74 protein-coding genes, 1 rRNA gene, 1 pseudogene and 2 other annotated features (1 of these 78 cut by a window edge) are annotated in these 54811 nt (G+C 42.1%); of the genes and pseudogenes, 3 read left to right on the forward strand and 73 right to left on the reverse strand.

Annotated features, from left to right (window positions below; genetic code table 11):
* Window positions 1-130 (reverse strand): 16S ribosomal RNA (locus C6Y01_RS17810); the annotation flags it as partial.
* A 376-nt stretch (window positions 131-506) separates the two neighbouring features.
* On the opposite strand from C6Y01_RS17810, the gene pdaB reads away from it, so the two are divergent.
* Window positions 507-1271, forward strand: coding sequence for a polysaccharide deacetylase family sporulation protein PdaB (gene pdaB / locus C6Y01_RS17815; protein ID WP_034665559.1), 765 nt, complete (start codon window positions 507-509; stop codon window positions 1269-1271).
* Here the strand turns inward: pdaB and C6Y01_RS17820 are convergent.
* A complete protein-coding gene (locus C6Y01_RS17820) occupies window positions 1264-1866 on the reverse strand; it encodes a KinB-signaling pathway activation protein (protein WP_034665561.1) in 603 nt (200 codons plus the stop codon). The two genes, pdaB and C6Y01_RS17820, sit on opposite strands and share 8 nt — an antisense overlap.
* A gap of 90 nt (window positions 1867-1956) precedes the next feature.
* On the opposite strand from C6Y01_RS17820, the gene gerD reads away from it, so the two are divergent.
* A complete protein-coding gene (gerD, locus tag C6Y01_RS17825; protein ID WP_034665564.1) occupies window positions 1957-2544 on the forward strand; it encodes a spore germination lipoprotein GerD in 588 nt (195 codons plus the stop codon).
* Window positions 2545-2582: 38 nt separating this feature from the next.
* On the opposite strand, the gene C6Y01_RS17830 is transcribed toward gerD, so the two are convergent.
* The 3 genes from C6Y01_RS17830 to C6Y01_RS17840 all read right to left on the reverse strand — a co-directional run bounded on the left by C6Y01_RS17830 (window position 2583) and on the right by C6Y01_RS17840 (window position 4960).
* Window positions 2583-3641, reverse strand: a complete 1059-nt coding sequence (locus C6Y01_RS17830; protein ID WP_034665567.1) for an Mrp/NBP35 family ATP-binding protein — start codon at window positions 3639-3641, stop codon at window positions 2583-2585.
* A gap of 103 nt (window positions 3642-3744) precedes the next feature.
* Window positions 3745-4458, reverse strand: a complete 714-nt coding sequence (gene cwlD / locus C6Y01_RS17835) for an N-acetylmuramoyl-L-alanine amidase CwlD (RefSeq protein WP_034665571.1) — start codon at window positions 4456-4458, stop codon at window positions 3745-3747.
* 58 nt (window positions 4459-4516) lie between these two features.
* Window positions 4517-4960 carry a DUF2521 family protein gene (locus tag C6Y01_RS17840; protein ID WP_034665574.1) on the reverse strand — a complete coding sequence of 148 codons (444 nt, stop codon included), beginning with the start codon at window positions 4958-4960 and terminating at the stop codon, window positions 4517-4519.
* A 78-nt stretch (window positions 4961-5038) separates the two neighbouring features.
* On the opposite strand from C6Y01_RS17840, the gene C6Y01_RS17845 reads away from it, so the two are divergent.
* Complete coding sequence (locus tag C6Y01_RS17845; RefSeq protein ID WP_034665577.1) at window positions 5039-5218, forward strand: hypothetical protein; 180 nt, start codon at window positions 5039-5041, stop codon at window positions 5216-5218.
* Between the two features lie 40 nt (window positions 5219-5258).
* On the opposite strand, the gene C6Y01_RS17850 is transcribed toward C6Y01_RS17845, so the two are convergent.
* The 68 genes and pseudogenes from C6Y01_RS17850 to disA all read right to left on the reverse strand — a co-directional run.
* Entirely contained in the window at window positions 5259-6338 is a 1080-nt protein-coding gene (locus C6Y01_RS17850) for a serine hydrolase (RefSeq protein WP_223249965.1), read from the reverse strand.
* 108 nt (window positions 6339-6446) lie between these two features.
* A complete protein-coding gene (locus C6Y01_RS17855; RefSeq protein ID WP_034665579.1) occupies window positions 6447-6920 on the reverse strand; it encodes a GNAT family N-acetyltransferase in 474 nt (157 codons plus the stop codon).
* Between the two features lie 31 nt (window positions 6921-6951).
* Window positions 6952-7698, reverse strand: a complete 747-nt coding sequence (locus C6Y01_RS17860) for an amidohydrolase family protein (RefSeq protein ID WP_034665582.1) — start codon at window positions 7696-7698, stop codon at window positions 6952-6954.
* Window positions 7699-7795: 97 nt separating this feature from the next.
* Complete coding sequence (locus C6Y01_RS17865; RefSeq protein WP_106038587.1) at window positions 7796-8320, reverse strand: GNAT family N-acetyltransferase; 525 nt, start codon at window positions 8318-8320, stop codon at window positions 7796-7798.
* 198 nt (window positions 8321-8518) lie between these two features.
* On the reverse strand, window positions 8519-8911 hold the full coding sequence (gene rpsI, locus C6Y01_RS17870; protein ID WP_003217273.1) for a 30S ribosomal protein S9: 393 nt from the start codon (window positions 8909-8911) through the stop codon (window positions 8519-8521).
* Between the two features lie 20 nt (window positions 8912-8931).
* On the reverse strand, window positions 8932-9369 hold the full coding sequence (gene rplM, locus C6Y01_RS17875) for a 50S ribosomal protein L13 (RefSeq protein ID WP_003217042.1): 438 nt from the start codon (window positions 9367-9369) through the stop codon (window positions 8932-8934).
* 166 nt (window positions 9370-9535) lie between these two features.
* Entirely contained in the window at window positions 9536-10279 is a 744-nt protein-coding gene (truA, locus tag C6Y01_RS17880; RefSeq protein ID WP_034665588.1) for a tRNA pseudouridine(38-40) synthase TruA, read from the reverse strand.
* An 11-nt stretch (window positions 10280-10290) separates the two neighbouring features.
* Window positions 10291-11088, reverse strand: a complete 798-nt coding sequence (locus tag C6Y01_RS17885; protein WP_034665591.1) for an energy-coupling factor transporter transmembrane component T family protein — start codon at window positions 11086-11088, stop codon at window positions 10291-10293.
* Complete coding sequence (locus C6Y01_RS17890) at window positions 11085-11954, reverse strand: energy-coupling factor ABC transporter ATP-binding protein (protein WP_034665594.1); 870 nt, start codon at window positions 11952-11954, stop codon at window positions 11085-11087. The genes C6Y01_RS17885 and C6Y01_RS17890 overlap by 4 nt, the downstream gene beginning before the upstream one ends.
* On the reverse strand, window positions 11930-12772 hold the full coding sequence (locus tag C6Y01_RS17895) for an energy-coupling factor ABC transporter ATP-binding protein (RefSeq protein ID WP_034665597.1): 843 nt from the start codon (window positions 12770-12772) through the stop codon (window positions 11930-11932). The genes C6Y01_RS17890 and C6Y01_RS17895 overlap by 25 nt, the downstream gene beginning before the upstream one ends.
* A 124-nt stretch (window positions 12773-12896) precedes the next feature.
* Complete coding sequence (gene rplQ / locus C6Y01_RS17900) at window positions 12897-13259, reverse strand: 50S ribosomal protein L17 (protein WP_003216944.1); 363 nt, start codon at window positions 13257-13259, stop codon at window positions 12897-12899.
* A 75-nt stretch (window positions 13260-13334) separates the two neighbouring features.
* Entirely contained in the window at window positions 13335-14279 is a 945-nt protein-coding gene (locus tag C6Y01_RS17905; RefSeq protein WP_003217009.1) for a DNA-directed RNA polymerase subunit alpha, read from the reverse strand.
* Between the two features lie 175 nt (window positions 14280-14454).
* Window positions 14455-14850, reverse strand: a complete 396-nt coding sequence (gene rpsK, locus C6Y01_RS17910; protein ID WP_003217231.1) for a 30S ribosomal protein S11 — start codon at window positions 14848-14850, stop codon at window positions 14455-14457.
* Window positions 14851-14870: 20 nt separating this feature from the next.
* Window positions 14871-15236, reverse strand: a complete 366-nt coding sequence (gene rpsM / locus C6Y01_RS17915; RefSeq protein WP_003217023.1) for a 30S ribosomal protein S13 — start codon at window positions 15234-15236, stop codon at window positions 14871-14873.
* Between the two features lie 21 nt (window positions 15237-15257).
* Window positions 15258-15371: a 50S ribosomal protein L36 gene (gene rpmJ, locus C6Y01_RS17920; RefSeq protein WP_003156543.1), complete on the reverse strand. Its 114-nt coding sequence runs from the start codon at window positions 15369-15371 to the stop codon at window positions 15258-15260.
* Window positions 15372-15402: 31 nt separating this feature from the next.
* A complete protein-coding gene (infA, locus tag C6Y01_RS17925; protein WP_003217190.1) occupies window positions 15403-15621 on the reverse strand; it encodes a translation initiation factor IF-1 in 219 nt (72 codons plus the stop codon).
* Window positions 15599-15906: pseudogene (locus tag C6Y01_RS19215) on the reverse strand (KOW domain-containing RNA-binding protein). Before C6Y01_RS19215 ends, infA begins: the two are co-directional and overlap by 23 nt.
* A gap of 27 nt (window positions 15907-15933) precedes the next feature.
* Window positions 15934-16680 (reverse strand): type I methionyl aminopeptidase, encoded by a 747-nt coding sequence (map, locus tag C6Y01_RS17935; RefSeq protein WP_003217210.1) that lies wholly within the window; start codon window positions 16678-16680, stop codon window positions 15934-15936.
* Window positions 16677-17330 carry an adenylate kinase gene (locus C6Y01_RS17940; protein WP_034665602.1) on the reverse strand — a complete coding sequence of 218 codons (654 nt, stop codon included), beginning with the start codon at window positions 17328-17330 and terminating at the stop codon, window positions 16677-16679. Before C6Y01_RS17940 ends, map begins: the two co-directional genes overlap by 4 nt.
* A gap of 55 nt (window positions 17331-17385) precedes the next feature.
* On the reverse strand, window positions 17386-18678 hold the full coding sequence (gene secY / locus C6Y01_RS17945; RefSeq protein ID WP_012008710.1) for a preprotein translocase subunit SecY: 1293 nt from the start codon (window positions 18676-18678) through the stop codon (window positions 17386-17388).
* Window position 18679: 1 nt separating this feature from the next.
* Window positions 18680-19120: a 50S ribosomal protein L15 gene (gene rplO, locus C6Y01_RS17950; RefSeq protein WP_003216888.1), complete on the reverse strand. Its 441-nt coding sequence runs from the start codon at window positions 19118-19120 to the stop codon at window positions 18680-18682.
* 30 nt (window positions 19121-19150) lie between these two features.
* Window positions 19151-19333 (reverse strand): 50S ribosomal protein L30, encoded by a 183-nt coding sequence (gene rpmD / locus C6Y01_RS17955; RefSeq protein WP_003217067.1) that lies wholly within the window; start codon window positions 19331-19333, stop codon window positions 19151-19153.
* 13 nt (window positions 19334-19346) lie between these two features.
* Window positions 19347-19847 carry a 30S ribosomal protein S5 gene (gene rpsE, locus C6Y01_RS17960; RefSeq protein ID WP_003217179.1) on the reverse strand — a complete coding sequence of 167 codons (501 nt, stop codon included), beginning with the start codon at window positions 19845-19847 and terminating at the stop codon, window positions 19347-19349.
* A 24-nt stretch (window positions 19848-19871) separates the two neighbouring features.
* Window positions 19872-20234, reverse strand: coding sequence for a 50S ribosomal protein L18 (gene rplR, locus C6Y01_RS17965; protein ID WP_003216951.1), 363 nt, complete (start codon window positions 20232-20234; stop codon window positions 19872-19874).
* Window positions 20235-20266: 32 nt separating this feature from the next.
* Entirely contained in the window at window positions 20267-20803 is a 537-nt protein-coding gene (gene rplF, locus C6Y01_RS17970) for a 50S ribosomal protein L6 (RefSeq protein ID WP_003217186.1), read from the reverse strand.
* A gap of 31 nt (window positions 20804-20834) precedes the next feature.
* On the reverse strand, window positions 20835-21233 hold the full coding sequence (gene rpsH / locus C6Y01_RS17975; protein WP_003217040.1) for a 30S ribosomal protein S8: 399 nt from the start codon (window positions 21231-21233) through the stop codon (window positions 20835-20837).
* A gap of 31 nt (window positions 21234-21264) precedes the next feature.
* Window positions 21265-21450: a 30S ribosomal protein S14 gene (rpsN, locus tag C6Y01_RS17980; RefSeq protein ID WP_008356542.1), complete on the reverse strand. Its 186-nt coding sequence runs from the start codon at window positions 21448-21450 to the stop codon at window positions 21265-21267.
* Between the two features lie 22 nt (window positions 21451-21472).
* A complete protein-coding gene (gene rplE, locus C6Y01_RS17985; protein WP_003217159.1) occupies window positions 21473-22012 on the reverse strand; it encodes a 50S ribosomal protein L5 in 540 nt (179 codons plus the stop codon).
* Between the two features lie 25 nt (window positions 22013-22037).
* A complete protein-coding gene (rplX, locus tag C6Y01_RS17990; RefSeq protein WP_003217151.1) occupies window positions 22038-22349 on the reverse strand; it encodes a 50S ribosomal protein L24 in 312 nt (103 codons plus the stop codon).
* A 35-nt stretch (window positions 22350-22384) separates the two neighbouring features.
* Window positions 22385-22753: a 50S ribosomal protein L14 gene (gene rplN, locus C6Y01_RS17995; protein WP_003216882.1), complete on the reverse strand. Its 369-nt coding sequence runs from the start codon at window positions 22751-22753 to the stop codon at window positions 22385-22387.
* 39 nt (window positions 22754-22792) lie between these two features.
* On the reverse strand, window positions 22793-23056 hold the full coding sequence (gene rpsQ / locus C6Y01_RS18000) for a 30S ribosomal protein S17 (RefSeq protein ID WP_003216906.1): 264 nt from the start codon (window positions 23054-23056) through the stop codon (window positions 22793-22795).
* Window positions 23057-23081: 25 nt separating this feature from the next.
* The gene (gene rpmC / locus C6Y01_RS18005; protein WP_003217155.1) at window positions 23082-23282 is read right to left on the reverse strand and encodes a 50S ribosomal protein L29; all 201 of its coding nucleotides are present in this window, start codon (window positions 23280-23282) and stop codon (window positions 23082-23084) included.
* The gene (gene rplP / locus C6Y01_RS18010; RefSeq protein WP_003156478.1) at window positions 23272-23706 is read right to left on the reverse strand and encodes a 50S ribosomal protein L16; all 435 of its coding nucleotides are present in this window, start codon (window positions 23704-23706) and stop codon (window positions 23272-23274) included. The genes rpmC and rplP overlap by 11 nt, the downstream gene beginning before the upstream one ends.
* 1 nt (window position 23707) lies before the next feature.
* Window positions 23708-24364, reverse strand: coding sequence for a 30S ribosomal protein S3 (rpsC, locus tag C6Y01_RS18015; RefSeq protein ID WP_003217241.1), 657 nt, complete (start codon window positions 24362-24364; stop codon window positions 23708-23710).
* Between the two features lie 3 nt (window positions 24365-24367).
* Window positions 24368-24709: a 50S ribosomal protein L22 gene (gene rplV, locus C6Y01_RS18020; RefSeq protein ID WP_007496316.1), complete on the reverse strand. Its 342-nt coding sequence runs from the start codon at window positions 24707-24709 to the stop codon at window positions 24368-24370.
* A 17-nt stretch (window positions 24710-24726) separates the two neighbouring features.
* A complete protein-coding gene (gene rpsS / locus C6Y01_RS18025; RefSeq protein WP_003216920.1) occupies window positions 24727-25005 on the reverse strand; it encodes a 30S ribosomal protein S19 in 279 nt (92 codons plus the stop codon).
* Between the two features lie 57 nt (window positions 25006-25062).
* Window positions 25063-25896, reverse strand: a complete 834-nt coding sequence (rplB, locus tag C6Y01_RS18030) for a 50S ribosomal protein L2 (protein WP_007496314.1) — start codon at window positions 25894-25896, stop codon at window positions 25063-25065.
* Window positions 25897-25924: 28 nt separating this feature from the next.
* Window positions 25925-26212, reverse strand: a complete 288-nt coding sequence (rplW, locus tag C6Y01_RS18035) for a 50S ribosomal protein L23 (RefSeq protein WP_003217016.1) — start codon at window positions 26210-26212, stop codon at window positions 25925-25927.
* Entirely contained in the window at window positions 26212-26835 is a 624-nt protein-coding gene (gene rplD / locus C6Y01_RS18040) for a 50S ribosomal protein L4 (RefSeq protein WP_007496312.1), read from the reverse strand. The genes rplW and rplD overlap by 1 nt, the downstream gene beginning before the upstream one ends.
* 27 nt (window positions 26836-26862) lie before the next feature.
* Complete coding sequence (gene rplC / locus C6Y01_RS18045; protein ID WP_003217069.1) at window positions 26863-27492, reverse strand: 50S ribosomal protein L3; 630 nt, start codon at window positions 27490-27492, stop codon at window positions 26863-26865.
* A gap of 37 nt (window positions 27493-27529) precedes the next feature.
* Complete coding sequence (gene rpsJ, locus C6Y01_RS18050) at window positions 27530-27838, reverse strand: 30S ribosomal protein S10 (RefSeq protein ID WP_003156464.1); 309 nt, start codon at window positions 27836-27838, stop codon at window positions 27530-27532.
* A gap of 218 nt (window positions 27839-28056) precedes the next feature.
* On the reverse strand, window positions 28057-29016 hold the full coding sequence (locus C6Y01_RS18055; protein ID WP_106038588.1) for an alpha/beta fold hydrolase: 960 nt from the start codon (window positions 29014-29016) through the stop codon (window positions 28057-28059).
* A gap of 110 nt (window positions 29017-29126) precedes the next feature.
* Window positions 29127-30317, reverse strand: coding sequence for an elongation factor Tu (gene tuf / locus C6Y01_RS18060; RefSeq protein WP_034283892.1), 1191 nt, complete (start codon window positions 30315-30317; stop codon window positions 29127-29129).
* Window positions 30318-30435: 118 nt separating this feature from the next.
* Window positions 30436-32514 (reverse strand): elongation factor G, encoded by a 2079-nt coding sequence (gene fusA / locus C6Y01_RS18065; protein WP_034665610.1) that lies wholly within the window; start codon window positions 32512-32514, stop codon window positions 30436-30438.
* A 54-nt stretch (window positions 32515-32568) separates the two neighbouring features.
* Window positions 32569-33039 carry a 30S ribosomal protein S7 gene (gene rpsG, locus C6Y01_RS18070; protein WP_003216884.1) on the reverse strand — a complete coding sequence of 157 codons (471 nt, stop codon included), beginning with the start codon at window positions 33037-33039 and terminating at the stop codon, window positions 32569-32571.
* A gap of 120 nt (window positions 33040-33159) precedes the next feature.
* Window positions 33160-33579: a 30S ribosomal protein S12 gene (gene rpsL / locus C6Y01_RS18075; protein ID WP_003216962.1), complete on the reverse strand. Its 420-nt coding sequence runs from the start codon at window positions 33577-33579 to the stop codon at window positions 33160-33162.
* Between the two features lie 112 nt (window positions 33580-33691).
* Complete coding sequence (locus C6Y01_RS18080) at window positions 33692-33940, reverse strand: 50S ribosomal protein L7ae-like protein (protein ID WP_034665612.1); 249 nt, start codon at window positions 33938-33940, stop codon at window positions 33692-33694.
* Between the two features lie 145 nt (window positions 33941-34085).
* Entirely contained in the window at window positions 34086-37685 is a 3600-nt protein-coding gene (gene rpoC, locus C6Y01_RS18085) for a DNA-directed RNA polymerase subunit beta' (RefSeq protein ID WP_034665614.1), read from the reverse strand.
* Between the two features lie 57 nt (window positions 37686-37742).
* On the reverse strand, window positions 37743-41324 hold the full coding sequence (gene rpoB, locus C6Y01_RS18090) for a DNA-directed RNA polymerase subunit beta (protein ID WP_003217223.1): 3582 nt from the start codon (window positions 41322-41324) through the stop codon (window positions 37743-37745).
* Between the two features lie 255 nt (window positions 41325-41579).
* Window positions 41580-42185, reverse strand: coding sequence for a class I SAM-dependent methyltransferase (locus C6Y01_RS18095; protein WP_106038589.1), 606 nt, complete (start codon window positions 42183-42185; stop codon window positions 41580-41582).
* Between the two features lie 96 nt (window positions 42186-42281).
* Window positions 42282-42647, reverse strand: a complete 366-nt coding sequence (gene rplL / locus C6Y01_RS18100; RefSeq protein ID WP_003216952.1) for a 50S ribosomal protein L7/L12 — start codon at window positions 42645-42647, stop codon at window positions 42282-42284.
* 41 nt (window positions 42648-42688) lie between these two features.
* Window positions 42689-43189, reverse strand: a complete 501-nt coding sequence (gene rplJ / locus C6Y01_RS18105; RefSeq protein WP_106038590.1) for a 50S ribosomal protein L10 — start codon at window positions 43187-43189, stop codon at window positions 42689-42691.
* 69 nt (window positions 43190-43258) lie between these two features.
* Window positions 43259-43399: a sequence feature (ribosomal protein L10 leader region), on the reverse strand.
* Between the two features lie 48 nt (window positions 43400-43447).
* Window positions 43448-44146 (reverse strand): 50S ribosomal protein L1, encoded by a 699-nt coding sequence (rplA, locus tag C6Y01_RS18110; RefSeq protein ID WP_034665623.1) that lies wholly within the window; start codon window positions 44144-44146, stop codon window positions 43448-43450.
* 99 nt (window positions 44147-44245) lie between these two features.
* Complete coding sequence (gene rplK / locus C6Y01_RS18115; RefSeq protein ID WP_003216956.1) at window positions 44246-44671, reverse strand: 50S ribosomal protein L11; 426 nt, start codon at window positions 44669-44671, stop codon at window positions 44246-44248.
* Between the two features lie 171 nt (window positions 44672-44842).
* Window positions 44843-45376, reverse strand: coding sequence for a transcription termination/antitermination protein NusG (gene nusG, locus C6Y01_RS18120; RefSeq protein ID WP_003217197.1), 534 nt, complete (start codon window positions 45374-45376; stop codon window positions 44843-44845).
* Between the two features lie 170 nt (window positions 45377-45546).
* Window positions 45547-45723 carry a preprotein translocase subunit SecE gene (gene secE, locus C6Y01_RS18125; protein ID WP_003216942.1) on the reverse strand — a complete coding sequence of 59 codons (177 nt, stop codon included), beginning with the start codon at window positions 45721-45723 and terminating at the stop codon, window positions 45547-45549.
* A 34-nt stretch (window positions 45724-45757) separates the two neighbouring features.
* Window positions 45758-45907 (reverse strand): 50S ribosomal protein L33, encoded by a 150-nt coding sequence (gene rpmG / locus C6Y01_RS18130; protein WP_012008694.1) that lies wholly within the window; start codon window positions 45905-45907, stop codon window positions 45758-45760.
* Between the two features lie 76 nt (window positions 45908-45983).
* Window positions 45984-46640, reverse strand: a complete 657-nt coding sequence (gene sigH / locus C6Y01_RS18135; protein ID WP_003217132.1) for an RNA polymerase sporulation sigma factor SigH — start codon at window positions 46638-46640, stop codon at window positions 45984-45986.
* A 63-nt stretch (window positions 46641-46703) separates the two neighbouring features.
* On the reverse strand, window positions 46704-47216 hold the full coding sequence (gene rae1, locus C6Y01_RS18140) for a ribosome-dependent mRNA decay endonuclease Rae1/YacP (protein ID WP_034665628.1): 513 nt from the start codon (window positions 47214-47216) through the stop codon (window positions 46704-46706).
* A gap of 2 nt (window positions 47217-47218) precedes the next feature.
* Window positions 47219-47968, reverse strand: coding sequence for a 23S rRNA (guanosine(2251)-2'-O)-methyltransferase RlmB (rlmB, locus tag C6Y01_RS18145; RefSeq protein ID WP_034665632.1), 750 nt, complete (start codon window positions 47966-47968; stop codon window positions 47219-47221).
* Entirely contained in the window at window positions 47952-48383 is a 432-nt protein-coding gene (locus C6Y01_RS18150; protein WP_106038591.1) for a Mini-ribonuclease 3, read from the reverse strand. Before C6Y01_RS18150 ends, rlmB begins: the two co-directional genes overlap by 17 nt.
* Window positions 48384-48386: 3 nt before the next feature.
* Window positions 48387-49787 carry a cysteine--tRNA ligase gene (gene cysS / locus C6Y01_RS18155; protein WP_003217177.1) on the reverse strand — a complete coding sequence of 467 codons (1401 nt, stop codon included), beginning with the start codon at window positions 49785-49787 and terminating at the stop codon, window positions 48387-48389.
* Window positions 49784-50437, reverse strand: a complete 654-nt coding sequence (cysE, locus tag C6Y01_RS18160) for a serine O-acetyltransferase (protein ID WP_012008691.1) — start codon at window positions 50435-50437, stop codon at window positions 49784-49786. The genes cysS and cysE overlap by 4 nt, the downstream gene beginning before the upstream one ends.
* An 81-nt stretch (window positions 50438-50518) precedes the next feature.
* Window positions 50519-50750, reverse strand: a binding site (T-box leader).
* Window positions 50750-52201, reverse strand: a complete 1452-nt coding sequence (gltX, locus tag C6Y01_RS18165; protein ID WP_034665641.1) for a glutamate--tRNA ligase — start codon at window positions 52199-52201, stop codon at window positions 50750-50752. Its footprint overlaps the feature before it by 1 nt.
* A 94-nt stretch (window positions 52202-52295) precedes the next feature.
* Complete coding sequence (ispF, locus tag C6Y01_RS18170) at window positions 52296-52772, reverse strand: 2-C-methyl-D-erythritol 2,4-cyclodiphosphate synthase (protein ID WP_003216928.1); 477 nt, start codon at window positions 52770-52772, stop codon at window positions 52296-52298.
* Between the two features lie 3 nt (window positions 52773-52775).
* Window positions 52776-53465 (reverse strand): 2-C-methyl-D-erythritol 4-phosphate cytidylyltransferase, encoded by a 690-nt coding sequence (gene ispD, locus C6Y01_RS18175; RefSeq protein ID WP_034665643.1) that lies wholly within the window; start codon window positions 53463-53465, stop codon window positions 52776-52778.
* Between the two features lie 13 nt (window positions 53466-53478).
* Entirely contained in the window at window positions 53479-54579 is a 1101-nt protein-coding gene (locus tag C6Y01_RS18180; RefSeq protein ID WP_003217214.1) for a PIN/TRAM domain-containing protein, read from the reverse strand.
* Between the two features lie 153 nt (window positions 54580-54732).
* Window positions 54733-54811: the 3' end of a DNA integrity scanning diadenylate cyclase DisA gene (gene disA / locus C6Y01_RS18185; RefSeq protein WP_012008686.1), read on the reverse strand. It continues 1001 nt past the right edge of the window; the window shows 79 of its 1080 coding nt (coding positions 1002-1080); its start codon lies off the right edge, out of view; its stop codon occupies window positions 54733-54735.

Genomic DNA, 54811 nt, shown 5'->3' on the forward strand with positions numbered 1-54811 from the left:
AGGTTACCCACGTGTTACTCACCCGTCCGCCGCTAACATCCGGGAGCAAGCTCCCTTCTGTCCGCTCGACTTGCATGTATTAGGCACGCCGCCAGCGTTCGTCCTGAGCCAGGATCAAACTCTCCGAAAAAGTACAAAACCGAAGTTTTGTTTTTCGCCAGTTTGACTGACTACCTATGATATTTCATAGGATTTTTTTATAAAAACTCGAATTAACAGGTACGTTTTGTCTTGTTTAGTTTTCAAAGATCATCTTCGCCGTTCTTAGCGGCTTTAATAATATAACATTTCGCTTCATCTTATGTCAACAACTTTTTTCAAGTTTATTTCCCGAAGCGTTTTGTGTTTGTCACTGTGTGTCAGCGACGATTAATAATATATCACGAAAATATTCTATCGGTCAACGCCTTTTCAAAACTTTTTTTAAAATAGTTTTATTGTGCATCTCAAACCCTTGTCCTGCATACAATCAAATAACAATCTTGGACAAGGCAGGAGTGTTTGAATTGAGTCGACTATATGTGTTGCCTATTAAACGGCTGAAGCAAATTGTCATTATTCTTGTAGCAGCCCTTGCAGCTGCAACCTTTTTTTATGTACAAAAGGCACCGCCGCTGTCGGTATTTAAAACAGAACACGGACCCCGAGCCATTTATAAAGGCGAGACTTCCTCAAAACATGTCTCCCTCACTTTTAATATTGGCTGGGGAGATGAGAAGGCAGTCCCTATTTTAAATGTCCTTCGAGAGTACGATATAAAGAACGCTACTTTCTTTCTGTCTGCTTCTTGGGCCGAGCGTCATCCTGATATCGTCAAACAAATTAGAGAGGACGGTCACCAAATCGGCAGCCTTGGCTATGCTTATAAAAATTATAGCCAGCTTGAAGACAGTGAAATCAAGCGAGATCTTGTCCGGGCACAAAATTCATTTCAAAAGCTTGGACTAGATGACATTCAACTATTAAGACCGCCAACTGGGCAATTTAACGAAAAAGCATTGAAAATTGCCACACAGTACGGTTATACAGTTGTCCATTACAGCGTCAATTCACAGGATTGGCTGAATCCGGGCGTCGACCAGATTGTTCAAAATGTAAATGATCGAATGAAAAGCGGAGACATTGTTCTTCTGCACGCTTCAGATTCAGCAACCCAAACCGCTCAAGCCTTACCAGCTATTTTGAAACAAATCAAAGAAAAGAATTTAAAAAATGTGACGGTTGGCGAACTGATCTCCAATACCAAAACAAAGTCATCGGAAGTTAAGTAGCTTTCGCCTTTGAAAAACGCGGCATAGCTAATAACTGAAACGCATTACAGCCTAATAGCGGAAATAGCATCAAATACAGCCAGTCCTCTTCATTGACTCTGAGCGCCGGGAACCATTCTAACGACGTGATGACGACCATGAGAAACATTGCGGAAACAAATGTTTTCTTAGAGGACTGCTGCTGTTTAAAGTAAGCCACGATCAATGCGAACACACCGATAAAGACAGGCAGCCATAGGTATGGAAGAAATGATTCATTCTCCCCGAAAAACAAAAACCGCAAGTAAGCTAAATCAAACAGCACAAAGATCACTAGAAACAATTGAATGGTATTCCATAAAGAATGTGACCGGAATATCTCTAGCGCAAACCGGTGCACCGTCAAAAAGACAACAAACCCCATCTGGCTAATGACACTAAAAATCATCCCCACACCAATGAACCAAAACAACACAGATGCGATCTCTAGAATGTCAAACGATATAAAAAGCTTCTGATATTTCCCCCACTCCAGCGCAAAGCCTACCACGCTTGTAATGACCGCTCCAACAGCTAGCACAGAGAAGAAAAAACGAACTAAATCCCGACTTTTCATTGAATTGATCCAACCCCTATTTTTGTTATGTATAAATTTACGTGAAACATTCATATTAAAAGTAAGACATGTAACGAAAGGAGCCACAGTATGTCAAAAGGCATCTTGCGTATATTGAGCTGTTTTCTTCTTTTATCTCTAACAGCTTGTGCTCCCAAAACCCAATCCTCATCTAATATGGACTATGACGAAACAAAGAAAATGGTCGTCGATATATTGAAGACAGATGACGGTAAAAAGGCCATTCAACAGTTATTAAATGACGAGGCAATGAATGAAGCTTTGGTAATGGATGAACAAACTGTGAAACAAACGATAGAGAAAACACTAACTTCTGATAAAGGCAAAGAGTTCTGGAAGAAGGTCTTTGAGGATTCTAAATTTGCCGAGACTTTCGCTAAATCCATGCAGCAACAGCATGAAAAGATGTTAAAACAGTTAATGAAGGACCCTGACTATCAGCAATTGATGATGGATATTCTCAAGGATCCCGAAATGGAAAAGAAATACGGTGAACTGGTGAAAAGCAAAGAGTTCAGAAAGCACTTAGAAAAAGTCATTACAGAAACATTAAGCAGTCCTCTTTATAAGAAGAAATTCGAAGATGAGCTCAAAAAAGCAGCATCTGAAAGCAGCAGTGATACTGGTTCAAAAGGCAGCGAAGAAAGCGGCAGTTAAACATCACCCGAGTGGAACTACATCCACTCGGGCTTTCATTATGCTTTTACTGCTAATTGTTCAATGACTTTATTCGCAATGTGTTGATACACTTCTCCTGTTGGATGGCTCGCATCATAGACGGATGGAGCAAAATCATCTTCATTCCAATCAGGCTGCCTTAGAGGAATTTGACCAAGGACCGATACTCGCAGCTCTTCCGCCAGCTTATCCCCGCCTCCTTTTCCAAAGACATATTCTTTATCACCTGTTTTTTTGCTTTCATAATAGCTCATATTCTCAACGACACCCAGCACCTCGTGATCTGTTTGCAGTGCCATTGCGCCCGCTCTAGCAGCAACGAAAGCAGCTGTTGGATGCGGTGTTGTGACAATGATTTCTTTACAGCTTGGAAGCATTGTATGAATATCAAGCGCCACATCTCCCGTTCCAGGCGGAAGGTCTAATAGTAAGTAATCTAATTCTCCCCACTCGACTTCGTGGAAGAAGTTATTCAGCATTTTACCAAGCATCGGTCCTCTCCAAATGACCGGTGCATTTTCTTCAACAAAAAAGCCCATTGAAATCACTTTGACACCAAAGCGTTCCACAGGAATAATTTTTTCCCCTTTAACAGTTGGTCTGACGGTGATTCCCATCATATCCGGTACACTAAAGCCATATATATCTGCATCAATCAGTCCGACTTTTTTCCCTAGACGAGCCAGTGCTACAGCAAGGTTAACAGACACGGTGGATTTACCAACGCCGCCCTTTCCACTCGCAATCGCTAAGAACTCAGGCGGATTTTTAGAGTTGAGCAAATTTTCTTCCTCATCTTGTGAAGGCATAAACCTTTCAAGTGTTTCCTGAGGCAATTCTTCAAAACGTAGCCCTACTGTGTTAGCGCCAGCTGATTTCAAGGCTTGTACGATGTCTTGCTGCAGCTTCATCTGCTCAGCAGTACCCGTTTTGGCAATGGCCACCTTTAAGCTCACATGCTCTTTTTCAGGCTTTAGGCTGATTTCCTTGATGGCATCCAGCTCACCAAGCGGTATATGAAGGAAAGGTTCGTCCATCTTCCCAATTAATTTTCTCACATCGTCTTGTCCGATCATAGCAGAACCTCACCCTTTATTGAATTCGTTTACAATCCAAGTATATCATACATATCCTTACAATGTCTGTCCTGTTTGCCTGCGATCAAAAGGAAAAAGCCCCTTATTCAGGCGGCTCTTTTTGCTCTGTTAAATATCTGAGAATGCCTTTATAAATGGAGGCAGCAATTTGATCCTGATATTTAGGTGTTGCCAGCTGTCCTGCCTCTTTCGGGTTGGAGAGAAAGCCAATTTCCACAAGGGCTCCTGGCTTTGTGACATTTTGCATTAAATAAATGCCATTGATCCGTTTCGCCTTTCGATCTGTGTTTTCAAGATTCCTGCGTAATTCATCTTGGATGAACTTCGCTGCCTTTTCATTCTCTTCATACTTTCCGTAAAAAAACGTCTGCGCTCCGCTCCATTTGTTCGATGGGATCGCATTTAAATGAATACTTAAGTAGAAATCCGCTTCAGACTCATTAATGACTTTTACGCGGTTCCTCAAATCCTCCGCTTTCTTCCGGGCATATCCCTTTGTATTCTTTGATGATAAATCAGAATCATCCTCTCGGGTCATAAGAACAAGCGCTCCCTGCTCCTGTAAATAGTCACGTATCTTCATGGATACATCCAGTGCAATCTCTTTTTCAAGCAGCTCTCCTCCTACGGCCCCGCCATCTGGACCACCATGACCCGGATCTAGATAGATGATCTTCCCGCTTAGAGGCAAATTCCACGATTTCCACGAATCATCATTTAGAAATTGAAACCTGAATAAGAATAAGAGGACAATAAACCCGATTAAAAACCCTGTCCATTTCAGCTTTCTTTTCATCCCTGTCCCTCCCATACACCATTATTTTATAGATATGGGACAAGGGCTGGAAATATGCTTAGTGCAGCCGAAGCTTATGCCTTTTTTCTGATTCTCGAAAGCCTTCCTGCCACCACATGCTTAAAAAATCCCTCGCAAATGGATAAAAACATGACATCTCCCGCTCCATTCGGAACATATTTCCCCACGATTGCAAACACCCTGCCAGCTCTTCAATCAGCTCAGCTTCCTCCTGGGAGGACCGCTTCTTGATATCGTCGAACGATTCGCCGTATTTACTCGACTCACCGTATCTCCCGCCAGCTAAAAAAGCTTCAATGGCGAAATCGATGCAGCCATCACTCATAATACCCGCTGGATCATCTGCAAATGGAAACAGCTTCTTTGTGAATTTCTCGGAAGCGACCGTCACTTGTTGAAGAGACAATGTACGCAAAAGCTTCTTTTCAAGCGTGACATCTCGTTTTGTTTTCAGTTGATAAAATGAAAGCACTTCTGCCATGGAATGAACTCCTTTTTTCTTTGTATTGTTCGTTGGTTTGAACAAAACATGCAGTTCAGTAAATGGAAATGGAGATACATGAGCTCTAAAGACGAGCCATCCGTCACGTTTAAAAGACAACTGCTAGAAAAGAAGCTGCCTCACTCTTTTAAAGAGCACAAAGATGATGCAGTTCTTTGGCAAAAGGAGATTGTAGATGGAGTTGTGAAGTCAAAAGAGAAACGTCAAGAAGTATACAAAACGTTTCCCATGCAATAATAATAAAACAGAGGGGTGTTACACTCTGTTTTTTTGATAATTATGTAGTCAAAGCCTGCACCAATCGTTGTCGAAAGTTTTGATCCACTGCTGCAGTAAGCATAAATTCATTGAATACTTCCCCAACCCAGTGAGAATGATTCGCTTTCGGATCATTGATAAATAGAGAAATGGATATGGATGATGTTTCCGTTTTTCGATATAAAGCAGCTGTGAAAACAAACAAAGTCGATCCGCCTTTATACCAAATATATTGATCTTTTTCCGTCTTCAATGTTTCTCCCAGCACAATTTGGCTAAAAAGACGCTTTTCTTCTGTTGTTAACAGCTCATCCTGCAGACGTTTCATAAAATGTGCATATTGATTAGTTGTAGACTTTGTCATCTTTTGCGTCAGTAATGATTGAATACGCAAGCTTAATAAGTTCTTTTTCATCATTTTTTCTTCTAACGCCTTTTTTTGCTCTGGGTCATTTTTCATGATATTAAAAATCTCAATCATCAGAGATTTGTATTGGTCATCAGTTACACCGCTCATTTGCTTTAATGCATCCCGCCGAAGATCAGAAACATAGGATGACCACAAAAGCTTTGGGGTGACCGGCATGAGTTCATCATGTTCTGTAAGACCTGCTTGTTTCATCCGATCATTGATCTTTTCTAAGCCGAGCCGGTCAATTAAATAATCGGTACAAGCATTCGAACTGACTTGCATCATCCCTTTGGCGATATCTAATAAAGTCGCATGCTCAGAAAAATCGTTGACCTCGAGCCAGTACGTGTGAGCACCTCCGTCTGTTCTATCAATATAAAACCGCTCTATATCAGACAATGCCACTTTTTCATCTAGCTTGATGCCGCCACTGGAGATAGATTTGACAAAATGAAATAAAACCATTAATTTCACCGTACTTGCAAGTGGTGTTTTTTGATCACCATTCCAATCTAACACCACATCATCATTTTCAATGATTGTCACTGATACGTCCTTTTTGTTTTTTGCGACAAATGTCAAAAGATCTTCCTTCGTTTTCTTCATATCTCTTTTATACAGCAAGATTTGAACCACTACGTAAAGTATGACCACACCAATAACAACGAGACCGATTTTGAGTAACATGTTTCTCCTTTCCAAATAACAGAAGATTTACATATTCAATATAACAAATATTTCAAATAAAGGCGCAAAAAAGCAGAGGTTCGTGAATCCCTCCACTTCTTGATGTTCTTATTGATGGGGCAGATGCAGTTTCATCCCATCATGCGTAGCTTCAAATCCTAATTTTTCATAAAAACGGTGTGCATCTGGCCTCTGTTTGTCTGTTGTTAGCTGAACCATATGACATCCACTGTCGCTGGCGCGTTGAATGGCCCATTTTATGAGCAGCTTGCCGACTCCTTTTCCTCTATGAGTAGAAGCCGTACGAACTCCTTCTATTGATGCTCTCCATCCTCCTTGATGTGTAAGAAATGGCGTCATGGTCAATTGGAGAACACCTACAGCTTCTTCCTGATCACACGCAACCATGAGTTCAATATTTGGATCAGCATCTATTGAGTGAAAGGCTTTGATATAGCTTTCTAATAATGGTTGAGTGTAGCGCTCTCTTTTTTGACCTAACATATCATCAGCGAGCATGAAGACGATCTTGTCGAGATCTTTCAGAGTGGCTTCTCTGAACGTCAGTTGGCTTAAATCCAATGAACACACCTCCTTTGAAATGAAGTGGAACTTATTGACCAACATACCAATGATGTGCGTTCTTATATAAGATGTGATCAGCAGCTTTTTCATCAAAAAGCTGTTGAATCAACTCAACATCACCGTATTCAAATGGACGCTTTGCCCTTGTGGATGGAAGGTCTGTACCAAACATCAGTGCATCAGGGTTCGTTTGATAGATAGAAGTCAATGCATGTTCAACGTTTAAATCGACACGTCCAAAACCTGTTGCTTTCACACGAACCCCTTTTTCAACCAGCTTTAGCAAATGCGGCAAGCCTTCTTCCGATAAGCCTAAATGATCAATTGAAACGGCCGGCAGCTTTTCAAGTGTTGATGAGATGTCAGGGAGATGCTTAGCGTCTATGTAAATCTCACTATGCCATCCCGCCAGCTCATACACCCTTCTCGCAAAATAATCGAGCTTCGAAATATTCTCCGAACCACCCCGCTTCACGTTAAAACGTAAAGCTTTTACCCCATGTTGATCCAAATGAACAATCTCATCATCAGTTGCTGTAAAAGGTAATTGAGTCACACCGCAAAAAGACGGCCCCATTTCATCCAGCACCTTCAACAAATAGCCTTGGTCAAAGCCTTGAAATGACCCTGACACGATTGCTCCACCTAAAATCCCAAAATCAGCCGTCTCTCTCCTATAATCATTCACCACATAACTATACGGTGTATATCCTTGGTTTTCTTGAATGGGAAAATCAAAATCAATGATATGAAAATGTGCATCAAAGATCCTCATGCCCGCGCCCCTCTTCTGCTTATTTGACCTGATTATATCAATAGCGAAAGCGAAGGGATATTTGGAATGCCGAATTACTTCATATCATGAAAACTTATCAAGTCTTCTTCATGAACCATTCATCTTGTAAAATGGCATAGTAAAACTCATCCCACCACTCGTTTCCTTGTGGTATACACTTTTTAAAATATCCTTCTCTTCTCATCCCCATTTTCTCCATCACTCTCCACGATGGCACATTTTCAGGCTGACAAGTGGCAATGATTCGATGTAAATTCATTGTGTGAAAGCCATAATTTAGTACAGTATAAGCCGCTTCTGATGCATAGCCTTTGTTTTGATATGCAGGATTGAAGACCCACCCAATTTCATATGTGTGCTCACCAAAGTACGGATGAAACGCGAGATGCCCAATGCATGTATGATCTTCTTTTAATAGGACAGCGACATACTTAGCATTTTCATGACGATTATTTTTGATAAATTCCTTCGCATCTTCTTTAGAAAATACATCTTCCGGAATATACTTCATCACTGCCGGATCAGATGTATATGCATAAACATCCTGCCAATCATCATCAGTAAATGGTCGAATGAGACACCTTTCTGTCGTTAGATTCATAGGACAACCTCCATAAATAATCTTCTTTTAAACAGAAAACTTTCAATACTCATATTTTATACGTATCCAAAAGGAAGTGACCAGTCATTATTTATTAAATAAAAAGCACAAAAAAAGCACCAGCAGGATGCTGATGCTTTTAATATATGGTTTGTCTGTAACAAACCTTTGTAAAACGTCCATACAATATAAAATTGATTAACGTTTTGAGAACTGAGGAGCTCTACGTGCGCCTTTAAGACCGTATTTCTTACGCTCTTTCATACGAGGGTCACGAGTAAGAAGTCCAGCACGTTTAAGTGATGTACGGTACTCAGGATCTACTTCTAGAAGAGCACGAGAGATACCGTGACGAATTGCTCCAGCTTGACCAGAGAATCCACCACCGTGAACAGTTACAAGAACATCGTAGCTGTTAGCTGTTTCTGTGATGTTCAAAGGCTGTTTCACGTCTTCGATTAAAGCAGCGAATGGAATGTATTCAGTAATTTCACGATTATTAACGACGATACGGCCTTCACCTGGAACTAAGCGAACGCGCGCTACAGAACTTTTACGACGACCTGTACCGTAATATTGAACCTGTGCCAAATTGTTAACCTCCCTTATAATTAACCGCGAAGTTCGTAAACTTCAGGTTGTTGTGCTTGATGTGGATGCTCAGAACCACGGTACACATTTAATTTTTTGAACATTTGACGGCCTAATGGACCCTTTGGAAGCATACCTTTGATAGCAAGCTCCAACATTTTTTCAGGGTAGTTTGTACGCATCTCAAGAGCAGTTCTTTGTTTCAAACCACCTGGGTGCATTGTGTGACGGTAGTAAATTTTGTCCGTCAATTTCTTACCTGTTAATTCAATTTTCTCAGCATTGATGATGATGACGTGATCACCTGTATCAACGTGTGGTGTATAAGTTGGTTTGTGCTTACCGCGCAAAAGTGATGCTACTTCAGTAGAAAGACGACCTAGAGTCTTGCCTGCCGCATCAACAACTAGCCATTTGCGCTCAATTGTGCTTGCGTTCGCCATTGGTGTTGTACGCATGAGTTTCCCTCCTAAATAAATCAATGATTTTTCCTTGAATCAAATGCTACGTTCTATTTCAAAACACAAGATAAGTCTTCCGGGGCTTATTTGTGGGGTTGAAATACATACCATATGATATCTTATAACTTTCTGCTTCCTGTGTCAAGAACATGTTACACCTGGTTTAGTTGTCATAGAAAACTTCCCATAAATACAGTCCGTGACTAGGCGCAGTCTTGCCTGCCGCTTCGCGATTTCGGGCGGCAAGCATGGCTTTTATCTCCTCAGGGTGAAATTTACCAGATCCGATTTCAAGTAACGTTCCAGCGATAATTCGCACCATGTTGTATAAAAAGCCATTTCCTCTCACACGCATTTCAAGCCCGTCTGAGACGTTTTTCCACTCAAGGGTGTAAATCTCCCTCACCTTGTCCTGAACCTCTGTATTGGCCGCACAAAAGCTTGTGAAATCATGTGTGCCAATGAGGTGCCCAGCGGCTTCTCTCATTTTGCCTGCATCCAGCCGGTAAGGAAAGTGGCAGGCATACTGTCTCGTGAACACATTTTGGTGCGTTTCCGTTGAGACCTTATAACGGTACTCCTTCGAAACGACACTAAAACGTGCATGAAACGACTCATCCACTTCCTCAGCCTTTAGAACCCGGATATCATCCGGCAGGAGACTGTTGAGGGCAAAAGGCCATCTCTCCATCGGGATCGAGAGCGGGGTATCAAAATGGATGACCTGCCCTTTCGCATGCACACCGCTGTCCGTGCGGCCAGAAGCCACGATCGGAATCAGTTCATCCTGTTTGTGCATTCTTGCAAGAGCCGACTCGATCTCCGTCTGAACAGTCCGCTGCCCAGGCTGCACCTGATAGCCTTTAAAATGTGTCCCATCGTAGGAGACGGTACATTTGACCTTCATCTAGGAATCACCTAATTTCTCAGAAGCACAAGGAGTGCTGTTAACAGGATGAATAGGAGCAGCGTGAACGTGTCTTTCATGCCCCAGACAAGCTGACGGTATTTCGTCCGCCCTTCTCCACCGCGGTAGCCTCTCGCTTCCATTGCTGTCGCCAGTTCCTCTGCACGCTTAAACGCACTGACGAAAAGCGGAACAAGCAAAGGAACAATTGCTTTCATGCGGTCCTTTAGAGGTCCGCTTGTAAAATCAACACCTCTTGCCATTTGTGCCTTCATGATTTTGTCCGTCTCTTCTAGTAAAGTTGGAATAAACCGAAGAGAGATGGACATCATGAGAGCAAGCTCGTGAACAGGCAGTTTGATTTTACGGAATGCATGAAGCAATTTTTCCATACCGTCTGTCACTTCTATAGGCGTTGTGGTTAACGTCAGAAGTGTCGTCATCATGATGAGATAGACAAAACGGAGTGAAATGAAAATCCCCTGCTTTAGACCTTCTTCATAAATATTTAAAAAACCAAAGTGAAATAGCAAGGCGCCATCCTTTGTCATGAATATATGCAGAATGAAGGTAAACAGGACAATCCATAGGATCGGCTTCATTCCCTTGAGAATAAAGTATAGCGGCACCTGAGAAACCATCACCACAAGGAGGGTAAAGACACCTAAAAGCCCGTAAGTGATGTAATTATTAGCAAAAAAGACAATAAAGACAAAAAAGAAAATTGATAACAGCTTTGTCCTTGGATCAAGACGATGGACAAAGGATGAACCTGGCACATATTTGCCGATAATCATACTATCCATCATGATGTCGTGTCCTCCTGATAAAGAGCTGTTAAGGCTTCTGCCATTTCATCCATGGTCAGAAGCGGCCTCGGAAACGTAATGCCCAGCTTTTCTTCTACAGTCTGCTGGAATTTAATCGTTTCTGGGAGGTCGAGACCAAACGAAGACATGTCTGTACGATTAGCAAACAATTCTCTCGGCGTACCTGTCGCCTTCACTGTTCCTTTATGCATCACAATCATTTGATCCGCATAATGAGCGGCGTCCTCCATACTGTGTGTAACCAGAATCGTGGTAAGGTTTGCCTTTTGATGAAGCTCATAGAACATGTCCATGATTTCCTTCCGTCCGCGTGGATCTAACCCTGCAGTCGGTTCATCCAGCACAAGCACTTCTGGCTCCATCGCTAGAACACCTGCAATCGCCACACGTCTCATTTGACCGCCGCTTAGTTCAAAGGGAGATCGAGATAATAGAGATTCATGAAGACCAACCAGCTTCAGCATTTCCTTTGCCTTCGCTTCTGCCTTCTCCTGAGGAACGCCAAAATTCATCGGACCAAAGCAGATATCCTTTAGGATCGTTTCTTCAAAGAGCTGATGCTCAGGAAACTGAAACACGATGCCTACTTTTTTCCGGAGGGACTTTAAATCCTTCTGCTTTTTATTGGCTTGTAAGACGGTATCTCCAAGCGCAATGCTCCCCTTCGTTGGTTTGAGCAATCCATTTAAATGCTGCAGCAATGTGGACTTGCCAGAGCCTGTATGACCAATGACAGCGACATAACTGCCCTCTTGGATGGAAGCATTGACATCATACAAAGCGAGACGCTCAAACGGCGTTTTCATTTGATAACGATGCTCTAGTTCTTTGATCGTAATGTCCATAGCTCTTTCACCAATCCTTCTTGTGTCAAATGGGCATTTGCAAGCGGCACACCTTGCTGCTTCAATTGTTTGCTCAACCGATAGGAGAATGGCAGATCAAGTCCAATCTGAACCAGCTGTTCATCTAGTTCAAATACTTCCTCTGGGGTTCCCTCAGCAAATTTTTTCCCGCCATTCATTACAATGACCCGGTCTGCCTTAGCGGCCTCGTCTAAATCATGTGTGATGGAAATGACTGTGACCGTTCCTTGTTCCTTCAATAGTCTCACAGTCTCTAACACTTCTTCACGGCCAATCGGATCAAGCATCGATGTTGCTTCATCCAAGATCATGATGTCAGGGCTTGCGGCAAGTACACCTGCAATGGCGACTCTCTGCTTTTGCCCGCCTGATAGATGGTGCGGCTCTTGATCAAGAAACTCCTGCATATTGACCTGTTTGACAGCCCAATCTACACGCTCTATCATCAATTCCCGCTCAACCCCGTTATTTTCTAAACCAAAAGCCACATCATCACGAACCGTTGAGCCAACGAATTGGTTATCTGGGTTTTGAAAGACCATTCCGATCTTTTTGCGAATATCCCAAACGCTCTCTTCTTTGAGCTCAATCTCTCCAACCTTGACCGTTCCAGCATCCGGTAAAATGAGCCCATTCAGTACACGGGCAAGTGTGGATTTACCTGAACCGTTATGACCAACAATGGCGAGCCATTCATTTTGATTCACATGCAATGACACTTGATCTAAAGCGGGCTTGTCCGCATCCTTGTGATAACGAAATACAATGTCCTTTACGTCAACTAATGTCTTCCCCATCTCTACCGGACCTCCTCTCAGCTCAACCTCTTCTTTGCTTATTGCTAAAAAGCCGTAGTATCTAAAAAAGGGCATAGATCCAGTTATGAACTGTCCCGCCCTTTCTTAGATACACGCTATGTGATTAAACTAATTCAATGACAGCCATTGGTGCGCCATCGCCGCGACGAGGTCCAAGCTTCATGATACGAGTGTATCCACCTTGGCGATCTTCGTAGCGAGTTGCAACGTCAGCGAATAATTTTTGAAGTGCATCTTGGTTTGTTTCAGCATTAGCTACTTCATTACGAATGTAAGCTGCAGCTTGACGGCGAGCATGAAGATCTCCGCGTTTGCCAAGAGTGATCATTTTTTCAACTACAGAGCGAAGTTCTTTCGCACGTGTTTCAGTTGTTTCGATGCGTTCGTTGATGATCAAATCAGTCGTTAGGTCACGAAGCATTGCTTTACGTTGTGCACTAGTGCGTCCTAGCTTTCTGTATGCCATGTGATGTCCCCTCCTTAGTTAGAGATGCTGTATGAATAAAAAACACACGAAAATCCTAGTTCACAATGAAACTAGTCAATCGTCTTTACGAAGACCCAGTCCAAGTTCTTCTAGTTTCGCTTTCACTTCTTCAAGAGATTTACGTCCAAGGTTACGAACTTTCATCATATCCTCTTCTGTCTTGTTAGCAAGCTCTTGAACAGTGTTAATACCCGCACGCTTCAAACAGTTGTAAGAACGAACAGAAAGATCAAGCTCTTCAATTGTCATTTCAAGCACTTTTTCTTTTTGGTCTTCTTCTTTCTCAACCATGATTTCAGCATGCTGAGCTTCGTCAGTTAACCCAACGAAAATATTCAGGTGTTCAGTTAAAATCTTAGAACCTAGAGCGATCGCTTCTTTCGGTCCTGTGCTTCCATCAGTCCATACATCTAGTGTTAATTTATCATAGTTTGTGATTTGCCCAACACGGGTGTTCTCCACTTGATAAGTCACACGAGATACAGGTGTATAGATTGAGTCGATCGGAATAACACCGATTGGCTGATCGTCTCTTTTGTTTGCATCAGCAGGATTATACCCGCGACCTCTTTGTGCAGTTAAGCGAACACGGAAGCTCGCATTCTTGCCAAGAGTTGCGATGTGGAGATCTGGATTTAAGATTTCAATATCGCTGTCGTGTGTAATATCAGCAGCTGTTACAGTACCTTCATCTTGTACATCAATTTCAAGCGTCTTCTCTTCTTCAGAGTAGATTTTGAGTGCAAGCTTTTTAATGTTTAAGATAATCGTTGTAACATCTTCAACCACGCCTTCGATCGTTGAGAATTCGTGTAAGACACCATCTATCTGGATCGATGTTACAGCTGCACCAGGAAGTGAGGATAAAAGGATACGACGAAGGGAGTTCCCTAAAGTGGTACCATATCCACGCTCAAGTGGCTCTACGACAAACTTGCCATACTTGGCATCGTCGCTGATTTCAACCGTTTCGATTTTTGGTTTTTCAATTTCGATCATCTAATAAAACCCTCCTTCAAAACGTCGAAACCTCGAATAGAATCATATGAGATTCCATCCGAAATTCCTCATTGTTTAGTCCCGTATGTGCTCAGGCAACGAGTCGTGTATTCGTCTCATAAATAACTGTATCATAACCCATTATTGACAGGGACACAAAATCTATACAAACAAATTACACGCGGCGACGTTTTGGTGGACGGCATCCGTTATGAGGAACTGGAGTTACGTCTCTGATTGCAGTAACTTCAAGACCTGCAGCTTGAAGTGCACGAATTGCAGCTTCACGACCAGAACCAGGACCTTTAACAGTTACTTCAAGTGTTTTAAGACCATGTTCGATAGAACCTTTAGCAGCAGTTTCAGCAGCCATTTGTGCAGCGAAAGGAGTAGATTTACGAGAACCTCTGAATCCTAATGCACCAGCACTTGACCAAGAAATTGCGTTTCCATGAACATCAGTAATCGTTACAATCGTGTTGTTGAAAGTGGAACGGATATGAGCGATTCCAGCTTCAATATTCTTTTTCACGCGACGTTTACGCGTATTTTGTTTACGAGCAGCAGCCATTCTTTAACTACCTCCTTTACTTATTTTTTCTTGTTAGCTACAGTACGACGCGGACCTTTACGAGTACGCGCGTTGTTTTTTGTGTTTTGTCCACGAACAGGAAGTCCTCTACGATGACGGATTCCGCGGTAGCTTCCGATTTCAATTAGACGCTTAATGTTAAGTGAAACTTCACGACGAAGGTCACCTTCTACTTTAAGTTTGTCAATGATATCACGGATTTTACCAAGTTCGTCTTCAGTTAGATCGCGAACGCGAGTGTCTTCAGAAACACCTGCTTCTTTAAGGACTTGTTGCGCAGTCGTACGACCAATTCCAAAAACATATGTTAAAGAAATGACAACACGTTTATCACGTGGAATATCTACACCAGCAATACGAGCCATGATTTGGGCACCTCCTTGTTATTAGCCTTGTTTTTGTTTATGTTTTGGGTTTTCACAGATCACCATTACTTTTCCTTTTCTGCGAATAACTTTACATTTTTCACAGATAGGTTTAACAGATGGTCTCACTTTCATGTGTTTCCAACCTCCTTCTTCCGGAGTTGCTTTATTTGTAACGGTACGTAATTCTACCACGAGTTAAGTCATATGGAGATAATTCTACCGTAACTTTGTCTCCAGGTAAAATGCGAATGAAGTGCATACGGATTTTTCCTGATACATGAGCCAAAACTGTATGACCATTCTCTAGTTCAACTTTGAACATTGCATTTGGCAAAGTTTCTGCTACAGTACCTTCCACTTCAATTACATCGTCTTTCGCCATTCAAGTGTTCTCCCTTCTTCAAATCAGTAACTTGCTCTCTGACAAATGTCCAAATGAGATCATCTCAATTGTCCATCTATCACCCGACCTGTTTTGAATATACTGTTCTGAACTTCCGGAGATACGCAACCATAAAAGGTTATATGATTGATATTTTTTCTTAGGAGAATGAAATTTACGCTTTTCTCCGTCTGCGATTAGTACATGGCAGCCACCGAACATGCCGATGACACCTGTATACTGATCTTGTTCTTTCCTTTGGACTATACAGACAACCTGCCCGATTTGGGCCTGAAAGGCTTCAGTGAAGACCTAAATCTTAGTCAGTATATCAAAACCTGTATCTGTAATCGCAATCGTATGCTCAAAGTGAGCACACTTTTTCCCATCAACCGTTACAACCGTCCAGTTATCAGCCAATGTTTTCACATATCGGCTGCCTGCGTTCACCATCGGTTCGATGGCCAACACCATTCCAGGTTTTAGCCGCGGGCCTTTGTTGGGCGGACCATAATGAGGAATTTGAGGGTCCTCATGAAGATCCTGTCCGACCCCATGTCCAACATATTCTCTAACAACTGAGAAATTCTCGTTTTCTACATACGTTTGTATGGCATGGGAAATGTTCGACAGACGTTCGCCTGGCTTTGCTTCCTGTAAGCCTTTATATAGAGATTCCTCTGTGACTTCCAGTAGTTTGCGGTCTTCATCACTGATTACCCCAACTGGATAAGTCCAAGCAGAGTCACCATGATAGCCATTTAACTTTGCGCCAATATCGATACTAATGATGTCGCCATCACGTAAAACCCGTTTACCAGGAATACCGTGAACGAGTTCTTCATTCACCGAAACGCAAATGCTCCCGCGAAAACCATTATACCCTTTAAAAGATGGGATTGCACCCTGCTTTGTAATAAAACGTTCGGCAATTTGATCCAATTCTTTTGTCGAAATACCTGGTTTTATGTGTTTCTTCAGCTCTTCATGAGTCAGTGCGACAATGCGTCCAGCTTCTCTCATAATCTCAAGCTCGCGAGGAGTTTTACAGATAATCATTTATTTAATCCCCCAAGCAGGTTCTTGATATCTGCATATACATCGTTAATGTGCTTCGCACCATCAATGTTTGCAAGATATCCTTTTTCTGAATAGAAGTTCAGTAAAGGTTCAGTCTGCTTTAAGTTTACTTCAAGTCTAGTCGAAACGGTTTCTGCATTATCATCTGCACGTTGATAAAGTTCGCCTCCACACTTATCGCAAACATTTTCTTTCGCAGGTGGATTGAATACTAAATGATATGTCGCTCCGCAATTTTTGCAAATTCTTCGGCCAGTCAGACGCTCCATCAAAGCATCTTTATCGACTTTAATATTAATGACATAATCAATCGTTCTGCCAAGGTCCTTTAGAATTTCTTCTAAAGCTTCAGCCTGAGCGACTGTTCGCGGAAATCCGTCCAGAAGAAAACCTTGTTCACAATCATTTTTGCCAAGTCTTTCTCTAACAATACCGATTGTGACCTCATCAGGAACAAGCTCTCCTTTATCGATAAAGGATTTTGCTTCGAGCCCAAGTTGTGTCTCCTCTTTCATAGCAGCGCGGAACATATCTCCTGTTGAGATATGAGGGATCCCATAATCATCAACAATTCGTTCTGCCTGAGTGCCTTTACCAGCACCCGGAAGCCCCATTAAGACTAAGTTCATTTCGGATTTCCCCTTCCTTACTTAGAGAGGTTGGGCAGAAGCCCAGCCCTCTGTTTTATTTCATAAATCCACGGTAGTTTCGTTTCACTAATTGGCTTTCAAGCTGTTTCATTGTTTCAAGTGCAACACCTACAACAATGAGAAGACTTGTGCCGCCAATTTGTGCAGCGGAAGGTAATCCAGCGAATTGAATGAAAAAGATAGGAAGTATTGAAATCACGGCTAAGAAAATGGCGCCCACAAACGTGAGTCGGTACAAAATGCTCGTAATTCTATCTTGAGTCATTTTCCCTGGACGAACTCCCGGGATATAGCCACCCTGCTTTTGCAGATTTTCAGCCATTTGTTCAGGATTCACTTGGACAAAGGCATAAAAATAAGTGAAAGCAACAATCAGTGCTACATAAATCGTCATACCGATTGGCTTAGTATAGTCAAAGTTGTTGGTTATCCAAGTTGTCACATTATTGGTTCCGAAGAACGATGCAACCGTCTGCGGAGTAATAATGAAAGAAACGGCAAAGATGACTGGAATCACCCCTGCTGGATTCACTTTCAATGGAAGGTGCGTTGCTTGACTAGCAGACATTTGTGCACGGCCAGTTCCTTTTGAATATTGAATCGCAATCTTTCTCACTGCCATTTGAATGTAAATAACACCGATAACAATGACAAGGATAGCAATAACAATAAGGGCAATTTTCAGGATTTGCATGAACAGCTGTCCATCTCCACCCACAAATTGCTGAGCGTACACTTGTTTTAATGTTTGAGGGATACCTGCGATGATACCGGCAAAGATAATAATCGAAATACCGTTACCAACACCGTGAGCAGTAATCTGCTCTCCCAGCCACATTAAAAATGCTGTTCCCGCAGTGAGTACGACCGCAATTAAGAGGTACGTTGAAACACCTGGGTTTTCAATCAGCATGCCTCCTGCCATATTGTTGAATCCATATGACATTCCTAACGCCTGGATAAAACCTAGAACAATTGTAAAATACCTTGTGAATTGTGCTAATTTTCGGCGGCCAACCTCTCCTTGCTTTGACCACTCAGTAAACTTCGGAACAACATCCATCTGCAAGAGCTGAATGATGATCGAAGCAGTGATATACGGCATAATCCCCATTGCAAGAATGGAGAATTGGAAAAGTGCCCCGCCCCCAAACGTGTTGAGGATCCCGAAAACACTCATTTGATCCTGTGCCTGGAGAACTTCGGCGTTCACATTAGGCACAGGGATGAAAGCACCTATACGAAAGACGATTAACATTAAAAGAGTGAATATAATCTTATTCCGTATATCTTTCACGCGCATAAAATTGGAGATTGTCTTAAACAAGTTAGATCACCTCGGCTGTACCGCCAGCAGCTTCAATAGCTTCTTTCGCAGAAGCAGAGAATTTATTGGCTTTTACAGTTAATTTTTTTTCTAATTTACCGTTGCCAAGAATTTTTACTCCTGCTTTTAACTTGCTTATTGCACCAGTCTCTAGAAGAAGTTCAGGAGTTACTTCCGTTCCTTCGTCAAAACTGTTTAATCTGTCTAAGTTGATAACCGCGTAATCTTTACGGTTGATGTTTGTAAAACCACGTTTTGGAAGACGTTGGAATAAAGGCATTTGACCACCTTCGAAACCAGGGCGTACACCGCCGCCAGAACGAGCGTTTTGACCTTTATGACCTTTACCAGAAGTTTTACCGTTACCTGATCCAATACCACGACCAACACGGTTGCGTACTTTACGTGAACCTTCTGAAGGCTTCAATTCATGAAGTTTCATTTGGGCACCTCCTTATCGATTAAAAATGTTTTATTGTTCTTTAACAGAAACTAAATGAGACACCTTGTTAATCATGCCGCGGATCGCTGCATTGTCTTCATGTACGACTGTTTGGTTTGTTTTCTTAAGACCAAGAGTACGAACAGTGACACGCTGATCTTCTGGGCGACCGATTACACTGCGTTTGAGGGTAATTTCTAATTTATTTGCCATTAATGTTCCCTCCTTATCCTAACAGGTCTTCTACAGATTTTCCACGAAGCTTCGCAACGTCTTCAGCACGTTTAAGTTCACTTAAACCCTGAAGTGTTGCGCGGATCATGTTGATCGGTGTATTAGAACCTAGAGATTTAGAAAGGATATCAGCTAGACCAGCAAGCTCAAGAACCGCACGCACTGGGCCTCCAGCGATAACTCCTGTACCTTCTGAAGCAGGCTTCAATAGAACGTTTCCTGCACCGAATCGACCGATGATTTCATGTGGAATTGTAGTTCCAACCATTGGTACTTCAATTAAATTCTTTTTCGCATCTTCAACAGCTTTGCGGATCGCTTCTGGTACTTCTTGTGCTTTACCAGTACCGAAACCTACATGACCGTTTTTGTCACCGACAACAACTAAAGCTGCAAAACGGAAACGACGTCCACCTTTAACAACTTTCGCTACGCGGTTAACCGTAACTAAGCGTTCTTCTAACTCTAATTTGCTTTGGTCAATACGACTCATTCGGATGTGTCCCTCCTTCTTTTATTAAAATTTAAGTCCAGCCTCACGAGCAGCTTCAGCTAGAGCTTTTACACGTCCATGATATAAGTATCCTCCGCGGTCAAATACCACGTTAGAGATTCCTTTTTCAACAGCACGTTTTGCAACAAGTTCGCCAACTTTAGTAGCAGCTGCAGCGTCAGAACTATTCTCGATCTTTAACTCTTTATCAAGAGTAGAAGCACTTACAAGTGTTACACCGTTAACATCATCAATTACTTGAGCGTAGATGTTCTTGTTAGAACGGAAAACGTTAAGGCGAGGTCTTTCAGCAGTACCTGAAAGTTTCGCACGAACACGAGCGTGTCTTTTAAGACGAGTAGCGTTTTTGCTAGTTTTCGTAATCATCCGAGTCACTCCTTTCTTCACATTAAGCGATCTTACTTACCAGTTTTTCCTTCTTTACGGCGAACGAATTCACCTTCGTAACGAATTCCTTTACCTTTGTAAGGCTCTGGAGAACGGACAGCGCGGATGTTAGAAGCTAGAGCTCCCACACGCTCTTTATCGATACCTTTAATGACTACTTTCGTTTGAGATGGAACTTCGACTTCAACTCCAGCCTCAGGAACGATTTCAACTGGATGAGAGTATCCAACGTTAAGAACAAGTTTGTTTCCAGATTTAGCTGCACGGTAACCGACACCGATAAGTTCTAAACCTCTTTCGAAACCTTTAGATACACCTTCAACCATGTTTGCAATTAAGCTACGTGTTGTACCATGTAAAGCACGGTGTTCTTTATGATCAGACGGACGGCTTACAGTTAAGACGCTGTCCTCAATTTTAATTTCCATATCAGGGTGAAATGTACGAGTTAGTTCACCTTTTGGTCCCTTTACTGTCACTGTGTTATCGTTGTTTGTCACAGTAACTCCTGAAGGGATCTCGATTAGTTTTTTACCTATACGAGACATACCAAGCACCTCCATTCATCTTAAACTTTTTTTACCATACGTAAGCAAGTACTTCTCCACCAGCTTGTTTAGCACGGGCTTCTTTGTCCGATAAAACACCTTGTGATGTAGAAATAATTGCGATTCCAAGTCCGTTAAGTACACGTGGTACTTCATTTGATTTCGCATATACACGTAAACCAGGTTTACTGATTCTTTTTAGACCAGTGATAACACGCTCGTTGTTTTGGCCATATTTAAGGAACATACGGATAATTCCTTGTTTGCTGTCTTCAACATATTCAACGTCACGGATAAAACCTTCACGCTTTAAGATTTCAGCAATTTCTCTTTTGATTTTTGAAGCCGGTACTTCTAGCTTCTCATGACGTACCATGTTCGCATTGCGAATACGAGTCAGCAAATCTGCAATCGGATCTGTCATAACCATTATTTAATAACCTCCTTCCCATTTATGGGGATTACCAGCTGGCTTTTTTAACGCCAGGAATTTGTCCTTTATATGCAAGTTCGCGGAAACAAATACGGCAAAGTTTAAACTTGCGAATTACTGAATGTGGACGTCCACAACGTTCGCAGCGCGTATACTCTTGAACTTTAAACTTTTGTTTGCGTTGTTGTTTCGCAATCATAGACTTTTTAGCCACGATTTCGCCTCCCTTTCATTGATTATTTCTGGAACGGCATACCTACTTGAGTTAATAACTCACGTGCTTCTTCGTCCGTATTGGCAGTCGTAACGATAACGATATCCATACCACGGACTTTTGTTACTTTATCGTAATCAATTTCTGGGAAGATTAACTGTTCTTTAATACCAAGCGTGTAGTTTCCACGACCGTCGAAAGATTTCTTAGAAATCCCGCGGAAGTCACGTACACGTGGTAAAGATACAGAAATAAGTTTATCAAGGAAATCGTACATGCGCTCTCCGCGAAGTGTTACTTTCGCACCGATTGGCATTCCTTCACGTAGACGGAATCCAGCAATAGACTTCTTCGCACGAGTAACGACAGGTTTTTGACCAGCGATAAACGTTAATTCTTCAACAGCAGTATCGATTGCTTTAGCGTTTTGAACAGCGTCACCAACACCCATGTTGATCACGATTTTTTCGATTTTTGGCACTTGCATTACTGATTTGTATTCAAACTTAGAAACTAATGCAGGTGTAATTTCTTTTACATACTTTTCTTTAAGGCGGTTCATGAGAAAGACCTCCCTTCCTTATTTACTATTTATCTAGAACTTGCCCAGACTTTTTCGCTACACGGACTTTCTTTCCGTCCTCAACTTTATACCCAACACGTGTCACTTCACCCGTTTTAGGATCAAGCGGCATTACGTTTGATACGTGGATCGGCGCTTCTTGTTCAGAAATTCCGCCTTGAGGGTTAGCTTGGGTTGGTTTAGAGTGTTTTTTCACAAGGTTAATACCTTCTACTAAAACACGGTCATTCTTAGGGAAAGCAGCAAGGATGACTCCTTGTTTACCTTTATCTTTACCAGAGATAACCACTACTTTATCGCCCTTTTTAACATGCATTTAATCGCACCTCCTTGAGTCGCGGATTGTATTCATTAAAGTACTTCTGGTGCTAGAGAAACAATTTTCATATAGTTGTTTTCACGAAGTTCACGTGCTACTGGTCCGAAGATACGAGTTCCACGCGGGCTCTTGTCGTCACGGATAATGACACATGCATTTTCATCGAAACTGATGTAAGATCCATCGTTTCTGCGAGCTCCGCTCTTTGTACGAACGATAACTGCTTTCACAACTTCACCTTTTTTGACAACGCCTCCTGGTGTTGCTTGTTTAACCGTACAAACAATGACATCACCGATGTTAGCCGTCTTACGTCCAGAGCCACCAAGAACTTTAATCGTTAGTACTTCGCGTGCGCCAGAGTTGTCAGCTACTTTTAAACGAGTCTCCTGTTGAATCATTAATGTTACCTCCTTTCGGAAAAAGAAATCCGAACTTTATTAGATAATAACGGCTTCTTCGACAACTTCAACTAGACGAAAGCGTTTAGTCGCAGATAAAGGACGAGTTTCCATGACCTTTACGATGTCTCCGATTTTTGCTTGGTTGTTTTCATCATGTGCTTTGAACTTCTTAGAGTATCTTACACGTTTGCCATAAAGTGAATGCTTTTTGTATGTTTCAACTACAACAGTGATGGTTTTATCCATTTTGTCAGAAACAACACGACCTTGATACACTTTACGTTGGTTACGTTCGCTCATGTTTGCGGGGCCTCCCCTCTAATTATTATTTATTAGCAGCGATTTCTCTTTGACGAATCACAGTTTTCATGCGTGCGATTGATTTACGCACTTCACGAATGCGAGCAGTGTTTTCAAGCTGCCCAGTCGCTAATTGGAAACGAAGATTGAAAAGTTCTTCTTTAAGAGACTTTACTTTTTGTTCAATTTCAGCAGTGGTAAGGTCACGAATTTCATTAGCTTTCATTTGATTCACCACCAATTTCTTCACGTTTTACGAACTTCGTTTTAATTGGCAATTTGTGAGATGCAAGACGAAGAGCTTCACGAGCAACTTCTTCAGACACACCAGAAATTTCAAATAAAACTTTGCCCGGTTTTACTACAGCTACCCATCCTTCTGGAGCACCTTTACCGGAACCCATGCGGACTTCTAGAGGTTTAGCTGTGTATGGCTTAGAAGGGAAAATTTTAATCCAAACTTTACCGCCACGTTTCATGTAACGAGTCATAGCAATACGAGCAGCTTCGATTTGACGGTTCGTGATCCAAGAAGCTTCAAGAGCTTGGATACCGTACTCACCGAAATGTACTTCAGTGCCACCTTTTGCACGACCACGCATTTTCCCACGATGTTCTCTGCGATACTTCACGCGTTTTGGCAATAACATATTATTTTCCTCCTTCCGCAGTATTCTTCTTAGTTGGAAGGACTTCTCCACGATAGATCCATACTTTTACGCCAAGCTTACCATAAGTAGTGTCAGCTTCAGCAGTAGCATAGTCGATGTCAGCACGAAGTGTGTGCAACGGAACAGTACCTTCACTGTAATATTCAGAACGAGCAATATCTGCACCGCCAAGACGACCAGAAACCATTGTTTTGATTCCTTGTGCTCCAGCACGCATTGTGCGTTGGATTGTTTGTTTTTGTGCACGACGGAATGAAATACGATTTTCAAGTTGACGAGCGATGTTTTCAGCAACTAGCTGAGCATCAAGATCTGCTCTCTTGATTTCAAGAATGTTGATGTGTACACGTTTGCCAGTTAGGCTGTTAAGAGCTTTACGAAGTGCTTCAACTTCAGATCCGCCTTTACCAATTACCATACCTGGTTTAGCCGTGTGGATTGTGATATTTACGCGGTTTGCAGCACGTTCGATTTCTACTTTAGAAACAGACGCGTCAGACAAACGCTTGCTGATGAATTCACGGATTTTCAAGTCTTCATGTAAGAAGTCAGCGTAATCTTTTCCTGCGAACCATTTAGATTCCCAATCACGAATGACGCCAATACGAAGACCTACTGGATTTACCTTTTGACCCACGGATTATCCCTCCTTCTTTTCTGATACAACGATTGTAATGTGGCTAGTACGTTTGTTAATTGCGCTCGCACGACCCATAGCACGTGGACGGAATCTCTTAAGTGTTGGACCTTCGTCAACGAATGCTTGAGTAATCACTAGGCTGTTAGCGTCCAACTCGTAGTTGTGCTCAGCGTTTGCGATAGCAGATTTTAATACTTTTTCAATAATTGGTGAAGCAGCCTTAGGTGTAAGGTTTAAGATAGAAACTGCTTCTCCTACTTGCTTACCTCGGATCAGGTCCATTACTAGACGTGCTTTACGAGGAGCAATACGGACTGTTCTTGCGACAGCTTTAGCTTGCATTTAAAAGCCTCCTCTCATTAGCGTCTTGTTTTTTTATCGTCACTAGCATGACCTTTGTAAGTACGGCTTGGTGCGAATTCGCCCAATTTGTGACCTACCATATCTTCAGAAATGAAAACAGGTACATGTTTGCGTCCGTCATAGACAGCGATTGTGTGACCGATGAATTGTGGGAAAATTGTAGAACGACGAGACCAAGTTTTTACGACTTGCTTTTTGTCAGTTTCATTCAATTTCTCGACTTTAGCCATCAAATGATCATCAACAAATGGTCCTTTTTTTAAGCTGCGAGCCATTGTGGAACCTCCCTTCGTGATTGAACTACGGTCCTAAATGAACCGTAGACAACCCCGTTACTTGTTTTTACGACGACGTACAATGAATTTATCAGACTTGTTGGTTTTCTTACGAGTCTTGAATCCAAGAGTCGGTTTACCCCATGGAGACATTGGTGATTTACGTCCGATTGGAGCGCGTCCTTCACCACCACCGTGTGGGTGATCGTTAGGGTTCATTACAGAACCACGAACTGTTGGGCGTACGCCTTTCCAGCGAGAACGTCCAGCTTTACCGATGTTAATTAATTCGTGTTGCTCGTTTCCAACTTGACCGATAGTCGCACGGCAAGCAGAAAGAATCATGCGAACTTCTCCTGAGTTCAAACGTACAAGAACGTATTTACCTTCTTTACCAAGAACTTGAGCAGAAGTACCAGCAGAACGAACTAATTGTCCACCTTTACCTGGTTTTAATTCAATGTTATGCACAACTGTACCAACTGGGATGTTGATAAGTGGAAGAGCATTACCTGGTTTGATGTCAGCTTCTGGTCCAGAAGTAACTTCAGTACCAACTTGGATTCCTTTCGGAGCAAGAATGTAACGTTTCTCACCATCTGCATAGTTTACAAGAGCGATGTTCGCTGAACGGTTTGGATCATACTCGATTGTAGCAACGCGTCCAGGTATACCGTCTTTATCACGCTTAAAGTCGATGATACGGTATTGACGTTTATGACCGCCACCTTGATGACGAACAGTCAATCTACCTTGGTTGTTACGTCCGCCTTTTCTGTGAAGCGGTGCAAGCAACGATTTTTCTGGTTTGTCAGTCGTGATTTCAGCAAAATCTGAAGTAGTCATGCCACGACGACCATTACTGGTTGGTTTATACTTTTTAATCGCCATTTTGAATTTCCCTCCTTCTTTTTAAGATTTACGCTTCAAAAATTTCGATTTCTTTGCTGTCAGCAGTTAATTTCACGATCGCTTTTCTGCGACGGCTAGTCATACCAGTGTAGCGTCCAACGCGTTTAGATTTTCCTTTGTAGTTTTGAACGTTGACTTTCTCAACTTTCACTCCAAAGATTTCTTCAACAGCGTCTTTCACTTCTGTTTTGTTAGCTCTGACATCAACTTCGAACGTGTACTTCTTCTCTGTCATTAGATCAGCAGAACGTTCAGTAATGATAGGGCGCTTTAGAACATCACGAGGATCTTTCATTATGCAAGTCCCTCCTCTACTTTTTCAACCGCTGCTTTAGTGATCAGAAGTTTGTCGTGGTTGACAACGTCAAGAACGTTGATACCGTTAGCTTCAACAACTGTTACTCCAGGGATGTTACGAGCAGATAAAGCAACTGTTTCGTTTGCATCCGCAGTGACGATCAACGCTTTCTTCTCAACAGATAATCCTTTAAGGATGCCTGCGAATTCTTTCGTTTTCACTGCATCAAGAGTCAAATCTTCAAGAACGATGATGTTGTTGTCGATTACTTTAGAAGACAATACTGACTTGATAGCCAAGCGGCGAACTTTTTTAGGTAATTTATATGAATAACTGCGTGGTGTTGGACCGAATACGATACCGCCTCCGCGCCATTGTGGTGAACGAATAGAACCTTGACGAGCACGACCTGTACCCTTCTGTCTCCAAGGCTTACGACCTCCGCCACGTACTTCAGAACGAGTTTTTACTTTATGAGTTCCTTGACGTAAGGAAGCTCTTTGCATAAGAATAGCATCGAATACTACGCTTTCGTTTGGCTCGATTCCAAACACAGAAGCGTTTAATTCGATTTCACCGTTAGTAGAACCGTTTTGGTTAAATAATGCTACTTTTGGCATGACTTGTTTCCTCCTTTCCTAAGAGAGTTATTTAGATTTAACTGCACTCTTTACAGTTACTAGAGATTTTTTAGCTCCTGGTACATTTCCTTTGATCAATAGAAGATTGCGTTCTGCATCAACTTTAACGATCTCAAGGTTTTGGACAGTGATTTGCTCTCCGCCCATACGACCTGGAAGAAGTTTACCTTTGAATACTCGGTTTGGATCAACAGGTCCCATTGAACCAGGACGACGGTGGTAACGTGAACCGTGAGTCATTGGTCCGCGTGATTGTCCGTGGCGCTTGATAGCCCCTTGGAATCCTTTACCTTTTGATGTTCCTGTTACATCTACGATATCTCCATTTGCGAAAATATCAACTTTGACTTCCTGACCAACTTCATACGCATCTAACTCCGCACCGCGTAATTCTTTTACGAAGCGCTTAGGAGCAGTTTCCGCTTTAGCAACGTGGCCCTTCTCTGGTTTGTTAGAAAGCTTTTCACGTTTGTCGTCAAAACCGATTTGGATTGCTTCATAGCCATCCGTGTCAGCAGTCTTCTTTTGAAGAACAACGTTAGCAGCAGCCTCAACAACAGTTACAGGGATAAGATCACCGTTTTCTGCGAATACTTGCGTCATACCAATTTTTCTACCTAAGATTCCTTTGGTCATTAGTCACACCTCCTATAATATGTGTTTTCTATTTGAATTAAAGTTTGATTTCGATATCTACACCAGATGGTAAATCTAAACGCATAAGTGCATCAACTGTTTGCGGAGTTGGATTCACGATGTCGATTAGACGTTTGTGAGTACGCATCTCAAATTGCTCACGAGAATCTTTGTACTTATGCACCGCACGAAGGATTGTGTAAACTGATTTTTCAGTTGGAAGCGGGATTGGACCAGATACACTAGCACCAGAACGCTTAGCCGTTTCAACAATCTTCTCAGCAGATTGATCAAGAATTCTATGATCATATGCTTTTAAACGAATACGAATTTTTTGTTTTGCCATTATTTTCCCTCCTTTTCGCCTACTTACGTTAGACAGTTCTCCGTGAGAAAAACCTGATCACCTTGCCATGGCAAAGCGGCCGGGTGTGTCAGCAACCTCTCACTTCATCGCAGTCAAAGACCAACATGCACTATTGTACCAAATTGGCCTGCGTGTTGCAATAATAAATCGGATAAATTTATGATTTGCACACTTTTCATATTATACAGGGGTTCAGCCTATAAATCAAGCTTTCCCTGAAGATGATGTACAGCAGTCTTTTTTATGGTACGGATGAATTTTTCTGGTTCTTCTAGGTGCGGGGAATGTGCAGATTCTTTAAAGGTGAACCATTCTTTGATTGGTGCTGTTAATTGATCAACATATGGTTTTGATACAGCAGCTGGTGTAATCATGTCATATTCTCCAATGATAAAGTAGCAAGGTATTAATATAGTAGAAACTCGGTATTCAATGCTCTCATTCATCAATTCATCCCATAGCATGTCCTGACTAAACTTCTGTCCTTTAAGGAACTTCCACTTATCTTTCAGCTGATATTCCTTACTAAAAAGAAATCCGCGCAGCATTTGAATAAGCGGCCTCCACCTATGTGTGAGACCTACGCTTCCGAGCTCTTTATAGAGAGAGAACAGAGCATGAGCTGATATTCGTTTCCACGGAGGAGGCGTCAGTAATCGCAGGCACCAAGTAAACATCCGATTCCGATGGTATTTCTCCAAAAGGAGCTCGTACGACACAATATCTTCTTTTAATACATCTACTACCTGACTAATTCCATAATAAGCATGATATAGATCTGGACGCTTATGTACTGCTTGTATGGCGATTAATGATCCCCATGAATATCCTGCGATGTACAATTTTGATTGACCTAGATATGAAAGGACTTTCTCTGTCAGTTCAATCGTATCTTCAATAAATTGCTGAATGGTCATGGAAGTATCGGGAAGATTCTTTTGATAGGAAAGTCCTGCACCTCGCTGATCCCAATGAACTACTGTAAAATCTTGATTAAGTTCCTCATGAAACGAGTCGATATAGCTGATTTGAGCGGAGCCGGGCCCACCGTGTAAAAATAAAAGAACAGGCTTCGCTTCATTTGTGTGATCTTCTTTGATCATAATCCATTGGTCAACCCCGCCGATTAACCATTTCTTCAAATATATCTTCGTCATTCCAGTGATCCTCTCGGTTCCAATTAGATTCTATAGCTTATAGTAGCCGTTCTGATCTGGAAAAGCAAAAAAAGAGACCCTTTTGCAAGGAGTCTCTTTTATATGTTTTATTACTTAATGATAGTTGAAACGACGCCAGAACCTACAGTACGTCCACCCTCACGGATAGAGAAACGAGTTCCTTCTTCGATAGCGATAGTAGAGATAAGTTCAACTTCCATCTCAGTGTTATCGCCAGGCATTACCATTTCAGTACCTTCTGGAAGATGTACGATACCAGTTACGTCAGTTGTACGGAAGTAGAACTGCGGACGGTAGTTAGCGAAGAATGGAGTATGACGTCCACCCTCTTCTTTAGAAAGTACATAAACTTCAGCTTTGAAACGGCTATGTGGAGTGATTGTACCTGGTTTAGCAAGTACTTGACCACGTTGGATATCTTCACGAGATACACCACGAAGTAGTGCACCGATGTTGTCACCAGCTTCAGCATAGTCAAGAAGCTTACGGAACATTTCAACACCTGTAACAGTTGTTTTACCGTTTTCTTCTTGAAGACCGATGATTTCAACTTCGTCACCGACTTTAACTTGTCCACGCTCAACACGACCAGTAGCAACTGTTCCACGACCAGTGATTGAGAATACGTCCTCAACTGGCATCATGAATGGCTTCTCAGTGTCACGCTCTGGAGTTGGGATGTACTCATCAACCGCATCCATAAGTTCAAAGATTTTTGCTTCGTAATCAGCATCACCTTCAAGAGCTTTAAGAGCAGAACCTTTGATAACAGGTACATCGTCACCAGGGAAGTCATAGTCAGAAAGAAGGTCACGAACTTCCATTTCAACAAGTTCAAGTAACTCTTCATCGTCAACCATGTCACATTTGTTAAGGAATACTACGATGTATGGTACACCTACGTTACGAGAAAGTAGGATGTGCTCACGTGTTTGTGGCATTGGACCATCAGCAGCAGATACTACTAAGATCGCGCCGTCCATTTGAGCAGCACCAGTGATCATGTTTTTAACATAGTCAGCGTGTCCTGGGCAGTCTACGTGTGCATAGTGACGAGTTTCAGTTTCATACTCAACGTGTGCTGTTGAGATTGTGATTCCACGCTCGCGCTCTTCTGGAGCACCATCGATTTGGTCATAAGCCATAGCCGTACCTTTACCAGATTTCTTATGAAGAACTGTTGAGATAGCAGCAGTTAGAGTTGTTTTACCATGGTCAACGTGTCCAATTGTACCAATGTTAGCATGCGATTTGGAACGGTCGAATTTTTCTTTAGCCATTCTAAAAATCCTCCTTAAAGGTTCATTGTATTTGGTATAGAGTGATAGAAAGTGAAGAGTTACCTCTCACTTTCTGATCTTCAATAGTAGTTATACTTTAGTTTAAAGGCAAAATCAATTATTCACCTTTATTTTTTTTGATGATTTCTTCACTGATGCTCTTAGGCACTTCTTCGTAGTGATCCATGTGCATAGTGAAAGTACCGCGTCCTTGTGTATTAGAACGGAGTGCAGTTGCATATCCGAACATTTCAGAAAGTGGAACCATTGCGCGAACAACTTGAGCGTTACCGCGAGCTTCCATACCTTCTACACGTCCACGACGAGATGTGATATCACCCATGATGTCTCCCATGTATTCTTCAGGGATAACGACTTCCACTTTCATCATTGGCTCAAGTAGAACTGGGTTACATTTGCTGACAGCATTTTTCAATGCCATAGATGCAGCAATTTTAAACGCCATTTCGTTAGAGTCAACATCGTGGTAAGATCCATCAAATAATTTTGCTTTGATGTCGATTAATGGGAATCCAGCTAATACACCATTTTCAAGTGAATCTTCAAGACCTGCTTGAATAGCTGGAATGTATTCACGAGGTACAACCCCACCGACGATTGCATTTTGGAATTCGAAGCCTGCGCCTTCTTCGTTTGGTTCGAATTCGATCCAAACGTGTCCGAACTGACCACGTCCACCAGACTGACGTACGAATTTACCTTCAACTTTTGCACCAGAACGGAATGTTTCACGGTACGCAACTTGAGGAGCTCCTACGTTAGCTTCAACCTTGAACTCACGCTTCATACGGTCAACAATGATATCAAGGTGAAGCTCACCCATACCAGAGATGATCGTTTGACCAGTTTCAGTGTTTGTTTGTGTACGGAATGTTGGATCCTCTTCAGCTAGTTTAGCTAAAGCGATACCCATTTTATCTTGGTCAGCCTTAGACTTAGGCTCGATTGCTACATCGATAACTGGCTCTGGGAATTCCATAGACTCAAGGATAACAAGACTTTTCTCGTCACAAAGAGTGTCACCAGTTGATGTATCTTTAAGACCTACAGCTGCTGCGATATCCCCTGCATATACAGTAGAGATTTCTTCACGGCTGTTTGCGTGCATTTGAAGGATACGTCCAACACGTTCACGCTTGTTCTTAGAAGAGTTCTTCACGTAAGAACCAGAATCAAGTGTTCCAGAGTATACACGGAAGAAAGTTAGTTTCCCAACATAAGGGTCAGTCATTACTTTAAAAGCAAGGGCTGCGAATGGTGCGTCATCAGTAGACTCACGCACAACCTCTTCATTTGAATCTGGCAAGGTACCTTTGATTGCAGCAACATCAGTTGGTGCAGGAAGGTAATCAAGCACAGCGTCAAGTACAAGCTGAACACCTTTGTTTTTGAAAGCAGATCCAACAAGAACTGGATAGAATTCAACATTCAACGTTCCTTTACGGATTGCAGCTTTCAATTCAGGAATTGTAATTTCTTCACCCTCAAGGTATTTTTCCATAAGCTCTTCGTCAAGCTCAGCGACAGCTTCAATTAGGCTGTTGCGAAGCTCTTCAGCTTTGTCTTTATACTCAGCAGGGATTTCTTGTGCATCAGAGCGAGTTCCAAGGTCATCTTCGTAGAAGTATGCTACGTTTTCTACAAGGTCGATGATTCCTTCGAATTGATCTTCAGCGCCGATCGGCAATTGAATTGCATGAGCGTTCGCTTGAAGACGATCTCTTAATGTGCCTACAGAGTAAAGGAAGTCCGCACCTGTTTTATCCATTTTGTTAATGAATACGATACGAGGTACTCCGTAAGTTGTTGCTTGGCGCCAAACTGTCTCAGTTTGTGGCTCTACACCTGATTGTGCATCTAGAACAGTAACCGCACCATCAAGTACACGTAAAGAACGTTCAACTTCAACTGTGAAGTCTACGTGTCCTGGTGTATCGATGATGTTTACACGGTAACCTTTCCATTGTGCTGTAGTAGCAGCAGAAGTGATTGTAATACCACGTTCTTGCTCCTGCTCCATCCAGTCCATTTGGGAAGCTCCTTCGTGAGTTTCGCCAATTTTATGGATACGACCAGTGTAGTATAAGATACGCTCAGTCGTTGTCGTTTTACCGGCATCGATGTGAGCCATGATACCAATATTACGAGTTTTGTCTAAGGAGAACTCTCTTGCCATTGGGTAATTTCTCCTTCCTTATTAGGGAATAGTTTTTTTAGTTTGGTATAAATCCTACCAGCGGTAGTGAGCGAATGCTTTGTTCGCTTCTGCCATTTTGTGTGTATCTTCACGTTTCTTAACAGCAGCACCAGTGTTGTTAGCTGCGTCAAGGATTTCGTTAGCAAGACGCTCTTCCATCGTTTTTTCTCCACGAAGACGAGCGTAGTTTACTAACCAGCGAAGACCTAAAGTAGTACGACGGTCTGGGCGAACTTCTACAGGAACTTGGTAGTTGGCTCCACCTACACGACGTGCTTTAACTTCAAGAACTGGCATGATGTTTTTCAAGGCTTGTTCGAAAACCTCCATCGCTTCATTACCAGTACGTTCTTTGATGATATCAAATGACTTGTAGAGAATTGTTTGTGACTTTCCTCTTTTACCGTCGATCATCATTTTGTTGATCAAACGAGATACAAGTTTAGAATTGTAAATTGGATCTGGCAATACGTCTCTTTTTGCTACAGGACCTTTACGTGGCATCTGATAGCCTCCCTTCTCATTTAAAAGGATTTCTATCTGTCTCTCATCTCAATATCATTGTCAGTTGCCTGACTCCACTGATCTGATATCAACTTCTAAAAACCCTTATGTTTGTTTGTATTATTTGCTTTGTTTAGGGCGTTTTGTTCCGTATTTAGAACGTCCTTGCATACGACCGTCAACTCCGGCAGTATCAAGCGCACCACGAACGATGTGGTAACGTACACCCGGTAAGTCTTTTACACGTCCGCCACGGATAAGTACTACACTGTGCTCTTGTAGATTATGTCCGATACCAGGAATGTAAGCTGTTACCTCAATCAGGTTAGACAAACGTACACGAGCATATTTACGTAGTGCTGAGTTTGGTTTTTTCGGTGTCATTGTACCGACACGAGTACAAACCCCGCGCTTCTGTGGAGATGTTACGTTAGTGTGCTCTTTTTTGAAACTGTTGTATCCTTTGTTAAGTGCAGGAGACTTTGAGTTTTCAACTTTACTCACGCGTCCTTTGCGTATTAGCTGATTAATTGTAGGCATGTTGTTATTCCTCCCTTCGTTGCTTTTTTTATAACCCACATACCCAGGTGGTTCATCAAAAGGCAAAAAACAATGCTTTTGCATTTACACATGCAAAAACAAAACAAGTACGCTATAACATAATGGCAACAGCTGCTGCCCCAACTTCAATTCCGCAGGCTTTGCCGAGCTTTTTCATGGAATCTACCACTAAAATGTCTACACCCTTCTCTTGCGCTAGTTTTATTACACTAGCTGTTAAAGCAGGATCAGCATCTTTCGCTACGACGATTTCCTTTACTGAATCTCGTTTCAGAGCTTTTACTGTTTGCTTCGTACCAATAATAATGGATTGAGCCTGTGATACTTTATCATAAGACATCGAATATCCTCCAAAGTAACAGGTTTTATTTTGAGCACCTTGGTTATATTATCATCATGGCAGAAGGATGTCAATATCATATGACAGATTATCTTGACATCCTTCACCATTTTTTGATGATTTTATAGGAATCTCACGAGAAAGATTACTCTACAGGAACCATATCGTCAGACGGCTGCACTTGTGAAACCGGCTTAACTTTACGGTAGTTTGGCATTCCTGTTCCAGCTGGAACAAGTTTACCGATGATAACATTCTCTTTCAAGCCAAGCAGTTCATCACGTTTTCCTTTGATCGCCGCATCTGTTAGGACACGAGTCGTTTCTTGGAAGGATGCCGCAGACAAGAATGAGTCTGTTTCAAGCGATGCTTTTGTAATACCAAGAAGAACTGGACGGCCTGTTGCAGGACGTTTGCCTTCGAATAGTACTTTTTTGTTCGCTTCAGTGAATTGATGTACATCCAGAAGTGTGCCTGGTAATACATCTGTATCCCCTGCATCAGCGACACGCACTTTACGAAGCATTTGGCGAACCATTACCTCAACGTGCTTATCTCCGATTTCTACCCCTTGCATACGATATACTTTTTGTACTTCATGAAGCAGATATTCTTGAACAGCTGTCATGTCAGTCACTTTAAGAAGTTCTTTCGGATCGATCGAACCTTCTGTCAGTACTTGACCACGAGTGACTTTGTCACCTTCAACAACTTTCAGACGCGCATTGTAAGGAGCTGTGTAAGAACGAGTTTCAACGTCGCCTTGAACCACAATTTCCTGCTGCTTGTCACGAACATCGTTAATTTCAGCAACGACACCATCAATTTCAGAAATGGTCGCTTGCCCTTTCGGATTACGCGCTTCAAATAGCTCTTGGATACGAGGTAAACCTTGTGTGATATCGTCTCCTGCTACCCCACCGGTGTGGAACGTACGCATTGTAAGCTGTGTTCCTGGCTCACCGATTGATTGAGCAGCGATGATTCCAACTGCTTCACCGACTTCAACGTCAGTACCAGTTGCAAGGTTACGGCCGTAGCATCGTTTACATACACCATGAGGCGTGTTACATGTAAATGCAGAACGGATCCATACTTCCTCAATTCCTGCTTCAACTACTTCAAGTGCTTTATCTTCATCAATTAGTTCGTTTTCGTCCACAATGACTTCGCCCGTTTCAGGATGAACAATTGGTTTTCTTGCAAAACGTCCGATCAGACGTTCTTCAAGCTTCTCAATAATTTCATTTCCTTCTCTAATGGACTTCGCCAAGATACCACGGTCTGTACCGCAATCTGTTTCACGGATGATAACATCCTGTGCAACATCGACGAGACGACGCGTAAGGTAACCTGAGTCAGCTGTTTTAAGGGCTGTATCGGCAAGACCTTTACGCGCTCCGTGAGTGGAAATAAAGTATTCCAATACGGTTAAACCTTCACGGAAACTAGATTTAATCGGAAGTTCAATGATACGTCCAGCCGGGTTGGCCATCAGACCACGCATACCAGCCAGCTGAGTGAAGTTAGATGCGTTACCACGCGCTCCAGAGTCACTCATCATGTAGATTGGGTTGACTTCATCAAGGGACTTCATCAGTTTACCTTGGATGACATCTTTAGAAGAACTCCAGATCGAAATGACTCTCTCGTAACGCTCTTCTTCAGTAATCAAACCACGTCTGAATTGCTTCAAGACGTTATCTACTTTTGCTTGTGCTTCTTCGAGGATCTTCTGCTTATCATCTAATACGACGATGTCAGACACACCAACCGTAATACCCGCTTTAGTAGAGTATTTGAAACCAAGATTTTTCATGCGATCAAGCATTTTAGATGTCTCAGTGATATGGAATCTCTTAAAGATTTCCGCAATGATTTTACCTAAAATACCTTTTTTGAACGGCGCATTGATTTCTTGTTTCTCGATCGCAGCTTTGACATCCTCACCTTTTTCAAGGAAGAAGCGGTCAGGCGTTTTTTCTTCAATATTGCTCTTTGTCGGCTCATTCATGTAAGGGAATGATTCCGGTAAGATTTCGTTAAAGATCAGTTTTCCGACTGTTGTAATCAACAATTTAGAACGCTGTTCATCAGTGAATGTCACATTCTTCAACGAGCTAGCTGCAACAGCTACACGTGTATGAAGATGCACATACCCATTTTGATAAGCTAGAAGGGCTTCGTCAGTATCTTTGAAGACCATACCTTCTCCGATAGCACCTTTACGCTCAAGTGTAAGGTAGTAGTTACCAAGCACCATATCCTGAGATGGCGTAACAACAGGTTTTCCATCTTTCGGGTTCAAAATGTTTTGAGCAGCAAGCATTAAGATACGAGCTTCAGCTTGAGCCTCAGCAGATAATGGTACGTGAACCGCCATTTGGTCACCGTCAAAGTCAGCGTTGTAGGCTGTACATACAAGTGGATGCAGACGAATTGCGCGTCCTTCCACAAGTGTAGGTTCAAACGCTTGAATACCAAGTCTGTGAAGAGTCGGTGCACGGTTTAGTAAGACTGGGTGCTCACGAATAACTGATTCTAAAACATCCCATACTTCCGGCTGCACGCGCTCAATTTTACGCTTCGCACTCTTGATGTTGTGAGCTAAACCTTTTTCAACAAGCTCCTTCATCACGAATGGTTTGAATAATTCAAGAGCCATTTCTTTCGGAAGTCCACACTGATACATTTTCAAATGAGGTCCTACGACGATAACGGAACGTCCAGAATAGTCAACACGTTTACCGAGCAAGTTTTGACGGAAACGTCCTTGTTTCCCTTTCAGCATATGAGAAAGAGATTTCAATGGTCTATTTCCTGGTCCTGTTACTGGTCGGCCTCTACGTCCATTATCAATCAAGGCATCGACAGCTTCTTGAAGCATACGCTTCTCGTTCTGAACGATGATGCTTGGCGCACCAAGATCTAATAAACGTTTCAGACGATTGTTACGGTTGATAACACGACGATAAAGGTCGTTTAAGTCAGAAGTAGCAAAACGTCCACCATCAAGCTGGACCATTGGACGTAATTCTGGCGGAATAACCGGAAGTACATCAAGAATCATCCATGATGGTTTGTTTCCTGAGTTACGGAAGGCTTCTAGCACTTCAAGGCGTTTAATCGCACGTGTACGACGCTGTCCTTGAGCAGTTTTCAGCTCTTCTTTCAGTGTATCTACTTCTTTTACAAGATCGATATCTTGAAGAAGTTTATTGATTGCTTCTGCACCCATAGCTGCTTGGAACGTATTACCGTATTTATCTAAATAAGCACGGAATTCCTTCTCAGAAAGAAGTTGTTTCTTCTCAAGCGGTGTGTTGCCCGGATCTGTTACAACGTAAGAAGCGAAGTAAATCACTTCTTCTAACGCACGTGGTGACATATCAAGAACAAGACCCATACGGCTTGGGATACCTTTGAAATACCAAATGTGGGAAACTGGGGCAGCCAGTTCGATATGCCCCATTCTCTCACGACGGACTTTTGCCCGTGTTACTTCTACACCACAACGGTCACATACAACACCCTTATAACGAACGCGTTTATACTTTCCACAATGACATTCCCAGTCTTTTTGCGGTCCGAAGATACGTTCACAAAAGAGACCATCTTTTTCAGGTTTCAGTGTACGATAGTTAATCGTTTCAGGCTTTTTCACTTCACCAAAAGACCAAGAACGGATTTTATCAGGTGATGCGAGACCGATGTTCATATACTCAAAATTGTTCACATCTAGCAAGGGGCCTACCTCCCTTTTAATCTTCGGGTTATACCCTAGTCACTTGCTCTAATCGTTTCATTCTTTTGTGACTGCGTCACGTTCAAGATCGACAGGTGCGAGGTCTGCAGCATCTTCGTCATTAGATAACGCTAATCCGTCTGCTTTCTTCGTTTCCTCATCGTCTTCTAAATCTCTCATTTCTATCTCTTCTTCATCGCCAGATAGGATTTTGACATCCATACCTAAACTTTGAAGTTCTTTAATTAACACTTTGAATGATTCAGGGACACCTGGTTCAGGGACGTTATCCCCTTTGACGATGGCCTCGTATGTTTTCACACGACCTACAACGTCATCCGATTTAACTGTTAAGATCTCTTGAAGTGTGTATGCTGCACCGTAAGCTTCAAGCGCCCATACTTCCATCTCTCCGAAACGCTGACCACCAAACTGGGCTTTACCGCCAAGTGGCTGCTGCGTAACAAGTGAGTATGGTCCAGTTGAACGAGCGTGAAGTTTATCGTCAACCATGTGAGCCAGTTTGATCATGTACATGATTCCGACTGATACACGGTTATCGAATGGTTCACCAGTTCGACCGTCATAAAGGACTGTTTTTGCATCACGGGACATACCTGCTTCTTCAAGCGTTTCCCAAACATCTTCCTCGCGCGCACCATCAAATACTGGTGACGCAATGTGGATGCCAAGGTAACGTGCAGCCATACCCATATGAAGCTCAAGTACCTGACCGATGTTCATACGAGATGGTACCCCTAGAGGGTTTAACATGATATCAATCGGTGTTCCATCTGGAAGATACGGCATATCTTCTTCTGGAAGGATTTTAGAGATAACCCCTTTGTTACCATGTCGTCCGGCCATTTTGTCACCTTCAGAAATTTTACGCTTCTGAACGATGTATACGCGGACTAACTGGTTTACACCTGGAGGTAATTCATCTCCATCTTCACGGTTAAAGACTTTGACGTCGTGGATAATTCCGCCGCCGCCGTGTGGAACACGTAGAGACGTATCACGCACTTCACGAGCCTTTTCACCGAAGATTGCATGTAATAGACGTTCTTCAGCTGTTAGTTCTGTTACACCTTTAGGCGTTACTTTCCCTACAAGAAGGTCTCCGTCTTTTACTTCTGCACCAATACGGATGATTCCGCGCTCGTCAAGGTTGCGTAAAGCATCTTCCCCAACGTTTGGAATATCACGAGTGATTTCTTCCGGTCCAAGCTTTGTATCACGAGCTTCTGATTCATATTCTTCAATATGAATAGACGTGTAGACGTCATCTTTTACAAGGCGCTCACTCATGATGATCGCATCCTCGTAGTTATAACCGTCCCAAGTCATGAAGCCGACCATGACGTTACGTCCTAGAGCCAATTCACCTTTTTCCATTGAAGGACCGTCTGCAAGGATTTCTCCTTTTACGACTTCATCTCCAACACTTACGATTGGACGCTGGTTGTAGCAAGTCCCTTGGTTAGATCGGACAAATTTCAGCAAGCTGTATTTGTCTAGATTTCCTTTGACTTGTTGTCCGTCAACGTCTTCATAGCGGCGAACCCAAATATTTTTCGCTTCAACACGTTCTACAACACCAGGGTAGCGGCAGATAACAGCAGCACCAGAGTCTTTCCCTGATACATACTCCATACCTGTACCAACAATCGGTGATTCCGGCTGCATCAAAGGCACAGCCTGACGTTGCATGTTCGCTCCCATTAGAGCACGGTTAGAGTCATCGTTTTCTAAGAATGGGATACATGCTGTCGCTGCAGAAACAACCTGCTTTGGCGAAACGTCCATGTAGTCAACGCGGTTTCGAGGAACAACTGTGTTTTCCCCTCTGAAGCGAGCAATGATATTATCATCGATAAACGAACCATCTTCACCTAATATAGCATTCGCTTGTGCTACAACGTAGTTATCCTCTTCATCAGCAGTTAAGTAATCGATTCTCGGTGTCACTTTACCTGTTTCAGGGTCAACCCGGCGGTAAGGTGTTTCAATAAAGCCGAAGCGATTCACTTTTGCAAATGAAGATAGAGAGTTGATCAAACCGATGTTTGGACCCTCTGGTGTTTCAATCGGACACATACGGCCATAGTGAGAGTAGTGAACGTCACGAACTTCCATTCCTGCACGCTCACGTGTCAAACCACCCGGTCCAAGCGCCGACAGACGACGTTTGTGCGTCAATTCAGCAAGCGGGTTTGTTTGATCCATGAACTGAGAAAGCTGAGAGCTACCAAAGAACTCTTTGATAGAAGCGATCACAGGACGGATGTTGATCAGCTGCTGAGGTGTGATCGTGTTTGTGTCTTGGATCGACATTCTTTCACGAACAACACGCTCCATTCTGCTTAAACCAATACGGAATTGGTTTTGCAGAAGCTCACCTACAGAACGCAGGCGACGGTTACCAAGGTGATCGATATCATCTGTGTCACCTACACCATGAAGAAGGTTGAAGAAGTAACTGATCGATGCAATGATGTCAGAAGGCGTGATGTTTTTCACAGCTTCCTCTACGTATGCATTCCCGATCACGTTGATCACTTGCTCGCCTTCTTGATCAGACGGTGCATAAATCTTAATAGATTGAAGTTCTACTTCATCTTCTACTACGCCACCATTTGGATAAAGCTTTCTAAATCCGATGCCGTTTTCTAAGTATGGAAGAACTTTATCAAGAACTCTTCTGTCTAAAATTTGACCTTTTTCTGCTAGAATTTCACCTGTTTCAGGGTCAACTAACGTTTCAGCCAATTTTTGATTGAACAGTCTATTTTTAATATGAAGCTTTTTATTAATCTTGTAGCGTCCAACATTAGCTAGGTCATATCTCTTCGGATCGAAGAAGCGAGAGTCTAGCAGGCTTTTCGCATTTTCAACAGTTGGCGGCTCTCCAGGACGGAGGCGCTCGTAGATTTCGAGAAGTGCTTTATCCGCATTCTCTGTATTGTCTTTTTCCAGCGTGTTGCGTAAGTATTCATTCTCGCCAATGAGGTCAAGAATCTCTTGATCAGAGCTGAAGCCGAGAGCACGCAAAAGAACCGTAACCGGCAACTTACGTGTGCGATCGATGCGTACATAGACTACATCCTTCGCATCAGTTTCGTATTCTAACCATGCGCCACGGTTTGGAATGACAGTCGCAGTAAAACCTTTTTTACCGTTTTTGTCTACTTTACCACTGAAATATACACTTGGAGAACGCACTAACTGAGAAACGATTACACGTTCCGCACCGTTAATGATAAAAGTACCTGTGTCTGTCATGATTGGGAAATCACCCATGAACACATCTTGGTCTTTTACTTCTCCAGTTTCTTTGTTAATTAAACGAACTTTTACTCTTAGTGGAGCAGAGTAAGTTACATCACGTTCTTTTGATTCTGCTACAGGATACTTAGGATCCCCTAGGCTGTAATCAATGAATTCAAGAGAAAGGTTACCAGTAAAATCCTCAATTGGGGATATATCTTGAAACATCTCTCTAAGACCCTCATCAAGAAACCACTGATAAGAAGAGGTTTGAATTTCAATGAGATTTGGTAATTCTAACACTTCGCTTATGCGTGCGTAGCTTCTGCGCTGGCGGTGTCGTCCATACTGAACTAGTTGACCTGTCAACTGATTCACCCCTCAAATCATGCGTATTATATGTGTAAAAAGTATTTCAGCCTTTCAAATGTCAGTAAAGAAATACTTTTACAAGACAAAAGAAAAAAGGGTTTCTAAAATAAGAAAACCACATCCAAAAACAAATACCGATTTTATTAGTTTTCCCAAGTATGCATAATTTATACAAAATAGTTGTTTTTTAAGCCTATCAAGCAAAATATACACATTGGCATTTTATAATGTTAACACAGCTAGGAAACTGCGTCAAACTTTTTTAGCTTTGATAATATAGTAGCCCTTTTTTTTCAATACAACCTCGACTTCTCCAAAGAGCTGTTCTAATTTTTCAATCGCAGATGGTCCGCCCTGCTTTTTCTGAATAACCACCCACAACTCACCTTCCGGCAATAAATGATCAGCACTTTTTTCAAAGATCGCATGTACAACTTTCTTCCCTGCCCGTATTGGGGGATTGGTCAGTATAGAGGCAAAAGCAGCTGATGAATGAACATTCGAGAACAAATCACTTTGATAGATGCGGACATTATCAATGCGATTATGTTTAGCGTTTTCCTTTGAAAGTTCGACTGCTCTTTCGTTCACATCAATCATATGAATGGTGCGGCTCGTCATTTCGTTTGCTAACGATAAGCCAATCGGTCCATAACCGCAACCGACATCTAAGACATCGCCATCCACGTCAGGTTCTTCAAAAGCTTCAATTAAAAGCCTTGAACCAAAGTCGACTTCTTTCTTAGAAAACACTCCACTGTCACTTGTAAAAGTAAAGGTACGGTTTCTCAAGGTGAAGCCCCATGTCTGTTTATTGCTTTTCACTGATGGCTTTTCCGTATAATAGTGGTCACTCATGATGAATGGACCTCCTCTGGATTCAATCGTTTCAGGAGAATAGAAAAGAAAAAGCCCGCCAGTAAAAGCGAGCTTTCCCAAAAGATTAGGCGAAGATTACTTAACTTCTACAGAAGCGCCAACTTCTTCAAGCTTAGCTTTAAGTTCTTCAGCTTCTTCTTTAGCAATACCTTCTTTAAGTGGTTTTGGAGTGTTGTCAACAAGTTCTTTAGCTTCTTTCAAGCCAAGACCAGTGATTTCACGAACCACTTTGATAACTTTGATTTTTTGGTCTCCAGCACCAGCAAGTACTAGATCAAAATCAGTTTTCTCTTCAGCAGCGGCACCACCAGCTGCAGCTACAGCTACAGGAGCAGCAGCAGTTACGCCAAATTCTTCTTCGATTGCTTTTACTAAGTCGTTTAACTCAAGTACAGTTGCTTCTTTAACTGAAGCAATGATTTCTTCGATATTTAAAGCCATTTGTAATTCCTCCATTTTAAGTTTTTTACGTTAAGTACGCATTAAGCGCCTTGTTCTTCTTTTTGTTCTGCAACTGCTTTAGTAGCAAGAGCAAGGTTACGAACTGGAGCTTGAAGAACGCTAAGCAACATAGAAAGTAAGCCTTCGCGAGACGGAAGTTCCGCAAGAGCCTTCACTTCTTCTACAGTCGCTACGTTTCCTTCGATGACACCAGCTTTGATTTCTAAAGCTTCGTGGCTTTTCGCAAATTCGTTGATGATTTTCGCAGGTGCGATAACATCTTCGTTACTGAATGCGATAGCGTTTGGACCTGTTAAGAAATCGTTTAAACCCGTTAGTTTAACTTGTTCAACTGCACGGCGAGTCAAAGTATTTTTGTAAACTTTGAATTCTACGCCAGCATCACGAAGCTGTTTACGAAGTTCAGTCACTTCAGAAACTGAAAGACCACGGTAATCTACAATTACAGTAGACATACTGTCTTTAAATTTAGAAGTAATTTCATCAACGACAACTTTTTTAGTATCGATTGCATTGCTCATGGTTACACCTCCTGTACATTCTTTGTGTAACACTTATACCGATCAGGCCATCACGTTCCTAACGAACGGTTCTCCATATAAAAAGCCTCCATTAAGACATGGAGGCTGTATATACAAGCATACGTTAACGTAAGACTGTGACATATACACCTCGGCGGGTTAATTAAGCCATAAGGCCCCTGCTGTCTACGGTATAAATGGACATATTCTATTTTACAACATTTTGATATTATCAAAACGATTGTGATAAGTCAAGATTTATTTTGCAGAGAAAGAAGATGGATCCACTTTCACGCCAGGGCCCATAGTAGTTGTAACAGAAACGTTTTTCACGTATACACCTTTAGCCGCTGCAGGTTTTGCTTTAAGGATTGTATCATAGATTGTTGCAAAGTTCTCAACAAGCTTTTCGTCCTCGAAAGAAACCTTTCCGATTGGCGCGTGGATGTTACCAGCTTTATCAACGCGGTATTCTACTTTACCAGCTTTGATTTCATTGATTGCTTTTTCTACTTCGAATGTAACAGTTCCTGTTTTAGGGTTTGGCATAAGACCTTTTGGTCCAAGTACACGACCGATCTTACCAACTTCACCCATCATGTCAGGTGTTGCAACGATCACATCGAATTCGAACCAGCCTTGTTGGATTTTAGTGATGTAATCAGAATCTCCAACGTAGTCTGCTCCAGCAGCTTCTGCTTCTTTTGCTTTTTCGCCTTTAGCGAACACAAGAACGCGTTGAGTTTTACCAGTTCCGTTAGGAAGTACAACTGCACCGCGGATTTGTTGATCGTTTTTACGAGGGTCTACGCCCAAACGAAAAGCAACTTCTACAGTCGCATCAAATTTCGCTGTATTTGCTTTTTTTGTAAGAGAAACAGCTTCAGCTACATCATACGCTTTAGTACGTTCGATCAGCTTAGCAGCTTCTACATACTTTTTACCTTTTTTAGCCATTATAAAAATCCTCCTTATGTGGTTTTAGCGGAATAACCTCCCACGAATAAGGGTTGCGAACTTGTCAAAACCAAACTCGCAACCCAACAAGACAATAAATTAATCTTCGATGACAATACCCATACTGCGTGCAGTACCTTCAACCATGCGCATAGCTGATTCAACGCTAGCAGCGTTTAAGTCAGGCATTTTTGTTTCCGCGATTTCGCGTACTTTATCACGCTTAACAGTTGCCACTTTATTACGGTTAGGTTCACCAGAACCAGACTCAATACCAGCTGCTTTTTTAAGTAAAACTGCAGCAGGTGGAGTTTTAGTAATAAATGTAAATGAACGGTCTTCAAAAACCGAAATTTCAACAGGAATGATAAGACCAGCTTGGTCAGCTGTACGAGCATTAAACTCCTTACAGAATCCCATGATATTAACACCGGCTTGACCTAGTGCAGGTCCAACTGGTGGAGCTGGGTTAGCTTTTCCAGCAGGAATTTGCAATTTAACAACTTTAACTACTTTTTTAGCCACGAGACACACCTCCTTAAAGTCCGTGATGTGGTAATAGGGGAATCCCCCTCCCACTCAACAACTTCATTCTTTATATGAATGACGAAATAACTAGCTAGCGATCTTGAGCGAACTCAAGACGTACCTTTGCTATATTACCACTTCTATACACTCATTTCAAGCTCTTTTGAATTACAATTTATCGATCTGCGTGAACTCAAGTTCCACGGGTGTTTCTCTACCAAACATATTAACGAATACTTTGACTTTGCTTTTATCGTAATCAATCTCTTCGATAGAGCCTGTGAAGTTAGCAAATGGTCCGTCGATTACCTTGACTGTTTCTTTCAATTCAAAGTCGATTTCTGTTTTGCGTTCTTCAAGACCCATTCTCTTCAGAATGGTTTCGGCTTCGCCTGGCAGCAGCGCTGTCGGCTTTGAGCCTGATCCAGCTGATCCAACGAATCCTGTGACACCTGGTGTATTACGAACAACATACCAAGAGTCGTCAGTCATCACGATTTCCACTAGGACATAGCCAGGGAATACTTTCTTTTTGACGACTTTTTTCTTACCATTTTTAATATCTGTTTCTTCTTCTTCTGGTACGACAACGCGGAAGATTTTATCCTGCATGCCCATTGATTCAACACGCTTTTCCAAGTTTGCTTTTACTTTGTTTTCATAGCCAGAGTACGTATGCACAACATACCAATTCTTTTCCATTTCGTTCAGGACTATTCAGTCCTTCCCTCCCCACATTTCGTAATGTCTATTTGACGAATCTCGAGTACCGGTAAATATTTTCAAGCAATTGAAAAAACCCGTAAAACGGGTTTTTTGGCAAGTCATATTATGATCTATTATAGCACGTTCAGCAGACCATTATTCAAGTATTAATGAATTAATTCGATTAATTGTGAGATTCCTATATCAAGAAAAGAGAAAAAGATTGCAAAGAATACGACTGTTAAAATAACCGTGATTGTGTAGCGAATCATTTCGTTTTTCTTTGGCCAGCTGACCTTTTTCATTTCTTTCCCGACACTTTTTAAGAAACTGATAATACGCATGTAAATGACCTCCACAGATTAAAGAACGCAAATCTTACTTCGTTTCTAAATGTGTTTTATGTGAATTACAAGTCTTGCAATATTTCTTAACTTCTAATCTTTCAGCTGCTGAAGCATCACTTTTCATTGTCGTATAATTGCGGCTTCCGCAGTCTTTACAGGCTAGAGTAATCTTTTTCCTCATATTTACACCTATTTTCTCGACATCATTTCCTTAGTACCTTATCACAGTGTCGAAAAAGCTGTCAATATAGGTTTGATTAGAGACTAATCTCGCGAAGCTCTAAATATTTCTCTAATTTTCTCTTTACTCTTTGGAGTGCGTTATCAATTGATTTCACATGACGGTTTAAATCTTCAGAAATCTCTTGATAGGATCTGCCATCAAGGTAAAGCACAAGTACCTTTCTTTCCAGCTCACTTAGTAGTTCCCCCATTTTCATTTCAATATCATCAAATTCTTCTTTGCTAATGATTAAATCTTCTGGGTTAAGCGCTTTAGCACCGGAAATGACGTCCAACAATGTTCTGTCTGATTCTTCATCATATATTGGCTTGTCTAATGATACATAGGAATTTAACGGGATATGTTTTTGGCGAGTAGCTGTTTTAATTGCGGTGATAATTTGGCGGGTAATACATAATTCTGCAAAAGCCTTAAATGAAGTAAGCTTGTCCTCTCTGAAATCGCGGATAGACTTATAAAGTCCGATCATCCCCTCTTGGACAATGTCCTCTCGATCCGCTCCAATCAAGAAATAAGATCTTGCTTTTGCACGTACAAAATTGCGGTATTTCGTTATTAAGTAATCTAGCGCATCACTATCTCCGACATGAACCCTTTCAATGACTTGTTCATCTTCCAACTGGCAAAATTGCTCTCTGATGGATTTATCCTTGCTGTTGTTTAGATTCACTTCGATCCCCCCGACCGCACCTAGATAGAAATATTATACATTAATGGTTGAAATATCGTCAAGCTATTCCAGATTCCCACGCCGCCATTTTTCAAACGTTTTCAATACATCTTCTGACAATTCAATCTTGGATACTGGTTTATCAGAAGTAATCTTTTTGACTCTCGTCTCTATCTTTCGTTCGATCACTTCAATCTCTCTCAAAAGCTCTCGAGCCGACTTCCGAAGAGCTCCTTGTCCAAAAATTGCCCATTGTTCTGTGAAGTCTGAGGTCGCCACATGAATTTGCGTCCGAACATTATTCAAATCCTGGGCCAGCTTTTCAATCCGCTCATCAGCTGTTTCATTCTCTCTCGTAAAGATGACCTCTACTCGGTGGTTGATCCGCTTTTTTTCGATTCCTTTGACCATATGGGCATCGAATACGACAATGACTCGATACCCTGTGTATGCTTGATATTCTGCTAAATTTTGAATCAGTACGTCTCTGGCTTCTTCAAAGCTGTTTTCCTTTAAGTGCTGCAGCCGAGGCCATGCACCTATCATGTTGTATCCATCGACTAAGAGGATGTCCATCTCTATTCTCCTAACGGATAACGTTTTCGATACACTTCATACATCAATAGACTAGCGGCAACTGATGCGTTTAACGAAGTGACCTTCCCGGCCATAGGCAGCTTAATCAGAAAATCACACTTTTCTTTGATCAATCGGCCAATCCCTTTTCCTTCACTGCCAATCACAAGAGCAAGCGGCATCGTACCATCAAATTGTCTGTAATCCTGTTTGGCAGACGCATCTGTTCCCGCGACCCAGATTCCTCTTTCTTTCATCTCATCAAGAGCTCTTGAAAGATTGGTGACCTTGGCAACAGGAATATGTTCAATCGCCCCAGTAGATGCTTTGGCAACGGTTGTCGTTAAGCCGACCGCTCTCCTTTTCGGAATGACAATCCCGTGTGCACCTACAGCATCTGCTGTACGCATAATGGATCCTAAATTATGCGGGTCTTCAATTTCATCTAATATAAGAAAAAACGGCTGTTCATTCCGCTTTTCGGCAATTTGATACAGATCGTCCAATTCCGCATATTCATATGCTGCTACTTGTGCAACGATTCCCTGGTGCTGACCTGTTACCATTTGATCAAGCTTTTTCCTCGGAACATACTGAATGGTGATATTTTGTTTTTTAGCGAGTTCAATGACCTGCTGGGCTTGTCCTTTTACAGTGTTTTCTGCCATCCAGAGCTTGTATAACTCCCGATCTGACTTCAGTGTTTCAATCACTGCATTTTTCCCAATCACATAATCATGTTGCTGACTCATTTGTCTTCCTCCCTGACGTTCCGATTTCAATCGCCTGACTAATCAGCTCTTCTAAGCGTTCGTCCTGCTTTTCAATAAATAAATAACCCATGAGCGCTTCAAGCGCCGTACTATAACGATACGTTTGAACGTCTGTGTTTTTAGGCACTGTGCCTGATTTTGCATTTCTTCCTCTTTTCAGCACTGCTTCTTCTGCTTCAGTGAAACAGCCTTGCTGCTGAAGCGTAAATAAAATAGCTGCCTGAGATTTAGCTGAAACAATCTTGCTTGCTCGTTTGTGCAGCTCATTTGGTTTTGTCGCCCCCGTTTGGAGGAGGTGATGCCTCACATAGACTTCAAAAATGGCATCACCCATATAAGCAAGCGCAAGTCCGTTCAACTGTTTACCGTCTTTCAGCTTTTCAAAATTCAACATGACCTATTCTCCTCTTTTCCAGCGAGTACCTTGAGGAGTGTCCTCCAATACAATATTCATGCTCTTTAACTGGTCACGAATTTGATCAGATAGCGCAAAGTCACGATTTCTTCTAGCCTCATTGCGTTTTTCAATTAACGCTTCTACTTCTTCGTCAAGCGTGTGCTTTTCTTCTAATGAGAAGCCAAGAACAGACGTGATTTCTTGGAATAAGCCGATAAATGCCTTGATCACTTCCTCCGAAGTATGATCATTTTCCATATAATAATTCGCCTGTTTCGCAAGTTCGAATAAAACAGAAATTGCATTTGCCGTATTAAAGTCATCATTCATTTCAGAAATAAATGTCGCACGCTGCTCCTCAACCTTCGCCAGCCATTCAGCATTGTCTTCTGTGATATTCGTGCTGCTCTCGAGGCGATGATGTAAATTAGCATACGACGTTTTGAGTCGGTTAAACGCACTCTTTGTACTCTCTAGTAAATCCATTGAGTAGTTAATTGGATGACGGTAGTGAACCGACAACATAAAGAAGCGTAGCACATCAGGATCTTGTTCTTTCACAATGTCATGCACGAGCACAAAGTTTCCAAGTGATTTTGACATTTTTTCATTCTCAATATTAATATATCCGTTATGCATCCAATACTTCGCAAAAGGTTTCCCTGTCAAAGCCTCGGATTGAGCGATTTCATTTTCATGGTGAGGGAAGGTTAAATCCTGTCCGCCAGCATGAATGTCGATCGTATCCCCTAAATATTTTTTAACCATGGCCGAGCATTCGATGTGCCAGCCTGGGCGTCCTTCGCCCCACGGGCTATCCCATGAGATTTCTTGATCCTTTGCAGCCTTCCATAAAGCAAAGTCCAGTGCATCTCGTTTCTTCTCACCTACACGAATACGAGCACCTGTCTTCAGTTCATCAATCGACTGGTGAGAAAGCTTTCCGTAGCCTTCAAAGGAGCGTGTGCTGTAATACACGTCGCCATCCGCTTCATAGGCGTAGCCTTTTTCAATCAATGTCGCAATAAATGCAATGATATCATCCATATTTTCCGTCACTCGCGGGTGAAGGTCAGCTTTTTTGCAGCCTAGTGCACTAACGTCTTCAAAGTAGGCTTGGATAAAGCGGTCAGCAATCGTCGGAACATCTTCTCCGAGTTCATTGGCTGCTTTGATGAGTTTATCATCCACATCTGTAAAGTTTGATACAAAGTTCACATCATAGCCGCTGTATTCTAAATACTTACGTACAGTGTCATAAACAATAGCAGGTCTGGCATTCCCGATATGAATGTAGTTATAAACGGTTGGTCCGCACACATACATCTTGACCTTTCCTGGTTCAAGCGGGACAAATTCTTCTTTCTTACGTGTCAATGTATTATAAATATTGATTGTCATGATTGTTCTTCCTTTCTGCTCAATGAAGCCAGCTCACCTTTTAGCTTTTCCATTTCTCGTTCCAATTCTTTGAAACGATCGGAAATTGGATCTGGCAAATCTTGATGATTGAGATCACGATTGATTTTCTTTCCATTTTGAACGACGACTCGCCCAGGTATACCGACAACGGTGGAATGGTCTGGTACGTCCTTTAACACGACCGACCCCGCACCAATCTTGGCCCCTTTTCCGACTGTAATGGAACCAAGCACCTTTGCACCTGTCGCAATGAGGGCATCGTCTAAAATGGTCGGGTGCCGCTTTCCCTTTTCTTTCCCTGTTCCCCCTAGTGTCACGCCTTGGAAAACAGTGACGTTGTCTCCAATTTCACATGTTTCCCCAATCACCACTCCCATGCCGTGGTCAATGAAGAAGCGCCTGCCAATGGTTGCCGCAGGGTGAATTTCCACCCCTGTGAAAAACCGGCTGACCTGAGAAATGATCCGCGCAAGAAAGTACAGCTTACGCTTATAAAATGCGTGCGCGATACGATGAGCCCAAATCGCATGAAGCCCTGAATAGGTTAGCACTACTTCAATATAGCTTCTAGCAGCAGGATCTTGATCAAACACAGTATCAATATCTTCTTTCAGCATTTTGAAAAACACATGCTCCCCCCGTTCTTCCCCATCAATCTCTCTTAGGACTTGCTCTCTTTTTTGGACAAATAAAAAACGCCTCTGCCAAATGACAGAGACGTTTTGAAAACGCGGTTCCACTCTGTTTAGAAAGCCCTCATTTTGCAGCCTTCTCAACTTAATCCCATAACGGAGGGTACCGCCCTTGCATACTAACGTACACGTGTTCCTCAAGGGTCTTGAGGGTGCATTTCCAACGTCTGCCCATAAGTCTCTTTCAGCCGGTGAAGACTCTTTCTGTGATGGACGAAAACATTGTACTTCTCCCTCGCAACGATTTCCTTATATTTGCTTAATGCGGTTTAATACCGTTTCTTTACCTAGTAGTTCAATACTTTGCGGAAGTTCTGGGCCATGCGTTTGTCCTGTGACAGCCACACGAATTGGCATGAATAGTTTCTTGCCTTTATGCCCTGTTTCTTTTTGTACCGCTTTAATAGCAGTCTTGATTTCATCAGGTGTGAAAGACTCAAGCCGTTCAAGCTGACCAGCAAAAGATGCCATGACTTCTGGTACTTGCTCCTCTGCTAAAACTTCCTTTGCCTCTTGATTATACTCAATTTGCTCCTTAAAGAACAACTCTGTTAACTCAACAATTTCTGCTCCATAGCTTAATTGTTCGTGATACAGAGAAATAAGCTTGCGCACCCACGTGTTTTCTTCTTCTGTCAGCTGCTCGCTTACCTTGCCTGCCTTTTGAAGATGCGGAAGCGTTAACGCAACAACCTGATCAAGATCAAGTGCCTTCACATATTGGTTATTTACCCATTTTAGTTTATGCATATCGAATAGAGCTGGTGACTTAGAAAGTCGGTTTACATCGAAAATGTCGATGAATTGCTCTTTTGTAAACAGTTCTTCTTCGCCCACCGGAGACCATCCAAGTAGTGCAATGAAGTTGAACAGGGCTTCTGGTAAATAGCCCAAGTTTTTATATTGCTCGATGAATTGAATAATGGATTCATCACGCTTACTTAATTTTTTGCGGTTCTCGTTCACAATCAGCGTCATATGTCCGAATAGCGGAACATCCCAGCCAAATGCGTTGAAGATCATGATTTGTTTAGGCGTATTCGAAATGTGATCCTCTCCGCGGAGAATGTGAGTCATTTTCATCAAATGATCATCCACTGCTACAGCGAAGTTATAAGTTGGCGTGCCGTCTTTCTTCACAATGACAAAATCACCGATGCCGTCTGTCTCAAATGAAATATCGCCTTTGACCATGTCGTCAAATTTGATGATTTCTCCTTTTGGCACTCGGAAGCGGATACTTGGCTCTCTTCCTTCAGCGATCAGCTTGTCCTCTTCTTCTTTTGATAAATGGCTGCATTTACCAGAATATCGAGGCATTTCACTTCGGGCGATTTGTGCTTCACGCTCTTCCTCTAGCTCTTCAGCCGTACAATAGCACTTATACGCCAAGTCTTTCTCTAGCAGCTCATCATAATATTTTTTGTAAATCTCATTACGCTCTGATTGTCTGTAAGGACCATAGCCGCCATCTTTATCAATGCTCTCATCCCAATCAATACCGAGCCATTGCAGGTGGCGAAGCTGGCTTTCTTCTCCGCCTTCTACATTACGCTTTTGATCCGTATCTTCGATTCGAATAATAAATTTGCCGCCTTGACTGCGTGCGAACAAATAGTTGAAAAGAGCCGTTCTAGCATTCCCAATATGTAAATGACCAGTTGGACTCGGTGCATAACGAACACGCACTTCATTTCCCATGAGTTTAACTTCCTTTCATCTGCATCATGTTGTCTGACACCAATTTTTTATAAACGTATTTTATCATCAAATCCCATTCTCATCAAAATGGATTTCACTTTTTCTGAAGAAGCACTGTTGCCTGAGAGGCAATTCCTTCGCCTCTTCCTGTAAATCCAAGTTTCTCTGTCGTTGTTGCTTTCACATTCACCTGTGTGACATCTGCCTCAAGCGCTTCTGCAATCTTCTCACACATTGGTTGAATGTAAGGTGCCATTTTGGGCTTTTGCGCCATGATGGTGCAATCAATATTCACAAGTGTGTAGCCTTTTTCCTTTACTAGTGCCCACACATGCTGCAGTAATTTAAAAGAATCCGCATCCTTAAACTCAGGATCTGTGTCTGGGAAATGTCTGCCGATATCTCCTTCAGCAATCGCACCTAGGCAGGCATCTGCCACTGTGTGAAGCAGTACATCAGCGTCTGAATGCCCAAGCAGCCCCTTTTCATAAGGGATGGTGACCCCGCCGATAATCAAAGGTCTTCCCTCTGTTAATTGATGTACATCAAAGCCTTGTCCTATTCTCAACATGATCTAGTACCCTCTTTCCGCATCCATAATTGCCTTGGCAACCAATAAATCATCCGGTGTCGTCAGCTTAATATTGGTGTAATCTCCTTGGACAATATACACGTTTTCACCATGTAATTGTTCCACAAGACTGGCGTCGTCTGTTCCAAGAAAGCCGGTCCGCTCCGCATATTCATGCGCCTCTTTTAAAATAGAATGACGAAAAGCTTGTGGGGTCTGGACTGCCCACAAGCTCTGACGTTCAATGGTTTGTTCCACTTTGCCTTCTTGAACGCGTTTGATTGTGTCTTTCACTGGTACCGCTACAACTGCGGAGCCTTTTTCAATCGCTGCTTTAACGAGCAAGTCAATCTGTGTATGCTTAATAAAAGGCCTTGCCCCATCATGAACAAGCACGATGTCTGCATCTTTCACAGCCTTTAATCCTTCGTATACACTTTGCTGACGTTCTTCACCGCCAGTGACAAGTGAAACAGGCGTTTGAAAAGCGTGTACCTTGAGTAGCCTTTCAAAGTCTTGACGCTCCTCTTCATTGATCGCTAGGATCATGCGTTTGCATTGCGAATGAGCGTCAAACACCTTTAGTGTATGAATAATGACCGGCATTCTTTTCAGCTCAATAAAAAGCTTATTGCGGCCGGCCTTCATTCGTTTCCCCTGCCCCGCAGCCGGAATAACTACTTCATAATACATGTTCGTTCTCCCTTTAGAGCGCCTTCTCCAGAAGTTTTGGCTTCGCAAAAATCATTCTTCCAGCAGCAGTCTGCAGCACACTTGTGACGAGCACATCGATGTCTTTTCCAATGTAATTGCGTCCTTCTTCGACCACAATCATCGTACCGTCATCTAAGTAAGCAACACCTTGGTTATGCTCTTTCCCATCTTTAATGACCTGTACCTTCATTTCTTCCCCAGGCAGCACAACCGGTTTCACCGCATTGGCTAGATCATTGATGTTTAACACTGCTACTTTTTGAAGTTCGCATACTTTATTTAAATTAAAATCATTTGTCACAACAACACCTGAAGTTAATTTAGCGAGCTTCACAAGCTTGCTATCAACCTCTTGAATGTCTTCAAAGTCACCTTCATAAATTTCAACTTTGATATCTAATTCTTTTTGAATACGATTTAAAATATCAAGACCTCTTCGGCCTCTATTTCTCTTTAATACATCAGAAGAGTCTGCAATATGCTGTAATTCCTCGAGCACAAATTGAGGAATGACCATGACACCTTCTAAGAATCCAGTTTGACAAATATCTGCGATTCTTCCATCAATGATAACACTTGTGTCTAAAATTTTCAGCTTTTTATCTTCTATTTCAGGTTCATCATCAGCTGCTCCTTTTTTCTTGGTGACCTTTGCAGATCGGGAGAACAGCCCCATCATTTCATCCTTCTTCTTAAACCCTACCTGAAATCCAAGGTATCCTAAAAAGAAAGCCAGGAAAATCGGAATAATGGTACCAAAAATATGATATGGGATATTGTTTAGCGGGATCACGTTTACAATAAGATATGCTAGAATAAGTCCAAATACTAATCCGAAACTTCCAGATATAAGATCAGGAAGAGGCGCCTTTAATAGAGAATCCTCGATCCATTTCACCCAATTAACCACATAGCCTGTGCACCATTTGCCGATGATAAAGAACACAGCGGCTCCTATTAGTGCTGAAGAGTAAGCATTTGTTATGAAAGGTATGTCCTTTACATTTAACAGCAGAAATAACTCTGGAATGATAAAAATCCCTACAACTGCACCAAAAATGATAAAAAACGCCTGAACGATTCTTTTTAACATACCTTCACCTCCTTTATTTTTCATCTGTCAATCCACCCTCACCTGACATTGATATATGTTTAAGTTTCCTATCATAATCAACAGAAAACAAAAGCATCATTAATATACCCATATTCATCCATTTTTAACCGTGTTTAAGAAAAATTTCTCTCCTTATAGCTGGCGGTCGATATAATGTTTTTCTTGCAGTCTTTTTAATCCTTTTTTTATCTTTTTCGCTCTTACTTCTCCA

The organism is Bacillus sp. NMCC46 (assembly GCF_002998465.1).
Lineage (GTDB): Bacteria > Bacillota > Bacilli > Bacillales > Bacillaceae > Bacillus.

Excerpts from the sequence above, each read along its gene's own strand:
- rplJ (WP_106038590.1), bottom strand. The coding sequence starts at position 43,189 with ATGAGCAATGCAATCGATACTAAAAAAGTTGTCGTTGATGAAATTACT.
- rplR (WP_003216951.1), bottom strand. The coding sequence starts at position 20,234 with ATGATTACGAAAACTAGCAAAAACGCTACTCGTCTTAAAAGACACGCT.
- C6Y01_RS17820 (WP_034665561.1), bottom strand. The coding sequence starts at position 1,866 with ATGAAAAGTCGGGATTTAGTTCGTTTTTTCTTCTCTGTGCTAGCTGTT.
- rplN (WP_003216882.1), bottom strand. The coding sequence starts at position 22,753 with ATGATTCAACAGGAGACTCGTTTAAAAGTAGCTGACAACTCTGGCGCA.
- C6Y01_RS17850 (WP_223249965.1), bottom strand. The coding sequence starts at position 6,338 with ATGTTACTCAAAATCGGTCTCGTTGTTATTGGTGTGGTCATACTTTAC.
- tuf (WP_034283892.1), bottom strand. The coding sequence starts at position 30,317 with ATGGCTAAAGAAAAATTCGACCGTTCCAAATCGCATGCTAACATTGGT.
- C6Y01_RS17840 (WP_034665574.1), bottom strand. The coding sequence starts at position 4,960 with ATGGCAGAAGTGCTTTCATTTTATCAACTGAAAACAAAACGAGATGTC.
- C6Y01_RS18180 (WP_003217214.1), bottom strand. The coding sequence starts at position 54,579 with ATGTTAAAAAGAATCGTTCAGGCGTTTTTTATCATTTTTGGTGCAGTT.
- rplE (WP_003217159.1), bottom strand. The coding sequence starts at position 22,012 with ATGAACCGCCTTAAAGAAAAGTATGTAAAAGAAATTACACCTGCATTA.
- rpsE (WP_003217179.1), bottom strand. The coding sequence starts at position 19,847 with ATGAGTCGTATTGACCAAAGCAAATTAGAGTTAGAAGAACGCTTAGTT.
- rpsS (WP_003216920.1), bottom strand. The coding sequence starts at position 25,005 with ATGGCTCGCAGCTTAAAAAAAGGACCATTTGTTGATGATCATTTGATG.
- C6Y01_RS17865 (WP_106038587.1), bottom strand. The coding sequence starts at position 8,320 with ATGAATCTAACGACAGAAAGGTGTCTCATTCGACCATTTACTGATGAT.
- rpsH (WP_003217040.1), bottom strand. The coding sequence starts at position 21,233 with ATGGTTATGACAGATCCGATTGCAGATTTGCTGACTCGTATTCGCAAT.
- rpmJ (WP_003156543.1), bottom strand. The coding sequence starts at position 15,371 with ATGAAAGTGAGACCATCTGTTAAACCTATCTGTGAAAAATGTAAAGTT.
- secE (WP_003216942.1), bottom strand. The coding sequence starts at position 45,723 with ATGCGTATTATCAGTTTCTTAAAAAGTGTCGGGAAAGAAATGAAAAAG.
- rplW (WP_003217016.1), bottom strand. The coding sequence starts at position 26,212 with ATGAAAGATCCTCGTGATGTTCTAAAGCGCCCTATCATTACTGAACGT.
- rpmD (WP_003217067.1), bottom strand. The coding sequence starts at position 19,333 with ATGGCAAATAAATTAGAAATTACCCTCAAACGCAGTGTAATCGGTCGC.
- gerD (WP_034665564.1), top strand. The coding sequence starts at position 1,957 with ATGTCAAAAGGCATCTTGCGTATATTGAGCTGTTTTCTTCTTTTATCT.
- gltX (WP_034665641.1), bottom strand. The coding sequence starts at position 52,201 with ATGGGAAATGAAGTGCGTGTTCGTTATGCACCGAGTCCAACTGGTCAT.
- truA (WP_034665588.1), bottom strand. The coding sequence starts at position 10,279 with ATGAAGGTCAAATGTACCGTCTCCTACGATGGGACACATTTTAAAGGC.
- C6Y01_RS17830 (WP_034665567.1), bottom strand. The coding sequence starts at position 3,641 with ATGATCGGACAAGACGATGTGAGAAAATTAATTGGGAAGATGGACGAA.
- rpmC (WP_003217155.1), bottom strand. The coding sequence starts at position 23,282 with ATGAAAGCTAATGAAATTCGTGACCTTACCACTGCTGAAATTGAACAA.
- rpsK (WP_003217231.1), bottom strand. The coding sequence starts at position 14,850 with ATGGCTGCTGCTCGTAAACAAAATACGCGTAAACGTCGCGTGAAAAAG.
- C6Y01_RS17905 (WP_003217009.1), bottom strand. The coding sequence starts at position 14,279 with ATGATCGAAATTGAAAAACCAAAAATCGAAACGGTTGAAATCAGCGAC.
- rpsM (WP_003217023.1), bottom strand. The coding sequence starts at position 15,236 with ATGGCTCGTATTGCTGGTGTAGATATTCCACGTGATAAACGTGTTGTC.
- rplP (WP_003156478.1), bottom strand. The coding sequence starts at position 23,706 with ATGTTATTGCCAAAACGCGTGAAGTATCGCAGAGAACATCGTGGGAAA.
- rplO (WP_003216888.1), bottom strand. The coding sequence starts at position 19,120 with ATGAAACTTCATGAATTGAAGCCTTCAGAAGGTTCACGTAAAGTACGC.
- rpmG (WP_012008694.1), bottom strand. The coding sequence starts at position 45,907 with ATGAGGAAAAAGATTACTCTAGCCTGTAAAGACTGCGGAAGCCGCAAT.
- rlmB (WP_034665632.1), bottom strand. The coding sequence starts at position 47,968 with ATGAGTCAGCAACATGATTATGTGATTGGGAAAAATGCAGTGATTGAA.
- C6Y01_RS18095 (WP_106038589.1), bottom strand. The coding sequence starts at position 42,185 with ATGAGTGACCACTATTATACGGAAAAGCCATCAGTGAAAAGCAATAAA.
- rplV (WP_007496316.1), bottom strand. The coding sequence starts at position 24,709 with ATGCAAGCTAAAGCTGTCGCAAGAACAGTCCGTATTGCTCCTCGTAAA.
- nusG (WP_003217197.1), bottom strand. The coding sequence starts at position 45,376 with ATGGAAAAGAATTGGTATGTTGTGCATACGTACTCTGGCTATGAAAAC.
- C6Y01_RS17860 (WP_034665582.1), bottom strand. The coding sequence starts at position 7,698 with ATGAGGATCTTTGATGCACATTTTCATATCATTGATTTTGATTTTCCC.
- rplA (WP_034665623.1), bottom strand. The coding sequence starts at position 44,146 with ATGGCTAAAAAAGGTAAAAAGTATGTAGAAGCTGCTAAGCTGATCGAA.
- rpsJ (WP_003156464.1), bottom strand. The coding sequence starts at position 27,838 with ATGGCAAAACAAAAAATTCGTATTCGTTTAAAAGCATATGATCATAGA.
- rpsL (WP_003216962.1), bottom strand. The coding sequence starts at position 33,579 with ATGCCTACAATTAATCAGCTAATACGCAAAGGACGCGTGAGTAAAGTT.
- map (WP_003217210.1), bottom strand. The coding sequence starts at position 16,680 with ATGATTATCTGTAAAACTCCTCGCGAGCTTGAGATTATGAGAGAAGCT.
- rplQ (WP_003216944.1), bottom strand. The coding sequence starts at position 13,259 with ATGGCATACAGAAAGCTAGGACGCACTAGTGCACAACGTAAAGCAATG.
- infA (WP_003217190.1), bottom strand. The coding sequence starts at position 15,621 with ATGGCGAAAGACGATGTAATTGAAGTGGAAGGTACTGTAGCAGAAACT.
- ispD (WP_034665643.1), bottom strand. The coding sequence starts at position 53,465 with ATGTATTATGAAGTAGTTATTCCGGCTGCGGGGCAGGGGAAACGAATG.
- C6Y01_RS18150 (WP_106038591.1), bottom strand. The coding sequence starts at position 48,383 with ATGTTGAATTTTGAAAAGCTGAAAGACGGTAAACAGTTGAACGGACTT.
- rplC (WP_003217069.1), bottom strand. The coding sequence starts at position 27,492 with ATGACCAAAGGAATCTTAGGTAGAAAAATTGGTATGACGCAAGTATTC.
- rplD (WP_007496312.1), bottom strand. The coding sequence starts at position 26,835 with ATGCCAAAAGTAGCATTATTTAACCAAAACGGTTCTACTAACGGTGAA.
- fusA (WP_034665610.1), bottom strand. The coding sequence starts at position 32,514 with ATGGCAAGAGAGTTCTCCTTAGACAAAACTCGTAATATTGGTATCATG.
- rplB (WP_007496314.1), bottom strand. The coding sequence starts at position 25,896 with ATGGCGATTAAAAAGTATAAACCAACCAGTAATGGTCGTCGTGGCATG.
- cwlD (WP_034665571.1), bottom strand. The coding sequence starts at position 4,458 with ATGAAAAGAAAGCTGAAATGGACAGGGTTTTTAATCGGGTTTATTGTC.
- C6Y01_RS18080 (WP_034665612.1), bottom strand. The coding sequence starts at position 33,940 with ATGTCTTATGATAAAGTATCACAGGCTCAATCCATTATTATTGGTACG.
- C6Y01_RS17845 (WP_034665577.1), top strand. The coding sequence starts at position 5,039 with ATGAGCTCTAAAGACGAGCCATCCGTCACGTTTAAAAGACAACTGCTA.
- C6Y01_RS17885 (WP_034665591.1), bottom strand. The coding sequence starts at position 11,088 with ATGATGGATAGTATGATTATCGGCAAATATGTGCCAGGTTCATCCTTT.
- rplM (WP_003217042.1), bottom strand. The coding sequence starts at position 9,369 with ATGCGTACAACACCAATGGCGAACGCAAGCACAATTGAGCGCAAATGG.
- C6Y01_RS17890 (WP_034665594.1), bottom strand. The coding sequence starts at position 11,954 with ATGGACATTACGATCAAAGAACTAGAGCATCGTTATCAAATGAAAACG.
- rae1 (WP_034665628.1), bottom strand. The coding sequence starts at position 47,216 with ATGGACATCCTCTTAGTCGATGGATACAACATGATAGGTGCATGGCCT.
- C6Y01_RS18055 (WP_106038588.1), bottom strand. The coding sequence starts at position 29,016 with ATGACGAAGATATATTTGAAGAAATGGTTAATCGGCGGGGTTGACCAA.
- cysS (WP_003217177.1), bottom strand. The coding sequence starts at position 49,787 with ATGACAATCAATATTTATAATACATTGACACGTAAGAAAGAAGAATTT.
- rplF (WP_003217186.1), bottom strand. The coding sequence starts at position 20,803 with ATGTCTCGTATAGGTAAAAAACTAATCGAGATCCCTTCAGGAGTTACT.
- ispF (WP_003216928.1), bottom strand. The coding sequence starts at position 52,772 with ATGTTGAGAATAGGACAAGGCTTTGATGTACATCAATTAACAGAGGGA.
- C6Y01_RS17940 (WP_034665602.1), bottom strand. The coding sequence starts at position 17,330 with ATGAACTTAGTCTTAATGGGGCTTCCGGGTGCTGGTAAAGGCACTCAG.
- C6Y01_RS17895 (WP_034665597.1), bottom strand. The coding sequence starts at position 12,772 with ATGGGGAAGACATTAGTTGACGTAAAGGACATTGTATTTCGTTATCAC.
- rplL (WP_003216952.1), bottom strand. The coding sequence starts at position 42,647 with ATGGCTTTAAATATCGAAGAAATCATTGCTTCAGTTAAAGAAGCAACT.
- rpsQ (WP_003216906.1), bottom strand. The coding sequence starts at position 23,056 with ATGAGCGAACGTAACCAACGTAAAGTGTATCAAGGTCGTGTTGTTTCT.
- rpsG (WP_003216884.1), bottom strand. The coding sequence starts at position 33,039 with ATGCCACGTAAAGGTCCTGTAGCAAAAAGAGACGTATTGCCAGATCCA.
- rplX (WP_003217151.1), bottom strand. The coding sequence starts at position 22,349 with ATGCATGTTAAAAAGGGCGATAAAGTAGTGGTTATCTCTGGTAAAGAT.